This is a genomic window from Kribbella sp. NPDC051936 (assembly GCF_040680955.1).
Lineage (GTDB): Bacteria > Actinomycetota > Actinomycetes > Propionibacteriales > Kribbellaceae > Kribbella.
Map to the genome: position 1 here is coordinate 1 of NZ_JBFAXS010000019.1, position 54,619 is coordinate 54,619.

At 68.6% G+C, this 54,619-nt stretch carries 48 protein-coding genes and 3 pseudogenes; 26 read left to right on the forward strand and 25 right to left on the reverse strand.

Features of this window, described 5'->3' with window-relative positions:
- Nucleotides 1-76: 76 nt before the first annotated feature.
- Nucleotides 77-736 carry a hypothetical protein gene (locus AB0L64_RS40675; RefSeq protein WP_363718377.1) on the reverse strand — a complete coding sequence of 220 codons (660 nt, stop codon included), beginning with the start codon at nucleotides 734-736 and terminating at the stop codon, nucleotides 77-79.
- A 566-nt stretch (nucleotides 737-1,302) separates the two neighbouring features.
- On the opposite strand from AB0L64_RS40675, the gene AB0L64_RS40680 reads away from it, so the two are divergent.
- A complete protein-coding gene (locus AB0L64_RS40680) occupies nucleotides 1,303-1,893 on the forward strand; it encodes a hypothetical protein (RefSeq protein ID WP_363718380.1) in 591 nt (196 codons plus the stop codon).
- Nucleotides 1,894-2,173: 280 nt separating this feature from the next.
- Here the strand turns inward: AB0L64_RS40680 and AB0L64_RS40685 are convergent, their stop codons facing one another.
- On the reverse strand, nucleotides 2,174-3,190 hold the full coding sequence (locus AB0L64_RS40685) for a hypothetical protein (protein ID WP_363718382.1): 1,017 nt from the start codon (nucleotides 3,188-3,190) through the stop codon (nucleotides 2,174-2,176).
- A gap of 772 nt (nucleotides 3,191-3,962) precedes the next feature.
- Between AB0L64_RS40685 and AB0L64_RS40690 the strand changes: the two genes are divergently transcribed.
- Nucleotides 3,963-4,118, forward strand: a complete 156-nt coding sequence (locus AB0L64_RS40690) for an acyl-CoA dehydrogenase family protein (protein ID WP_363718384.1) — start codon at nucleotides 3,963-3,965, stop codon at nucleotides 4,116-4,118.
- Nucleotides 4,119-4,459: 341 nt separating this feature from the next.
- On the opposite strand, the gene AB0L64_RS40695 is transcribed toward AB0L64_RS40690, so the two are convergent.
- The 7 genes and pseudogenes from AB0L64_RS40695 to AB0L64_RS40725 form a co-directional block, all read right to left on the reverse strand.
- The gene (locus tag AB0L64_RS40695) at nucleotides 4,460-4,921 is read right to left on the reverse strand and encodes a hypothetical protein (protein ID WP_363718386.1); all 462 of its coding nucleotides are present in this window, start codon (nucleotides 4,919-4,921) and stop codon (nucleotides 4,460-4,462) included.
- A gap of 23 nt (nucleotides 4,922-4,944) precedes the next feature.
- A complete protein-coding gene (locus AB0L64_RS40700; RefSeq protein ID WP_363718388.1) occupies nucleotides 4,945-7,131 on the reverse strand; it encodes a HAMP domain-containing sensor histidine kinase in 2,187 nt (728 codons plus the stop codon).
- Nucleotides 7,132-7,216: 85 nt separating this feature from the next.
- On the reverse strand, nucleotides 7,217-8,518 hold the full coding sequence (locus AB0L64_RS40705) for a hypothetical protein (RefSeq protein ID WP_363718390.1): 1,302 nt from the start codon (nucleotides 8,516-8,518) through the stop codon (nucleotides 7,217-7,219).
- Nucleotides 8,519-8,526: 8 nt separating this feature from the next.
- Entirely contained in the window at nucleotides 8,527-9,585 is a 1,059-nt protein-coding gene (locus AB0L64_RS40710) for a hypothetical protein (protein WP_363718392.1), read from the reverse strand.
- On the reverse strand, nucleotides 9,582-9,989 hold the full coding sequence (locus AB0L64_RS40715) for a hypothetical protein (RefSeq protein ID WP_363718394.1): 408 nt from the start codon (nucleotides 9,987-9,989) through the stop codon (nucleotides 9,582-9,584). Before AB0L64_RS40715 ends, AB0L64_RS40710 begins: the two co-directional genes overlap by 4 nt.
- 276 nt (nucleotides 9,990-10,265) lie before the next feature.
- Nucleotides 10,266-10,720 (reverse strand): annotated as a pseudogene (locus tag AB0L64_RS40720) (response regulator transcription factor).
- Entirely contained in the window at nucleotides 10,717-11,550 is an 834-nt protein-coding gene (locus AB0L64_RS40725; protein ID WP_363718396.1) for a histidine kinase, read from the reverse strand. The pseudogene AB0L64_RS40720 and the gene AB0L64_RS40725 overlap by 4 nt, the downstream one beginning before the upstream one ends.
- A gap of 463 nt (nucleotides 11,551-12,013) precedes the next feature.
- Between AB0L64_RS40725 and AB0L64_RS40730 the strand changes: the two genes are divergently transcribed.
- Nucleotides 12,014-12,505, forward strand: coding sequence for a DUF6326 family protein (locus AB0L64_RS40730; RefSeq protein ID WP_363718398.1), 492 nt, complete (start codon nucleotides 12,014-12,016; stop codon nucleotides 12,503-12,505).
- Between the two features lie 192 nt (nucleotides 12,506-12,697).
- Here AB0L64_RS40730 and AB0L64_RS40735 read toward each other — a convergent pair whose 3' ends face one another.
- Nucleotides 12,698-13,585, reverse strand: a complete 888-nt coding sequence (locus tag AB0L64_RS40735; RefSeq protein WP_363718400.1) for an aminoglycoside phosphotransferase family protein — start codon at nucleotides 13,583-13,585, stop codon at nucleotides 12,698-12,700.
- A 125-nt stretch (nucleotides 13,586-13,710) separates the two neighbouring features.
- Here AB0L64_RS40735 and AB0L64_RS40740 point away from each other — a divergent pair, with 125 nt between their 5' ends.
- The 4 genes from AB0L64_RS40740 (at nucleotide 13,711) to AB0L64_RS40755 (ending at nucleotide 18,367) form a co-directional block, all read left to right on the forward strand.
- Nucleotides 13,711-15,114 (forward strand): alkaline phosphatase, encoded by a 1,404-nt coding sequence (locus tag AB0L64_RS40740; RefSeq protein ID WP_363718403.1) that lies wholly within the window; start codon nucleotides 13,711-13,713, stop codon nucleotides 15,112-15,114.
- A gap of 143 nt (nucleotides 15,115-15,257) precedes the next feature.
- Nucleotides 15,258-15,629, forward strand: coding sequence for a metalloregulator ArsR/SmtB family transcription factor (locus tag AB0L64_RS40745; RefSeq protein ID WP_363718405.1), 372 nt, complete (start codon nucleotides 15,258-15,260; stop codon nucleotides 15,627-15,629).
- Entirely contained in the window at nucleotides 15,622-17,664 is a 2,043-nt protein-coding gene (locus AB0L64_RS40750; protein ID WP_363718407.1) for a cation-translocating P-type ATPase, read from the forward strand. Before AB0L64_RS40745 ends, AB0L64_RS40750 begins: the two co-directional genes overlap by 8 nt.
- Nucleotides 17,665-17,791: 127 nt before the next feature.
- Nucleotides 17,792-18,367, forward strand: coding sequence for a class I SAM-dependent methyltransferase (locus tag AB0L64_RS40755; RefSeq protein ID WP_363718409.1), 576 nt, complete (start codon nucleotides 17,792-17,794; stop codon nucleotides 18,365-18,367).
- Here the strand turns inward: AB0L64_RS40755 and AB0L64_RS40760 are convergent.
- From AB0L64_RS40760 to AB0L64_RS40785, 6 genes are all read right to left on the reverse strand, one after another.
- On the reverse strand, nucleotides 18,356-18,775 hold the full coding sequence (locus tag AB0L64_RS40760; protein WP_363718411.1) for a rhodanese-like domain-containing protein: 420 nt from the start codon (nucleotides 18,773-18,775) through the stop codon (nucleotides 18,356-18,358). The two genes, AB0L64_RS40755 and AB0L64_RS40760, sit on opposite strands and share 12 nt — an antisense overlap.
- Entirely contained in the window at nucleotides 18,775-19,899 is a 1,125-nt protein-coding gene (locus AB0L64_RS40765; RefSeq protein ID WP_363718413.1) for a cysteine desulfurase family protein, read from the reverse strand. The genes AB0L64_RS40760 and AB0L64_RS40765 overlap by 1 nt, the downstream gene beginning before the upstream one ends.
- Nucleotides 19,896-21,137: an MFS transporter gene (locus AB0L64_RS40770; protein ID WP_363718415.1), complete on the reverse strand. Its 1,242-nt coding sequence runs from the start codon at nucleotides 21,135-21,137 to the stop codon at nucleotides 19,896-19,898. Before AB0L64_RS40770 ends, AB0L64_RS40765 begins: the two co-directional genes overlap by 4 nt.
- Entirely contained in the window at nucleotides 21,137-22,459 is a 1,323-nt protein-coding gene (locus AB0L64_RS40775) for an MBL fold metallo-hydrolase (RefSeq protein WP_363718417.1), read from the reverse strand. The genes AB0L64_RS40770 and AB0L64_RS40775 overlap by 1 nt, the downstream gene beginning before the upstream one ends.
- A 213-nt stretch (nucleotides 22,460-22,672) precedes the next feature.
- Nucleotides 22,673-23,002 carry an STAS domain-containing protein gene (locus tag AB0L64_RS40780; RefSeq protein ID WP_363718419.1) on the reverse strand — a complete coding sequence of 110 codons (330 nt, stop codon included), beginning with the start codon at nucleotides 23,000-23,002 and terminating at the stop codon, nucleotides 22,673-22,675.
- Entirely contained in the window at nucleotides 22,999-25,092 is a 2,094-nt protein-coding gene (locus AB0L64_RS40785) for a SpoIIE family protein phosphatase (protein WP_363718421.1), read from the reverse strand. Before AB0L64_RS40785 ends, AB0L64_RS40780 begins: the two co-directional genes overlap by 4 nt.
- A 262-nt stretch (nucleotides 25,093-25,354) precedes the next feature.
- Here AB0L64_RS40785 and AB0L64_RS40790 point away from each other — a divergent pair, with 262 nt between their 5' ends.
- The 6 genes from AB0L64_RS40790 (at nucleotide 25,355) to AB0L64_RS40815 (ending at nucleotide 31,974) form a co-directional block, all read left to right on the forward strand.
- Nucleotides 25,355-26,206, forward strand: coding sequence for an alkaline phosphatase family protein (locus AB0L64_RS40790; RefSeq protein WP_363718423.1), 852 nt, complete (start codon nucleotides 25,355-25,357; stop codon nucleotides 26,204-26,206).
- A gap of 62 nt (nucleotides 26,207-26,268) precedes the next feature.
- Entirely contained in the window at nucleotides 26,269-27,519 is a 1,251-nt protein-coding gene (locus AB0L64_RS40795; RefSeq protein ID WP_363718425.1) for an MFS transporter, read from the forward strand.
- Nucleotides 27,516-28,493: a hypothetical protein gene (locus AB0L64_RS40800; RefSeq protein WP_363718427.1), complete on the forward strand. Its 978-nt coding sequence runs from the start codon at nucleotides 27,516-27,518 to the stop codon at nucleotides 28,491-28,493. Before AB0L64_RS40795 ends, AB0L64_RS40800 begins: the two co-directional genes overlap by 4 nt.
- A 31-nt stretch (nucleotides 28,494-28,524) precedes the next feature.
- Nucleotides 28,525-29,160, forward strand: a complete 636-nt coding sequence (locus tag AB0L64_RS40805; RefSeq protein ID WP_363718429.1) for a DUF2461 family protein — start codon at nucleotides 28,525-28,527, stop codon at nucleotides 29,158-29,160.
- Nucleotides 29,161-29,176: 16 nt separating this feature from the next.
- Nucleotides 29,177-30,037, forward strand: coding sequence for a phosphotransferase (locus tag AB0L64_RS40810; protein ID WP_363718431.1), 861 nt, complete (start codon nucleotides 29,177-29,179; stop codon nucleotides 30,035-30,037).
- Nucleotides 30,038-30,612: 575 nt separating this feature from the next.
- Nucleotides 30,613-31,974, forward strand: coding sequence for a prealbumin-like fold domain-containing protein (locus tag AB0L64_RS40815; RefSeq protein WP_363718433.1), 1,362 nt, complete (start codon nucleotides 30,613-30,615; stop codon nucleotides 31,972-31,974).
- 1,190 nt (nucleotides 31,975-33,164) lie between these two features.
- Here the strand turns inward: AB0L64_RS40815 and AB0L64_RS40820 are convergent.
- Nucleotides 33,165-33,401, reverse strand: a pseudogene (locus AB0L64_RS40820) (hypothetical protein); the annotation flags it as partial.
- 2,157 nt (nucleotides 33,402-35,558) lie between these two features.
- On the opposite strand from AB0L64_RS40820, the gene AB0L64_RS40825 reads away from it, so the two are divergent.
- Nucleotides 35,559-36,236: an alpha/beta hydrolase family protein gene (locus AB0L64_RS40825; RefSeq protein ID WP_363718435.1), complete on the forward strand. Its 678-nt coding sequence runs from the start codon at nucleotides 35,559-35,561 to the stop codon at nucleotides 36,234-36,236.
- A gap of 137 nt (nucleotides 36,237-36,373) precedes the next feature.
- On the opposite strand, the gene AB0L64_RS40830 is transcribed toward AB0L64_RS40825, so the two are convergent.
- Nucleotides 36,374-36,544: a hypothetical protein gene (locus AB0L64_RS40830; protein WP_363718437.1), complete on the reverse strand. Its 171-nt coding sequence runs from the start codon at nucleotides 36,542-36,544 to the stop codon at nucleotides 36,374-36,376.
- A 29-nt stretch (nucleotides 36,545-36,573) separates the two neighbouring features.
- Nucleotides 36,574-37,968 carry an FAD-dependent oxidoreductase gene (locus AB0L64_RS40835; protein WP_363718439.1) on the reverse strand — a complete coding sequence of 465 codons (1,395 nt, stop codon included), beginning with the start codon at nucleotides 37,966-37,968 and terminating at the stop codon, nucleotides 36,574-36,576.
- Nucleotides 37,969-38,102: 134 nt separating this feature from the next.
- On the opposite strand from AB0L64_RS40835, the gene AB0L64_RS40840 reads away from it, so the two are divergent.
- Nucleotides 38,103-38,465 (forward strand): metalloregulator ArsR/SmtB family transcription factor, encoded by a 363-nt coding sequence (locus AB0L64_RS40840; RefSeq protein WP_363718441.1) that lies wholly within the window; start codon nucleotides 38,103-38,105, stop codon nucleotides 38,463-38,465.
- 94 nt (nucleotides 38,466-38,559) lie between these two features.
- Nucleotides 38,560-38,907 carry an arsenate reductase ArsC gene (locus AB0L64_RS40845; protein WP_363718444.1) on the forward strand — a complete coding sequence of 116 codons (348 nt, stop codon included), beginning with the start codon at nucleotides 38,560-38,562 and terminating at the stop codon, nucleotides 38,905-38,907.
- On the opposite strand, the gene AB0L64_RS40850 is transcribed toward AB0L64_RS40845, so the two are convergent.
- On the reverse strand, nucleotides 38,844-39,383 hold the full coding sequence (locus AB0L64_RS40850) for a DinB family protein (protein WP_363718446.1): 540 nt from the start codon (nucleotides 39,381-39,383) through the stop codon (nucleotides 38,844-38,846). The genes AB0L64_RS40845 and AB0L64_RS40850 overlap by 64 nt on opposite strands.
- An 83-nt stretch (nucleotides 39,384-39,466) precedes the next feature.
- On the opposite strand from AB0L64_RS40850, the gene AB0L64_RS40855 reads away from it, so the two are divergent.
- The 8 genes from AB0L64_RS40855 to glsA all read left to right on the forward strand — a co-directional run bounded on the left by AB0L64_RS40855 (nucleotide 39,467) and on the right by glsA (nucleotide 48,670).
- Entirely contained in the window at nucleotides 39,467-40,744 is a 1,278-nt protein-coding gene (locus AB0L64_RS40855) for an amidohydrolase family protein (RefSeq protein ID WP_363718448.1), read from the forward strand.
- A gap of 11 nt (nucleotides 40,745-40,755) precedes the next feature.
- Complete coding sequence (locus AB0L64_RS40860) at nucleotides 40,756-41,244, forward strand: hypothetical protein (RefSeq protein WP_363718450.1); 489 nt, start codon at nucleotides 40,756-40,758, stop codon at nucleotides 41,242-41,244.
- An 8-nt stretch (nucleotides 41,245-41,252) separates the two neighbouring features.
- On the forward strand, nucleotides 41,253-42,092 hold the full coding sequence (locus AB0L64_RS40865) for a c-type cytochrome (RefSeq protein ID WP_363718452.1): 840 nt from the start codon (nucleotides 41,253-41,255) through the stop codon (nucleotides 42,090-42,092).
- A 106-nt stretch (nucleotides 42,093-42,198) separates the two neighbouring features.
- Nucleotides 42,199-42,681, forward strand: a complete 483-nt coding sequence (locus AB0L64_RS40870; RefSeq protein ID WP_363718454.1) for a DUF1269 domain-containing protein — start codon at nucleotides 42,199-42,201, stop codon at nucleotides 42,679-42,681.
- Nucleotides 42,682-42,708: 27 nt separating this feature from the next.
- Nucleotides 42,709-44,211: a leucyl aminopeptidase gene (locus AB0L64_RS40875; RefSeq protein ID WP_363718474.1), complete on the forward strand. Its 1,503-nt coding sequence runs from the start codon at nucleotides 42,709-42,711 to the stop codon at nucleotides 44,209-44,211.
- A gap of 3 nt (nucleotides 44,212-44,214) precedes the next feature.
- Entirely contained in the window at nucleotides 44,215-45,882 is a 1,668-nt protein-coding gene (locus AB0L64_RS40880) for an AbgT family transporter (protein ID WP_363718456.1), read from the forward strand.
- Between the two features lie 9 nt (nucleotides 45,883-45,891).
- Entirely contained in the window at nucleotides 45,892-47,688 is a 1,797-nt protein-coding gene (locus AB0L64_RS40885; RefSeq protein WP_363718458.1) for an SLC13 family permease, read from the forward strand.
- Between the two features lies 1 nt (nucleotide 47,689).
- The gene (glsA, locus tag AB0L64_RS40890; protein WP_363718460.1) at nucleotides 47,690-48,670 is read left to right on the forward strand and encodes a glutaminase A; all 981 of its coding nucleotides are present in this window, start codon (nucleotides 47,690-47,692) and stop codon (nucleotides 48,668-48,670) included.
- Between the two features lie 3 nt (nucleotides 48,671-48,673).
- Here glsA and AB0L64_RS40895 read toward each other — a convergent pair whose 3' ends face one another.
- From AB0L64_RS40895 to AB0L64_RS40915, 5 genes are all read right to left on the reverse strand, one after another.
- Complete coding sequence (locus AB0L64_RS40895; RefSeq protein WP_363718462.1) at nucleotides 48,674-49,774, reverse strand: trypsin-like peptidase domain-containing protein; 1,101 nt, start codon at nucleotides 49,772-49,774, stop codon at nucleotides 48,674-48,676.
- 69 nt (nucleotides 49,775-49,843) lie between these two features.
- Complete coding sequence (locus AB0L64_RS40900) at nucleotides 49,844-50,050, reverse strand: hypothetical protein (RefSeq protein WP_363718464.1); 207 nt, start codon at nucleotides 50,048-50,050, stop codon at nucleotides 49,844-49,846.
- Between the two features lie 80 nt (nucleotides 50,051-50,130).
- Entirely contained in the window at nucleotides 50,131-52,683 is a 2,553-nt protein-coding gene (locus AB0L64_RS40905) for a LuxR C-terminal-related transcriptional regulator (protein ID WP_363718466.1), read from the reverse strand.
- Nucleotides 52,684-52,923: 240 nt separating this feature from the next.
- A complete protein-coding gene (locus AB0L64_RS40910) occupies nucleotides 52,924-53,418 on the reverse strand; it encodes a flavodoxin domain-containing protein (protein ID WP_363718468.1) in 495 nt (164 codons plus the stop codon).
- Nucleotides 53,418-53,594, reverse strand: coding sequence for a hypothetical protein (locus AB0L64_RS40915; protein WP_363718470.1), 177 nt, complete (start codon nucleotides 53,592-53,594; stop codon nucleotides 53,418-53,420). Before AB0L64_RS40915 ends, AB0L64_RS40910 begins: the two co-directional genes overlap by 1 nt.
- 160 nt (nucleotides 53,595-53,754) lie before the next feature.
- Here AB0L64_RS40915 and AB0L64_RS40920 point away from each other — a divergent pair, with 160 nt between their 5' ends.
- Nucleotides 53,755-54,030, forward strand: a complete 276-nt coding sequence (locus AB0L64_RS40920; protein ID WP_363718472.1) for a DUF1876 domain-containing protein — start codon at nucleotides 53,755-53,757, stop codon at nucleotides 54,028-54,030.
- 112 nt (nucleotides 54,031-54,142) lie between these two features.
- Nucleotides 54,143-54,619 (forward strand): annotated as a pseudogene (locus AB0L64_RS40925) (hypothetical protein); the annotation flags it as partial.

A 54,619-nucleotide genomic window follows, 5' to 3' on the forward strand; every position in this document is an offset into this window, starting at 1 on the left:
CCAGTCCTCCACGTTCAACACCTCACGATCGTCACGGAGGTGGGTCAAAGTTCACCCGGAACCAGAGGGTCAGTATTCAGCCGGAACCGACAGGCTCCGCAAACGCGAGCACGTCGGACTTGATCGGTGGACCGACGAGGTTTTCTCCGCCATGCGTGAACGCATGCTCGAACGCCGCCCGAAGCCACCCCATCGCGCCAATGAGGTCGCCGGCATCCTCTGCCGCCTTAGCGCCGCTCAGATATCGCTTCACTATGGCCGACCGGATGGCCTCCGTCTCAGCAGCGAGAAAGTCGGCGGCCCATGCGAGGCGAACGATCTCGACCGCAGCATCCCGCGCGTAGACAAGACACTCGTGGACCTCGATCTCTGTGGGAATGCGCGCCTCGTGCTGTGCGGCGTTACGTAGGCTGCGAACATGCTCCAGGCCCGCGCGGCCGGGGACATCGTTCGCCGACCCCGCATTCCGAAACGTGTCGGCGGCACCCTCCAGCAGGGGCCGAAATCCCTGGATCTTTGGATCCACCTTCGACCTGAGGTGCCGCCCGGCATCGAACAATAGCGCCCGAGTCACGGTCTCGACCGCGAAGTCGAACTGCACGATCGCTGACGCCCGATCCGCGTCAGACACGCCGCCCGTTGCCAGGGCCTCAGCCGATCGGTACGTCCGCCGGGCCACCCGCAACCGCCGAGATGTCCTGTCACTCAGTTCACTAAACAGAACGCCGGAAGCCATGGCGGCACGATAGCGCCGCTCGCCCAGACGCCGCAGTCTGACGACGTCAGTGCTGGCTGGGTTCGCCACCCGACTGGCCGCCGCGGCACGCCGGCGCCGCGATGCGCAGCAACACCGCCTCGAAGCCCTTCAACGGATTAGACGGGCTGACGGGCACCCGCATCTAAGGCGGGTGTAGTCGGTCCGGGCCTGCCTGCCTACGAGGCCTCACGCCTCGCTGTGCGGCGACAGCTACCCGCGCCAGTGGCTCCGGGCCGGGAAACCGGCAACATGCCCATCAGCGTGCGCACCCAGAGGCCCGATGTTCGGCGTTCCACAGTTGCCCTCCGGGAGCGGTCCCGCAGCCGCCGACTGGTCGGCGCAAAGTTTGCGGCTGGCATTGGAACCTACCTATCCGTCTGGAGAAGCCGCCAACGGCGAGCTCCACCAAGCGGGCACCGGCTGGCGGTAGGCTCCGGGCAAGTCGGACGAGGAGGTCACCACGACTATGTGGAGAGCGGCGGTTCAGAGACCACCGCCGCGGCGCCTTGTCACGCCAGTTGCGAATTGGCAGCTACCCTCGCGTTGTGACGAAGCCCAAACTTCACAGCCTCGACAAGCTCAACCTGTTTCTGGGGCTTGTCGGTCTAGTGTCGGTCATTGTCGCCTTGGCCACGAACGTCTGGATCGTGGCCTTAGTTCTCGCGGTGAGCTACCTCGCCCTCTTGGTCGTAGTTGCCGTGCACGACCGTAGCGTTCCATGGTCCGCCTGGCGGATCATCATCGCAGTCGGGATCGTCGGCGCCGTTGTGGGCCTTCAGTCCTTGCCGTCGCGCACCTGGGAGGCAGACGTTGATACACAGGGTGACTGGAGGTGGCATGTCGAAGCTGGTAAAGAACTGAACTACTACCCGGTGACTGATGATCCCGAGTCGGGTCGCGAAATCGCCTCTCTGGTGGAACGCATCTACGCTCTGACGGTCAGTTGCTGGGAGAGCGGAAAGCTCACCACCAAAGACGGATCCATATCCGCCGCTGATGTCGATTGGGTCCTCGTCAGCGGCGGTGCGTTGGATAGCCTCTGGGTGCCGTACGTCGCGATCAACTCACGTAACCCTGGGGTGGCACGCAAACTTCCGCGGTGCAACTCATGGAAGGGTCGTCGATGGCCGTTCTAGCTCCCGTCAGAAACACACCGGGCAGGGATTATGAGAGCCATGGCACCTGCCACGCCAGACAACTTCAGGATGCAGGAGTTCGGAACTTCGTCCCTCCGGCCGACTCTGACAGCCCTATTTGACTTGAGTTCATGGCACGAACCATGGCACGCGGCAGAGGGTGGCTACTTCAGGGGGCAGCCAACCCCTTCAGGAGCGCTCCGGACGGAGCAAGCGAGTGTCGGCGTTGAGCCCAGTCGGAGCCCTGCATCCCATACGCTGATCGCTAGCGAGCCAACAACTATTCCCATCCGGGGGGCTCAGCGTCGGCAGGAGTCAGTATTGCGCCGGGACAGTCCATCGTAGGCTGGAGGAGGAATTTATGGCCAGCCGGCATTGTGAGGTTGTGTTCTACTGACACCACGCCGTCGAACGCCAGCGTCAGTCCTAACGACTTGTCTGACGCTCCCGCGGGCAGCAGAAGCGAGAATTCCTTGCCACGGGTGATCGACTCGGTGTAGGTCGGAGGTTCCGGATCTTGCATTGCTTGTGCAGGGAAGACTCCGATTGGTTCGGCAGTCTCATCCGGCCCGGGGGATGCGGGGAGCGACGCAGTCGCGATCGGTGGCGGTTTCCTGATCTTTAGGTCATCAATCCTCGATCCACGTCGCTCGGTCGGTTGGCCGTTGATATATAGGCGGGTCGGCGTCAGGACTGCGGTCGCTTCAACGTAAATGTGGGCTCCAGTGCCGCGCTCAGCTTGCAAGGTCCGTGTGGTTCCGACCGTCACGGTCCGTTGTACGCGGAAGGCGGCGGCGCCGATGGAGATGCTGATTCCCCCTGTCGCCGAATGCTCTGTGCTCCATACACACACATCCTTGGTGCCGGCGGGAGCGCCGTTGGATACCGAGATCGCGTACAACGTCGGTTTCAGCTTCACAACGCTGGGTTCGCCATCAGGATCGGTGCGGAACTCTAGTCCATTCCACCAGGTCTTCAGCTCTCGCCTCAAGTGGTCGAGGCGGTCCAGGGCCTGCTTGAGGCCGAAGCGTGGTGGTCGCAGGTGTGGCTTACGTGGTCCACCCTCTGGGTCACGAGGAAGCTGAAATCCCAGCTTCCACAACTCGTAGTACCCGAAGGTTGTCAATCCGTCAGGGCCCACAATCTCGCTTGGCCGAACGCCGCCGTAGACGACGAGTGTATCGATCACGGATGGATCCAGGCCAGCCAGTCGGAGATTAGCGGCACTGGCGTCTGGTGCCTCCTGCATTTGCTGCAGGAGAGCATCGAACTCCAGTTTCTCCGCATGCTTGCTCATTCGTCCCTCCTTCCATCGACCTGGCAGCGCTCGCGAAGGGAGCACTCCAGTACGAGAATGACTCTTTTACTCGCCGCGCAACAGGGTCGGCGCTGCGGCTTCCCTTTGGAGGTGGACGAGGAGGCCAACGTTCATGCTGGACCCCTGTAGATCGGCTCGCCTCGGATGGGGTCGGCGTTCACTGTCTATCGTTTCTCGACAGAGAATCCAGCACTCGGCTGGGCGCGCGCACCGACCGCTGCGAGAGTGTTGAGTACGTGCCACCAAGTCGTCGGGCCTTGGAACTCGATTTCCACGCTCGGTCATGCATGACTTCGGCAACCACAATTGTGACGCTGGTCGACGCGATCGCAAACGAGAGCGGGGGCCCTGAGTGCGACGCAGCGTCGTCAGCAGCCGTCAACAGCCGTCAACGCCCCCCGGTTCACTGCTCGCGATTGCTGCACCGGGCCGGAGGTCGTCGCGTCGTTTTGCTGAGCTGCACGGACTCCAGCTCGGACGGGTGACGCGCGGTTTAGGAAACCGGCGGTCACGCGGCGGCTACGTGTTTCCGACGTCCTCCATGGGATTGGCTTGGCCGAGTGACGCTCGGAACCACGATCTGCGATGGACTAGTGAGTCGGGCCACCTGACGCTGCTGGCTGCCTGATGCCGGAGTTGAGGATTCGCTCCTGTGTGCCAGCCTCGGGTGGGCTAAAAACGTTGCTGCAGGCAAGTTCCTGCTCCGTCACTGCTCCGTGAGACGCTGACAAACGCTGGTCACCGATGATCATTGACGAATGGCGAAACCGCAGGTCAGGAGGCAGATACGCTTCTCTCGGTCGAGGTTGCTGCCAGGCTGGAAGAGATCTACACCATCTTCGAAGGCACCAGCGAAATCCAGCGCTTGGTCATCGCCCGGGCCATCTCAGGCGTGCGCATCCGGTAGGCGAACGGCAGCCGCCATACAGGCGGCCTCTCGAATAGCCAAAGCGGAGCGGCTGCGGGAGGGCCGTTTCGCCGGGGGAGCGGAGCGACCCGCGTGCTACGCAGCCGGTCCGTCGCTCGGCTCCTCCCGCCTCCACAGTTGCTGGATCACTGTTCCTTCCGTCGCGCTACGGCCATGGCCTCCGCAGCGACTGAACCGAAAGAAGATCCTGGATTCAAAGGCACGCGCGGTTCTGCCTGGACGGAGTGTTCCAACTGCGCCGCATGAGCGCTGCGCGGCAGTGGGAGCTGCCTCGGCACGCGCTCGCATGCGCGGGCCGATGAAGCGATCTGTTGCCGGTCTCAGCTCGCCAGGCGGTCGGGAGGAACGAGATCGCGGATCTTTCGTGCGAGCATCTCGAGGTCGGCGCTCTTCCGTAGGTAGGCGCTGATTTCTCGGAGGCTTTCGCCGCTGCTCTCCAGATCACCACGTTCGAGAATTGTGTATATGATCACCGGTACCTTGCTCAACGCCTCATCCTTTGACAGTAGCTCCGCGCACCGAAGCCCGGCGCGGAAATACTCGCCGTCGATGACGTCGGGCGGGGGCGGTGTCATCTTCGGGCTCGGCACTGCCCACCTCAGCATCACGTCCATGATGACAATGTCGGGCTTCTTCAGCCGGAAGTCTGGGAAGCGTTCTCTAAACGCGCTCTCGGTGGTGAGTGTCTCGATCCTCGCGGTCGGGAAAGTTTCTGCGAGGTACTCCTCAAGCGGACCCTCTTGCAGGAAGTCGTCCTCGACGACAACGATGTATGCGGGCATCTGCAGCTCCTTCGGCGCTGGGTCTAGTAAGTCAGCGGAAAGACGAGTCGCACTGTTGTCCCGTCGCCTGTCGGGGTGAGGTCGATGCGCGCCTGCATCGACCGCATGAGGTTGTCGACGATCCAAAGACCGATTCCGGACCCCTCGCCGGTCGAGGCGCGGGCCAACGTGCCACGCCAGTTGCGCTGAAGGCAAAGAACTGCCTCTTCATCTTGCAGGGGGATACCCGTGTTCACTACGTGGATGGTGAAGGAGTTCGGTGCAACGGCACCGTAAATGTTGACCGTTGTATCCTCGTAGCTGTATTTCGCGGCGTTGTCGAGTATGTTTCCGATGCACTGTTCGAAGAATGCCCTGTCGATGTTCACGACTTGCCGGCCGAGCGCAGTGATTGATTCCCGGACGACGTTGAAGCGGATACGACGACGCGGATTGCTCAGCATCTGCGCGTCATCCGCAGCGGCGATCAGGAGCCTCAGCAGGTCGTCGCCGCTGTGTGTCTCCATCTTCGGCCGGGGGTGTGTGCCTTTGCTCAATGCCGCGAAGACTCCTGCTGACAGCGCGACGCGACTGGCTCTTCGGCAGAGACCGCGAACAGCCCGCAGTTGGGCTTCGGTCCTGCTGTCGAACCGTCCGACCTGGAGAACGCGATCCGTTCGGCTCGTAGCCGCCAGGAGTGGACTGACCAACTGATGTTCGAGGTCCTCCAGTGCCTGTGCCTGACCCTTGTTGGTGACCTCGAGGCGGTGGCGTGCCTCGCGGAGCCGTTGGAGGCTCTGCTGCAGGTGCTGGTAGAGACCGAGTTGGTCGCCGACGATCTCGCAAACCTGCGGAGAGTTCGCTGGTACGTCTCGCGAAGGCCCGAAGGCTTCCAACACCCCGAAGAACTTGTCGCCAACGCTGATGGGCGTTCCGATCAGCCAATGAGCGGCTGCTGTCAGCCCCTCGCTCGACAACGTCTCTGCGTCGGTTGCGATCCGTTGAGACTTCGACATGTGTACTACGTCTGCGAGTGGGGTTCCGTCGGGTGGCGCCCCGGCAAGCAGGCTTTCATGAGCGACGGGACGCGGCGTGTGGAAGGCGACAGTCAGTCTAGATCTGCTTCCGCCGGATGCCGTCGTGCGGAGCACACGTGCGCCGACGCAGTCCTGAACCACGTCTTGCACGATGCTTGTGGCCATCGCGTCGACGCGATCATCGTGCGGCTGATCCCGTCGCAGCTCATCCGCGATCAATTTGTTGAGAGTTGTGATCGCGGCGGCGAGACGGCGCCACGAGTCGATTTCAAGGGCGATCGTTCGCCGCTGCAGCCAGTTGCTCCAATGCTGTGCGATCTGAGAACTGATCGGGACGAGGAGTGACACGTCCGCCTGGGTGAAATGAGATGGTAGACCGTAGGTCAGGCTGCAACTAATGGCGCCCCAGATATCTTCACCTGTCGTCAGCGGTGCGACCATAAGTGTCCGGTTACTATCCAACTCGCCGGGTGGCAGGCTGCTGCCGGGCGACAGGCCGAAGTCTCCGGTCGAGGTGGCCACGTCAGGCGTGCCGCGTTCGACTGACTTTCCGACCAGACCTGTGGGCCGCCAGTTGCCTGGATCCCGGTTGCGGTTTGTCGAGGACGTCGCTGCGAGGGTGAGAGAGTCCGCGGCGTCGCCGCCTTCTCGCAGGTAGATCGACACGTCGGCGCACTTCAGAGAAGCGCCAATCGCCTGACACACTTTGGTGAGGTAGCTGAGAAGCAGCTCCCGGTTCAGCGGCTGATGGGACGATTCGAACTCTGCCTCCCGGAGAAGAGCGTCACAGACATTCACGAGGTCGAGTGTCTTGCGATCCCGCACGACGCTCAGCAGCTCTGGCAACACTTCAAGAAGGTCAGCGGCGACGTCGAACGCGTCGGTGAGACTCTGACCGCTGCTGCAGAGAGTCAGAACCCCATCGCTGCCGTCGAGGAAGTCGATGGGCAGTGCGGCGACGGTTGAGTTTGGAGATGCGCCGCCGGCCGGCTCGTCAGCAGAGGAGATTGCCAGCGTCCGATGGGAGAAGGCGGCCAGAGTCGTGGGGTCCGCACGGTTCGGCATCGTGAGCATCGACGTCTCGTCTCTTGGCCAGACCGCGACGACGGACGGAGCAGGGTTGCCGACCTTGTTTCGGGCGGCTTCCCACAGAATCACCGACGATGCACGTGTCGACTGGCCGAAGATCTCCATGAGCTCGTCCAGTCCCTTTGACGGGTCGCCTCGAAGGGCGACCCGGACGAGTCGCTGAAGCCACGAGGTCGACGTGGTGGCCACGTCAGATCTCTCCGCGATAGAGCCAGTCGGCGGGGCCTGACTGATTGGGGCGAGCGACCGTCGGCGCCGTTGTACGAGCCCGCACGTCGGCCAGGCCCAGGAGATCGACACGCGCCCTGTTCGACCTTGGCAGTACCTCCTCGTCCACCAAGGCGCCGCGGGCGGCCAGATCCTGGAAGACATGGGCTGCGAGCCCGATCAGAGCTGAGTCACTCTGAAACGGTGTCTGAGCAAGGCTGGCCTCCAAGACGTTCGCACACTGCTCGAGATGGACAGCAGCCTTGCTGTCGGCGAGACCCTCGACGAGGAGTCCCGGGACAACTTCGTCCTCCGGCTGCCAGTCATACTGACTCGGAACGATCTGGAGCAGGTCGGAGTAGACGGCGATCCGGTTCCTGCCGTCGGGCAGATGCCCGAGGAATCGGTAGAGATCGCTGTCACCTGAGCCGGCCAGGAGGTCATCGGTCTTCTCCACCAGCCACCGGAGCAGCGACACGGCCTCCTGGGCAGCCTTGTCGACGTCGGGCTCGACCTGGGCGCGAACTCGACGCCAGCCGACTGCTGAGAGCAGCCGTTCGGGGGCCTCGATACGAGAGGCACCGGCGAACGGTCGCCGAGTCAGTTGGTCTGCAAGATCGAAGAACCGCTCGGCCAGAGTACGGTGACGAGGCCGATCAATGTCGACGCCGAGTTCGCACACCTCGGCTGCAGTCTCGATCAAGAAGTCGCCCGGAACGTTGTGCCCCAGGGCTTCGGATTCGGTGAGGGTGGCCAGGGCAAGGTCGACTCTTAGGCGAGGGGCCTTGCCGACCCAGTCCTTCGAGATCGACGCGCCGATCTCGTCCTCCTCCGCTCCGAGTGCCCACCAGTCGAGCCGGTCTGCGCCTTCGGCGACGAACTGACGTAAGTAGTTCTTCGCCGTTATCGCCATCACGCGACGCACATCGGCCGACTCCTCGGCCGCACAGTCGACCAACGTCTCCTCGGCCCGTAGTAGGCGGAGGCCGGCCAGCGAGTCGGGGGATCGGAGCCCTCCCAACTCTCGGCTCGTACCACTGCGTGAGCTTTCTTCCGCCAACAGTTCACGCAAAGCATCGCTCTGTGCGACGTGCCAGAATTGCGAATTGCGACCGCCATCCGGGCTCTCGGCGGTGTTCCCGCCGGATCGCTCGACGAGCGGCCGGAGGGATTCCATGACCTCGGAGATCTCAGCGGGTTCAGAACTGCAATACGCCGCGAGTTGCGTGAGCGTGAACTCCTGTAGGGCGAGCGCGGCCGCCATGATGCCTGCGTTCGTTGACATCCGGCACCTCACATGACCTCGAGCAGCCGCTCTGCTTCGGTTGGATCCGCCACCCAGCTCCGCAGGGCTTCCGCGAGCGGTGGCGGCGGATCCTGCCAGCTCAGAAGGCCGACGAAGTGGTCCTTCACATCGAGCGGCCTATCGACCAGGTTGAGCTGAACTGCGAGCCGAGCGACCCGAGCGATGCTCTCGTCCTTGCTCAGGCCGCGATCCCGCTCCAACCAAGCGATCAAGCACCTTGCAGCCATATGGCCGATCGCCCGTGCATGGACCTCGGGCGCTTCGGGGCGCCTTTCCAGCACGGCCTTGAGACGCTCTGCGTGTTGACGCGCGGCGGGAGCAAGTTGCGCGTCGATTTTGGACGCCCACTGGTCCAGGAAGTAGTAGGCCGCCCAGTCGAGAAATCCCTCGGCGAAATCGCTGTCGTTCTTGGCCTTGTCCTGGTGCGCCGGCACATGACAGACGAATTCGTGGGTCAGCACCATGGGCACGGCCGCATACGCGGCGGGCCCGAACTTGTCGCAGAAGATCCGGAGTTCGACCTCGGCCGACTGGGCGTCGGGGGGCCAAGGGGTCATTGCTGTCACGGCGTAGGGATCGGCGGCCAGGTCCGCATTTCGCGGATGACTGAGCATGTGGGCCACCGACAATCGCGACCGCCTCCAGCCAGCGCCATACAACGCTTCAGCCTGCGCTTGAACGGCTTCGAACAGCTCGCCGAATGGGTCATCGACGCTGGCGGCAGAGACCAACGTCTGTAGCTCGATCAACAACTGCCGCTCATCCGGTCCGGCGGGCTTCCCGTCAATCGTCTGAGTGATGACCGCAAGCCATTCGCGCGCAAGGGTCTCGACGGCCGTATCGTCATCGCAGTCCAGGTCTGCAAGCTTCCGTGCCGCGAGATCGAGCTCGATGAGTACGAGTTGCACGGCCTGCATGCCCTCCGTCGCCATCGTGAGGCGCGCCAACGCAGCCCTGGCAGACCGAAAGATCGCTGCCCGCGCGAGCAGGCTGCGCCAGAGTGGCGGTTCGAGCAGCACGTACGGCGACGTGCCCGCCGTGCTCATGTCGAGAGCCTCTCAGGGCCGTCATTCTGCTGCTCCTGCAGGACGTTCACGCCGAGACGGCGCCGCAGCCGGGGCCAGATCACCTCCTTCCACAAGGTCTCCGCGATCTTGGACCCGACGCTGACCGTGATGCCGATCAAGATCGGGGTGACAAAAGGCTCGAGACCCTGCGCGCCTTCCTTGACATCGACCTTCAGGTCGGCAATTTCCTGCAGGTCGACACCTGCTTGCTGGACCGCTGTCGAAGCCTCGCTCGATGGGTCCTTTAACTCTGCGACGATGTCATCGACCGCCGCTTGAATCGTGTCGGCCCCCGCGTCGCCGCGCGCAAAGCGCAGTTCGATCGTTGAATTGTCCATCGGATTCCCCCCACGCACCGCGCCCTTATCGACGCGCAACTCCAATGTCCCACTCCAGCGGCTCGCACGCCAGACCCGAGACTGTGCGACGACAACCACGGGGCCTGCAAGACTGCCTGGAGCCGTTGAATCTCACACGGCGGCCGATCGCGGAGAACCCACAGCGAGCGAACGCTTGTACATATTGTGGGCGCGGGGGCTCCTGGGCATCTCCATTCAACCCGTACCGGGCCCGAAGGGTTGGTGGGCGCCGTTGTTGCACGCGTGGACGACCCGGTCGCACTCATGAACCGCAGGCGCCTACGCTGCGAGCTGTATCTACTAATTTGCTCTCACGCCTCTGGTGTCGTGGGCCCACATTGCGATTTCCACGCGGTTGCGTGCGCCGAGTTTGGTCATCAACGATGCGACGTGGGACTTGACCGTGCTCAGGCCGACGAAGAGCTCGGTGGCGATCTCGGCGTTGGTCCGGCCGCGTGCCACCAGCGCGAGGACCTCCTCCTCGCGTTCGGTGAGCGGGTCGATGGGCGGGACCGGTACCACGGGCGCCCGGTCGGCGAAGGTCGCCAGGAGCCGGGTCACCTCGACGCCGTCGAGCCCGGGCGGTCGGATGTCGACGAGGAGGACATCGGGACGCAGCCGGCTCGCCATGTCGAGCGCCGCGAGCCCGTCTGCTGCTTCCCCACGACCTCGAGGTCGGGTTGCATGCCGAGGATCATCACCAACCCAGTACGCACCAAGTCCTGGTCGTCGGCTACGACAACACGGATGCTCATCCCAACGCCTCCACCGGCAGCACGGCCTCGACCACCCAGCCACCCCCGGGTCCCGGCCCGCGGAGAGCGATCCGCCGAGGAGCTGGGCGCGTTCGGCCATGCCCAGCAGGCAGGCCGAACCCGGGCCCCGGCTCGGTCTGTCCGTCGTCGCTGACACGCAGCCTGACTGCGTCGCCTTCCCGGCGTACGTCGATCCCGACACGGGTCGCGCTCCGGACGTGCCGTACGGCGTTGGTCAGCGACTCCTGCGCGAGCCGATAAAGCGCGGCGTCTACGGGTCGCGCGAGCCGGGGCAACGAACCGTCCAGCGAGACCTCGACGGTGGGCGTCGCGTCCGCGCGGGCCAGAGCAGGCAGGTCCGCGACACCCAGCAGCGGTGCGTAGGCGACGCCTTCCTCCTCACGCAGCACCCGCACCATGGATCTCATCTCCACGAGGGTTCGCGACGTTTCACACTCGATCGCGGCCAGGATCTCGGCAGCCTTCTCCGGCTGAATGCCCGCGACCACGCCGCCGGCCTGCGCCTGCGCCGCGATGGCCGAGACATGGTGGGCCACGGTGTCGTGCAGCTCGCGCGCCAGCGCCACCCGCTCCTGATTGCGGATCTCGCGCTGTCGGCGATGCCAGAGGTCCGCGCGGTAGCGGAACACCACCGCGAGGGCGACGATCAACAGCAAGAGGACGCTCCCGCCGAAAATCTCGGACCAGCCCGCGGAAGAGGCGTACATCCCCAGCACGACGACAACTGTCACGAATGCCGTCCCCAAGACGATCTCCCGGCCCGAGCCCCAACGCACCAGGGAGTAGAGCAGGATCAGGACGGCCGTCATGGAGTCGAGGGCCCAGGTCCCCGGCGTGCGCAGTCAACTGGAGGACCGAGAGCAGCCCGGCGATGCCCCCACCCCGACCAGGGCAGTCACCAGGGGGCGGCTCCGCCGCCAGAGCAGGGCAGGCATCAGCGCCAAGGCGAGCACCGTCACAAGGGGTCGCCAGGCCAAGCCCGGCCGAGCGATGCCCTCGACCAAGACAGCGACCGCGAACACGCGCCCACCAGCAGCCAGTCGAGCCGACCGACGGGTGGGGCGTCAGCAAGCCGCGGCTCATGCCAGATGGAGCGCCGGATAGTAACCACGGCTCCAGCCTAGGGATCGGGCGCGCCTTGGCGTACCCGCCGAAAGAACTAGACAGAGACCATGCCATCGGCCAGGCGAACCCCAGCCTCCAGGCCGAGGCGCCCGCCGCCGGGCCGGGCGATCGTGGACCTACCGATCCTCACCACGAACGGAGCACTCGATGAGAACACGTCAACCCGCCACCGCCACACTGGAAGACCAGCCGATCTCAGTGAGAGCCAAGCTCGCCGCAGCGTGGACAAGCTTCATGTTCCTCTACGCCTACGTGGACATTCTCAACTTCTTCACGCCCGGCGTCATCAAAGACATCCTCGACGGCAGGGTCTTCGAGTTCGACCTCTCCCAGACCTTTTCGGCCACGGCGCTGACTCTCGTGGCCCTCCCGATCCTCATGGTCGTGCTGTCGATGACACTGCCCGCCAGGGCGAACCGCATCACGAACCTCATCGTGGCTTCGCTCTACGTCCCCGTCACGGCATTCAACGCGGTGGGCGAGTCCTGGCTGTACTTCTACGGCCTTGGAATCGTCCTGGAATTGATCCTTCTCGCCCTCATCCTGCGGTACGCCTGGACCTGGCCCCGCACCGCACCGTCGGCGACCCTGGCGACCAGCCCCGACCGCGAATCCGTTCGCGCCCAACAGCAAGCGTGAACGGCTGCGTCGGCTGGTGGCCATGTCTCTCCTGAAGCATGCGCTGGTGAGAGCTCGCTGAACGGCTTCGGCCGGGGAGCACAGCGCCGCCGCGGACGCGTTGTGTCCAGAACGGCTCGGGTCGGGTGACTCTGTCCGCTTCCAAGGAAGGTTTCCAGCAGGCAGTCTTCGGGTTACTGCGGGAGCCGGTGGCTACGCGGTGAGGCGGTCTGCTTCGGCGAGTAGGAGGTGGGCGAAGGGCTGGAAGTCGATGGTGTGGGCGTAGAGGCCGCTGATGACTCGGTGGATGGTGCCCCATTCCCAGATGGCGGTGGCGTCCACGCCTGTGCGGGAGGCGAGGCGCTCGGTCCGGGATCGGAGGTCGTCGCCGAGGTTTGGGTTGCAGCGGACGATGGTGCCGAGGTCGCAGGCCGGTTCGGCTCGTAGGCCGGCTGGATCGATGAGTTTGTAGGTGCGGTCGCTCGCCTGGAGGGCGTTCATCTCGTGGATGTCTCCGTGGACGAGGACTGCGGTCCGGTCGTCGTGGGCGGCGTGACGGCGGTTCATGCAGTTCAGGGCGTCTTTCACGGTGGCCGGTGAACAGGGTCGTCCCGCCTGCTCCCACAGTTTGGGCAGTCGGTCGGCGTACTGCTCGGCCAAGGTCGCGCCGGTGGGAAGGTCGATGTCGGGAGCGATCGGACGCCACAGGCGAACCGCCACGTCGCACAGCAGGTTGTGGCGGCTTGTGGGGTCGGCCACGACGTCGTACATCGGAGCACCGAGGCGCTCCAGCAGAAGGGCTTGTCGACCCAGGTCCTCGCGCAGCAGCTTGGCGCATCCCACCCCGTCTGCGAGGCGCAACGCGGTGGCCTCGTGCCTGATGTCCCGACCTGGTACGCCGATCTTGAGGACCGCGGGGTTTCCGTCAGCGAGCGTCACCTCGACGGCCAGCGCGGCGTGACCGCCCCCGAAGCTGGAGCCGATCACCAGAGACCACTCCTGAGCCAGCGAGTCGACCAGGCCGGGCACCTCGTCAAGCCAAGAGTCGTTCCCGTCGGCCACGACCGTTTTGCGGACCTGATCAGGGATGTCGAGGCTCATGCCGTCAGCCTAGTGAGAGAGCCTCCGGGCGGCGCGCATGTCACCTGGTGGTCGCTTGACGGCCACCTGGCGGATGGGACGACTGCATACGGTCCCGATGTTTCGTCCGATCGGAAGAGCCCGTAATGATCAGGAAAAAGGCTTTTGTGGCTGCGTTCGCCGCTGCCACGGTGATTGCCGCGGCGGGGATGGCCTCGGCCGCCGCCAGCGGCGCGTTCGACTCTGCTCAGGCCGGTGACGCCGGCAAGCACAACCCGCAGCCGCAGCGCGGGCCGAAGAACGTGATCTTCTTCCTCGGCGACGGCATGGGGACGCAGGAGATCACCGCGGCGCGGTACTACCAGGGTGTTCGGAACAAGCTGAACGTCGACCGCGCGCGCTACACCGGCTTCGACACGACATGGTCGGTGAAGCCTGGCGTCAAGGCGCCGTACCTGCCGGACTACGACCCGGACTCGGCCTCCACCGGGTCGAGCTGGGCGACCGGCAGGAAGACGATCGACGAGCGGATCTCGCAGGGCCCGAGCAGCGCCGAGAACGTGCCGGGCACGAACTACGAGACGGTGCTGGAGCTGGCGCAGAAGCGCGGCCTGAAGGTCGGTGACGTCTCCACCGCCGAGATCACCGACGCGACTCCCGCCGTGCTGGCCTCGCACATGTCGCTGCGCGGTTGCCAGGGCCCGGCCGACATGGCGGCTTGCCCGAAGGAGACCAAGGCGGCCGGTGGCCTCGGGTCGATCGCGGAGCAGGAGGTCGATCACAAGGTCGACGTACTGCTCGGCGGTGGCCGTGGCCGGTTCGAGCAGCAGATCACCGGCGGCCCGTACGCCGGTAAGACCGTGGTCGACCAGGCCAAGGCGAACGGCGTCCAGTACGTCACCGACGCGGCCGGACTGAAGTCGGTGAAGGCCGGCAAGCCGGTGCTGGGCCTGTTCAACAAGAGCAACATGTCGCTGGAGTGGAGCGGCCCGGCCGCCGCGCTCGGCAAGGGCGGTGCGGCGCAGTCCTGCCAGGAGAACCAGCGCCCGGCGAGCGAGCCGAGCCTCGCGGACATGACCTCGAAGGCGATCAGCCTGCTGGAGAACAAGAAGGGCTTCTTCCTGCAGGTCGAGGGCGCCTCGATCGACAAGCAGGACCACGCCACGAACGCCTGCGGCCAGATCGGTGAGACGGTCAACTTCGACAAGGCGATCGGTGTCGCGCTCGACTACCAGAAGATGCACCCGGACACGCTGGTCGTCGTCACCGCGGACCACTCCCACACGAGCCAGATCGTCGGCGAGGACGCTTCCGGCACCGGCCTGCCGACCGGTTACTCGACCAACCTGACGACCAAGGACGGGCAGACGCTGACGCTGACCTACGGTACGGCGGGGTTCGGCGGCGACGGCAAGGCGCCGGTCGCGAGCGGCCCGAGCCAGCAGCACACCGGCGCCGTCGTGCCGGTCTGGGCCAACGGACCGGGTGCCGAGGCGGTTCTCGGCACGAACGATCACACGCACCTGTTCGACGTACTCCAGGGCCGGTGAACGACCGGTTGGTCTGCAGTTGACCGCCTGGAACGACCAGCGGAGGCGCCTCGGGGTAGTGAACCTGGGGCGCCTCCGCTGCTCGTGCTGAGCAGCTTGATACAGTCTTGGCTTAATTCAGGATCGACTGTATCGTCTCGCGTATGAGTGACGGGCTTGCGGTTGCGGTGGATGCGGGGGCGTTGGCTCGTGTCGGGGTCGCGTTGGCGGATGAGAATCGGCGGCGGTTGCTGCTGGCGCTGCTGAACGAGCCCGGGTTCCCTTCGGATCTGGCTGATCAGTTGGGGATGACTCGGGGGAACGTGTCGAACCATCTCGCTTGTCTGCGGGGCTGTGGACTGGTGCGGACAGTCCAGGTCGGGCGGCGGGTGCGGTACGAGTTGGCCGATCCGAAGCTTGCCCATGCGTTGGCGGATCTGGCCGCACTGATTCTGCTCGTCGACCATCAGGGTGCGGCGGGGGAGGTCTGCGGGCCTGAGGACTACGACTGCGTGGACGAGGTCTCAGGTGGCTGACGCTTGCTGCGCGACCGACGGGCAGGTGCTGCCGGAGGGGGAGGGTGCGCCGCCGGCCGCGATCTGGCAGGTGCGTGAGCTGCAGGTGGCGGCGGTGGCCGCGGTGCTGCTCCTGGCCGCGGTCTTCGTACCGTCCGACGTGGCGCGGCTTCTCGAGCTTGCGGCGCTGGTTGCCGGTGCGACGGCGTTCGTGCCGGAGACGGTTCGTGGTTTGCTGCGTGGGCGGATCGGCGTCGGTCTGTTGATGACACTCGCCGCGGTCGGTGCGGTTGCCTTGGGCAATTATGGCGAGGCGGCGATGCTGGCGGTGCTGTTCTCGATCGCCGAGGGCCTTGAAGGGTACGCCGTTGCGCGGACGCAGCACGGATTGCGTGCGTTGCTGAGTCTGGTGCCGCCGTCGACGACCGTCGTGCGTGGCGGCGTTGAAGTGGTGGTTGGGCCGGCGGAGTTGCGGCTCGGGGATGTGCTTGTGGTGAGGCCGGGGGAGCGGATCGCGACGGACGGCGTGGTGTCGTCCGGGCGGAGTTCGCTGGATACGTCGGTGGTCACCGGTGAGTCGGTGCCGGTGGAGGTCGGAGTCGGCGCGGAGGTGTTCGCCGGGACGGTTAATGGCGCCGGCGTACTCGAGGTGACGGTCACGGCCACGGCGGAGGACAACTCGCTGGCACGGCTGGTCCACACCGTGCATGAGGCTCAGGAACGTAAGGGTGCGAGTCAGCGGCTGGCTGAGAGGTTCGCCAGGCCGCTGGTGCCCGGTGTTCTGGTGCTGGCCGCTGTGGTTGCCGGTTTGGGGAGTCTTCTGGGTGATCCGGGTGTGTGGATCGAGCGGTCGCTGGTGGTTTTGGTGGCGGCGGCGCCGTGTGCGTTCGCGCTGTCGGTGCCGGTCGCGGTCGTGGCGGCGATCGGGGCTGCGTCGAAGGCCGGCGTACTGCTCAAGGGTGGAGCTGCGGTCGAGGCGCTTGGCGCGATCCGCGTGGTCGCGCTTGACAAGACCGGGACTCTGACTCGCAACGAGCCGACAGTGATTGAGGTCGTGGCTGTGTCCGGCGAGGATCGGTCGAGGGTGTTGTCTGTGGCGGCCGCTTTGGAAGCGCGGAGCGAGCATCCGCTGGGTGCCGCGGTTCTGGCGGCCACCGACGCGGTGACGCCGGGAAATGATGTCGAGGCAGTGCCGGGCCACGGGCTTCAGGGTACGGTCGCTGGGCGTCGGGCGCGGTTGGGGAAGCCTGGGTTCATCGCGGCTGGTGCGTTGGTCGCCGACATCGGGCGGCTGCAGGATGCTGGGGCGACTGTGGTGCTGGTCGAGTACGACGGCGTACTGCTCGGCGCGGTTGCGGTTCGTGACGAGATCCGGCCCGAGGCTGCCGAGGCGGTCGCGATGCTGCGCAGTCAGGGCGTTGACGTGGTGATGCTGACTGGCGACAACGCTCGTACGTCGGTCGCGATCGGCGCGCTGGCTGGGATCGAGGACGTGCGTGCTGAGCTGCGGCCGGAGGACAAGGCGCGCATCGTGACCGAGTTGAAGACGCGTGGTCCGGTGGCGATGGTGGGTGACGGCATCAACGACGCGCCGGCGCTGGCGACCGCGGATGCCGGGATCGCGATGGGGGCGATGGGCAGCGACGTGGCGATCGAGGCTGCTGACGTGGCTTTGATGGGTGAGGATCTGCGCCGGCTGCCGGATGCGATCGCGCATGCCCGCGCGGCGCGGCGGATCTTCACTCAGAATCTGGTGCTGTCCGGCGGGATTCTGGTTGCGCTGGTGCCGCTGGCCGCGACCGGTGTACTGGGGCTGGCGGCGGTGGTCGCGTCGCACGAGCTCGCCGAGGTGCTGGTGATCGGCAACGGTATTCGTGCTGGCCGGAAGAAGCGTCTGCCCACTCACCGGGCGCTTCGTGCGGCGCAGGCGGCGAGGGTCGTCCGGGCTCCGGAGCCCGTCGTGGTGGCAGCCGGCCGGTCGCTCCTCTCACTCAGTGCCACTCGCCCCGCCTCGACACGCTGCGGAGACGGCCCGTGCACCTGCGACCACGCCTGAACTGACGCACGCGCTGTGTGTGGTGCGGGTTGTCCGAGCCGCCCGCGCGCTGGCGATGGTGCACGGTCACTGGCTGGGCCGGGGGAAAGCCGGGAGCTGGGCGTAGGCTCGGCGGTAGGTGTTTCGGATGCTGCGCACAAATCGATCCGACTGTGCTCGACGCCGTCGACTGGACCGTAGTTCGGGGTACGGCGCTGGGTATGGCTGTGAGTGGGTGTTGATTGGGAACAGCCGGGAATGGGTGTGCCGCCGGGCAAGCGGGCGGACGCTGGAGTTGGCGGTTGGCAGCGGGCTGAACCTTCGGTGGTATCCGGGCGACGTCGAAGTGGTTGCGGTGGACATCGACCGCGAGCGTGTCGAGGTCGCGGGGGAGCGGCTGCATGCGCTCGGCCGAGCAGTTCGCGTGGCTGTTGCCGACGGTCAGCGGCTGCCCTTCGACGGGGATTCGTTCGACGCCGTAGTCTGCACCCTGGCCATCTGCGACGTGGACGACCGGGCGGCAACCATGGCCGAGGTCTACCGTGTGATCCGGCCGGGAGGCGAGCTGGTGTTGCTCGATCACTTCGAGAAGCGCTGGCGGCACGGTCGGCCGGCGACGCTCGGCGAGCGGGTCGGCTTCACGCTGGTCGAGCGTCGGCGGCTGTGGGCCGGCTACTTCGAACGCGTTCGGCTGCAAAAGCCGATCGAAGGGTCACCAGGCTGATCCGGCGCTGCGCGGCCGGGTCGGCGTCGCCGGGTGTACGACGGGCAAGCCGGCTGCCTGCCACGCCTGGAACCCGCCGGCGACGTCGGTACTGCGGAGCAAGCCGAGTTCCCGCAGCGACTCGGCGGCGAGGCTCGACGAGTAGCCACCTTCGCAGAGCACGATCCACCGGATGCCGGACGACACGGCTTCGGGGATCCGCGACGCGCTCGCCGGATCGAGCCGCCACTCGAGGTGGTTCCGCTCGATCACGATCGCCCCGGGCACCTCACCGGCCGCGCGGCGCTGGTACTCGGGCCGCGTGTCCACGATGTACGCCGTACCGCGCCGCACCGCCTCGAAGGCCTGCGCCGGAGTAAGGCGCGGAAGCCCGGCCTGGACCTGCGTCACCCGCTCGTCGATCGCCATCAGACGATCCGCGCAGCCGCCGCGAGTTGGCCGATCGCCGCGCCGATCTCCTCGGCTGTCGTCGAGCGGCCGAGGGACAGCCGGATCGCACCGAGGGCCCGGTCGCGGTCGAGGCCCATCGCGGTGAGGACGGGTGACGGCTCCGGGTCGCCGCTGTGGCAGGCCGATCCGGTGGAGGCGGCGATGCCGGGCGCATTGCGGAGTACGTCGGCACCGATCGTGCCGTCGATGCTGAGGTTGAGCGTGTTCGGCAGCCGGAGCGCCAGCGGGCCGTTGACGTGCACGCGCCCGGGGAGCTCGGCGGTCAGCTCATCCTGCAATGTGTCGCGCAGTTTCTGGATCCGGTGGCGGTCGTTGAGATGCTCCGACGCCAGCCGGGCGGCGACTCCGAGTCCGACGGCGAGGGCGACGTTCTCGGTCCCCGCGCGTACGCCGTACTCCTGCCCGCCGCCGTACACCAACGGCTCCAGCTGTACGCCGGCCCGCACGAAGAGCGCGCCGACGCCCTTGGTGGCGTACATCTTGTGACCCGCGACCGTCACCAGGTCGATGCCCAAGGCATCGACATCGAACGGCAGCTTGCCGAGGATCTGCGCCGCGTCCGAGTGGAAGATCACGCCCCGGTCATGTGCCGCCGGAACCAGGTCCGCGAGCGGTTGCAGTGCCCCGGTTTCGTTGTTGGCCGCCATGATCGAGACCAGTACGGTCCGTGACGTGATCGCGGCCTCGAGGTCGCCCGGGTCGACCAGGCCGAAGCTGTCGACCGGCAGATACGTGACCTCGACGCCGTGCCACCGCTCGAGCGCCTGGCAGGATCGGAGGACCGCGGGATGCTCGGTCACCTGCGTGACGACGTGCGGCCGGGCGGTGTCCGCGGCGAGGACGGTGCCGCGGATCGCGAGGTTGTCGGCCTCCGATCCCGAGCCCGTGAAGATGACGTGGCCGTCGCCCGCACCGAGCAGAGCGGCGAGCTCACGCCGGGCCAGATCCAGTGCGGCCCGGGGCTCGGCGCCGTACGAGTGCTCGCTGGACGGATTGCCGAAGCTGTCGCCGAGATAGGGAAGCAGCGCCGCGGTGACGGCCGGGTCGATCGGTGTGGTCGCGTTGTGGTCCAGGTAGATCATCGCTTCCCCCTTGGCAGATCGCTGGTACGACGAGGGTGGGTCTCGTACATGCGCAGCGCGACGACAAGACCCGAGAGCGCGGTGACGGCCGCCACCACCCCCACGGCAGCGCGCACGCCCCAGAGGTCGGCGATCACGCCGGCCAGGACGGCGCCGATCGCGAAGCCGCCGTCACGCCACAGCCGGTAGACGCCGACGGCTCGTGCTCTCCAGGCCGGATGCGCGACGTCGCCGATACTGGCGAGCAGGGTCGGATAGACCATCGCGGTGCCGATGCCGAGCAGTACGGCGGCGGTTGCCCAGAGCGCGAAGGAGCTGACCGCCGCGATCACGGCCAGTGCCACGGCCTGGACGAGCATGCCGCCCGTGATCATCGGCTTGCGGCCCCGGCGGTCCGACAGCGGACCGGTGACAAGTTGCCCGAGGCCCCAGACCGCGGGGTACAGGGCGGCGAGGATCCCGATCCGCGCCACGGACAGTCCCGCGGTGGCGAACAGGATCGGGAACAGGCCCCAGGCGAGCCCGTCGTTGAGGTTGTTGACCATTCCCGCCTGACTGGCCGACGACAGCGCGGGCTCCGTCAGAGTCGTCCGCGTGAACACCTCCCGATCGGTCAGTTCGCCGCGACTGTGGTGACCCGCGGCCTCGAGCTGCGCGTGGTCGCGGGTCTCCCGTACGGCGAGCGCGGACAGCCCGAGGCCGAGGGCGGCGTACGAGAGTCCGAGCAGGAACGGCGCCGGCCGGAGCCCGTGCCGGGCCGCGAGGTAGCCCGTCGCGAGCGCGGTCACCGCGACGGCGACATACCCGGCCGCCTCGTTCAGCCCCATCGCGAGCCCGCGCCGTTCGGGTCCGGCCAGGTCGATCTTCATGATCACGGTCGTCGACCAGGTGAGTCCCTGGCTCATGCCGAGCAGGATGTTGGCGACGATCACCCATCCCCACGACGGCGCCCAGATCAGCAGCAGCGGAACGGGAACCGCGATCAGCCAGCCGGCGACCAGAACGGGTTTGCGGCCGAACCGGTCGGACCAGGTGCCGGCGAAGTAGTTCGTCGCGGCCTTCGTCAGTCCGAAGGCCAGGACATAGGTGAGCAGGAAGGTGTAGCCGGTCAGGTGGAAGGTTTCGCCGGCGAGCAGCGGCAGCACGGTGCGTTCCTGGCCGAGCATGCCGCCGACGAGCGCGTTGACCGCGACGAGCAGGCTGAACTGCGCGAGGTTCGCACGGATCCCGAGCCGCATCACGTCACCAGTTCACGTCCGGTCGCGGCGGCCCAGTCGTCGGCGCCACCTGTGAGTACGGCGAGGTCTCGGTGCCCGGCGCGTTCGAGCACACTCGCCGCGCTCATCGCGCGTTCGCCGTGTCCGCACATGACGACCAGCGGCTCACTTCGTACCTCGTCGGCTCGCTGGGGGACGGCGCCGAGTTCGACGTGCTGCGCGCCGGGCAGGTGCCCGGCGGCGAATTCGGACTCCTGCCGTACGTCGAGAACCGCGCCGTCCACCTGGTGCGCGGCGACCAGCCGGGTGCGGGTCAGCGGCCCGTCCCACTGGTCGATGCCGACCTCTCCGGCCGGCCGACAGCCGATCTTGGCCGCCTGCCAGGCGATCTCGTCGGCATCCTGATCGGTGCCCCGGACAACGATCAGCGGCCGGTCGTCCGGTGCGAGCCAACCCAGCCAGGTGGCGAAACCCGGCCGCAACGGGATCGACAACGCGCCCGGCACATGGCCCGTGGCGAAGTCGCGCATCGGTCGTACGTCGACCAGTTCGGCCCCTTCGGCGAGCAACGCCCGTACCTTGCCGATCGCGAGCGGCTGCAGAGCAGGAGTCCGGTCGAGCAACGGGCCTCGCCGGTTGCGCTCCGCGAGCCGGAGGAAGTACGGCGGGAAACTGCCCAGCGACCCGAGCAACGCCGCCACGAACTCGTCCTCGCCGTCGACCTGCAGCAACGGATTCGTCGCCCGCTCGCGGCCGATCGTGCTGACCCGGTCCGCGCCGGGCGGCGCCGAGCAGAACGAACCCGCTCCATGGGTCGGCCACACCGCGACGTCGTCGGGCAGCTCGACGAGGCGTCGCAGCGAGGCGTACTGCGCGCGGGCGAGCGCCTCGGTCCGGTCGGGGGAGACGAGGTCGGTCCGGGCCGCGGCGCCGACGATCAGCGAGCCGCCGGTGAAGACCCCGACCGGACGTTCGCCGTCGAGCAGCAGGAAGGAGAGGTGTTCGTCCGTATGGCCCGGCGTACCGAGAGCCCGCAGACGCAGGCCGCCGAGGTCGACCTCGTCGCCGTCGCGCAGACCGCGATGCCCGAACGTACGGCGGCCGGCCGCGGAGGCGAGCACCTCGGCGCCGTCGCTCACGGCGAACTGACGCGCACCGGACAGGAAATCCGCATGCAGGTGCGTGTCCGCCGCGAACGCCACGGTCAGCCGGCGACGCTCGGCCGCGGCGCCGACGGCGCGCAGGTCGAGGCCGGCGTCCACCACCAGCGCCCGCCCGTCACCGAGATCGACGAGGTACGACGAGTTGCCGAGTCCTTCGTCCACGACCGGTACTACGGTCATCTTCCCCTCCGTCCTCTTCAAGAGGACCCCCACATCTGGACTATTGCAAGACAAGGTTTGGATCTGTTGGTCGGGAGGCCGGCGCCTAGGCGACCACGCAGCGAAGGCGCCACCTGCAGCGGCTTCTCTGCGCGGCTCTCGTCCGCACCCGTCGTTCCGGGGCGCACATCTACCACGCGCTCGCGAGAAGACCCACGCGTGCTACGCCGTGGGTCAGTCGAGGGTCGGTAGGACGGGGATGGTTCGGGGGAGGTTGGTCAGGTCGAGGGCGGTTTGCAGGGGGGAGTTCGGGGGGACGACGAGGCGGAGTTGCTGGCGGCGGTCGTTGAGGCGTTCGGCGAGGTGGAAGAGGATGGCTATGCCGGAGCTGTCGAGGTAGGTGGTCGGGGTCAGGTCGATGGTGATGGTGGTTGCGTCGGGGGACGCGATGTCGCTGATCGCTTCTCTGACTTCGATCGCGTTCGTGAGGTCCACTTCGCCGTAGAGTCTGACAACTTGGCGGTCATCGGTCGTTCGGACGTCGACGACCTCGTACTCGGTCATCGTGTTACCCCGACGGTGTGCCGCATGCGGATCGTCGTGCCGTTCAGGTCGGTGGCGACGTCGACGGAGGTCATGAGGCCGCGAATCAGGGTCAGGCCCAGGCCACCGCCGCGGTCTGCCGGGCGGCGCCAGCGGCCGTGGTCGCGGACTGTCAGTTCGACGGCGCCGTCCAGGAGTCTCGCTTCGAGCTGCAGGTCGCCGGACGAGGCTCCGTAGGCGTGGCGTACGACGTTGCTGCACGCCTCCCCGCAGGCGATCGTGATCTCGCCGGCGTCGCGGTCGCCGACCCCTGATTCGCGGAGCCAGCGGCCCAGCGCGTGCCGGACCTGGAAGAGCACCCGTGCGTCGGCGGGGACTTCGAGGGACAGCGGCGTTCCGGCCAGCACCAAGGGCCGGAGTGCGATCAGCGCGATGTCGTCGGCGACCTGGCCGTCCTCCGGGAGGGCCTTGAGGAGATGGTCGCAGAGCGCGCCCAGGTCGGAGCCCGCGACAGCGGAAGCCTCGGCGAGCAACTGATCGAGGCCGTCCTGGATCGACTCCGTGCGCTTCTCGATCAGCCCGTCGGTGTAGAGCAGCAAGGTCGCTCCGGGCCGTAGCTGCTGCGTTTCCTCGGCATGGTCCCAACGCGCGAGTACGCCGAGCGGCGGCGCCGACCCGCCGTCCAGGTAGCGCGTGTCGGCGCCGTCGACCAGGAGGGCGGGTGGATGCCCGGCGTTCGTGAACCGGACGGTGCCGGCGGCCGGGTCGTACAGGACGTACAGCAACGTCACCATCTCGGCCATCGGCAGCTCGCGGACCAGTTCGTGCAGACCGTGCAGCACCGCCGCGGGGGAGGGATCGCGGACGGCGTACGCCCGGACCGCCATCCGCAGCTGGGCCATGGCGGCCGCGGCCTGCAGACCGTGGCCGGCGACATCACCGATGACGAGTCCGATCAGGCCGCCGCGCAGCTGGATCACGTCGTACCAGTCGCCGCCGACGTGCAGGTCAGCGGTCGCCGGAACGTAGCGGGCGGCCACGGCCACGCCGGGGATGTCGGGCATTCGGTCCGGCAGCAGGCTGGTTTGCAGCGTTTCCGCGATCTGGTGCTCTCGATGGGCCCGCGCTTCCTCGAGGCTCAGCTGCGCGGTGCGACTCCTGACGCGCTCCTCCAGCTCGGCAGCCGCGGCCATCAGCGCGCCGATGAACCGCATCCGCTCACTCACGAGCGCGGCGAGGAGGAACGACGTGAGCGCGACGGTGGCGTTGAACGCCTGCAGTGTCAGCATCTGCGCGAGCAGTGACCTCCCCGCGAACGGGCCGAGTCCGTGCGCTGCCGACCAGGTCGCGATCAGCGAGGCCGTCAGGGCGGCGGGCGCTGCTCCGCGCAGCTGCAGACGCCACGCGGCCCAGCCGAGCAGTGGCAGCACGAGGAACATCAGCTGCGGGTCGGTGTACGTCGTCCACATCGTCACCACCGTGGTGAGCGCGAGGACGATCGCGGCTTCGAGCCAGCGTGCGGCCGGCCACGGCTCCAGCTCCCGGAACAGCGGGATACACAGCAGGAACGGAGCGACGGTGAGAACGCCCATCGCGTCCCCGGTCCACCAGACCGCCCACGCAGAGGCCAGCTGACCGGTGCCTTGCGAGGCAATGAAGGTGACGGAGCCTATGGTGGCACTGATGGTCATGCTGGCCAGCGCGCCCAGGAAGACGATCCCCAGCGCGTCCCGGAGGCGATCGAGCTGACGCCGGAACCCGGTTCGCTCGAGTACGGTCGCCGCCACCAGCGGCGCGATCGTGTTGCCGAAGGCGGTGAGCAGCGCCGGTACGAAACCGGCACTGATCGGGAGGTTCACGGCCAGAGCTGCGAGCGCGACGCCCGGCCACATCGACCTGCCCAGAACCAGGAACGCCGCCAGTGCGATGCCGCTGGGCGGCCACAGCGGCGTGACGTTCTGCTCGACCAGCGAGAGGCTGAGGCCCAGGCGCGCGCCGAGGTAGTAGGCCACGCCGACCAGGACCCCGGCTGCCGCTCTGCGGCCGAGATCTGCCGGTAAATGCAGCCTGGTGGCCGTCCAGATCGAGGGAACTCCCGCGCGCCCAGCCATGGACACCTTGCCCAACTCTCCGGCCCGGGCCGAGCGCCACGTCGCCTTAGCTCATAGCACGATGGAAAACCGGGCCACGTCAAGCCACCAAGCGCAGCTGATCTCCTTGTGCGACGAAGGAGTTTCTGAGAGTGATGGCGGTTTGTTTACCTCGCGCACATCTGAGGTGCTTGCGGTATTCGGGCCAGGTCGGCCGGCGGCTCACACGATGGGTGCCGGCTCCGCCGAGTAGCGGAGCCACCCCATCGTGTGAGGAGGAATCGTGATACGCAAGCGCATCGCGGCCGTGGTGTGTGCTGCGGCTGCTGTCGTCGCTTCGGTGACGGTCGTTCACGGCAGTTCGTCCACCGCGCAGGCGGCGGCCGCCGTCCCGGTCTTCGACCACATCGTGCTGGTGATGTTCGAGAACCACGCGTACTCGCAGATCAACGGCAGCTCCAGCGCCCCGACGTTCAACAGCCTGGCGAGCCAGGGCGCCAAGTTCACCCAGGCGTACGGCGTGACGCATCCCAGCGAGCCCAACTACCTGGCGATCTTCTCGGGGAAGACCCAAGGCGTCACCGACGACAGCTGCCCGCACACCTTCAGCGGCAACAACCTCGGCAGCCAGCTGATCAGCGCGGGCAAGACGTTCAAGGGCTACTCCGAGAGCATGCCGTCCGACGGCTACACGGGCTGCTCGAGCGGCGAGTACCGGCGTAAGCACAACGGCTGGGTCAACTTCAGCACCGTGCCCGCGGCGAGCAACCTGCGGTACTCCGTCTTCCCGAGCTCGGCCAACTACGCCAGCCTGCCGACCGTGTCGTTCGTCAGCCCGAACATGTGCAACGACATGCACGACTGCTCGGTCGGCACCGGTGACACCTGGCTGAAGAACAACCTGAGCGCGTACGCGTCCTGGGCCAAGACCCACAACAGCCTGCTCATCATCACCTTCGACGAGGACAACGGCGGGTCGTCGAACCACATCTTCACCGCCTTCGTCGGCGCGCACACCCAGGTGGGCAGCTTCTCCAACCAGATCAACCACTACAACGTCCTGAGCACCATCGAGAGCGCGTACGGCCTGACGCACCTGAACGCGGCCGCGGAGATCACCAACGTCTGGAACTGATCACCGGCCCCGCTCGCGGCGCGGTCGCGAGCGGGGTCCCCATCGCCCCGGAGGTGATCCTCGTGTACCTGTCCTCGATCGACCGTCCGCACACCGCGGGCCCGTCCCGCCGGCGATCGCTGTTCCTGGTGAGCGGCAATGTCCTCGCACTGGGCGCGGTCAGCCTGATCACCGACATCTCGTCGGAGATGGTGACCGCGGTGCTGCCGGTGTACCTGATGATCGGCCTGCACCTGAGCCCCGCGGCGTACGGCGTGGTCGACGGCACCTACACCGGCGCGACCGCTCTGTTGCGGCTCGTCGGCGGGTACGTCGCCGACCGGACGCGCCGGCGCAAGTTCGTCGCCGGACTCGGCTACGGGTTCTCGGCGGTGGCGAAACTCGGCCTCCTCGCGGCCGGCAGCACCGTCGGCGCGATCGGTGCGGTGATCGCGATCGACCGGACGGGCAAGGGCCTGCGGACCGCACCCCGGGATGCGCTGATCACCCTGTCCACGCAGCCGCAGTACTACGGCCGCGCGTTCGGGGTGCATCGGATGATGGACACCGTCGGAGCGTTCGCCGGACCGCTCGTCGCGCTGGGCATCCTGGCGGCGACGGCGCAGGCGTACGACGCGGTGTTCGTGGCGAGCTTCTGCATCGCGGCGTTCGGTGTCCTCGTGCTGGTGTTGTTCGTCCGGGATCGCCGCGGCACGCAGCCGCCGAAGAGCGTCGTGAAGCCGACGGCGCTGGGCGATCTGCTGCGGATCGCGCCGGTACGACGGCTCGTGCTGGCGGCCTGCCTGGCCGGAACGGTGACCATCGGCGACGGCTTCGTCTACCTGTTGCTGCAGCGGCGGGAGGAGCTGAGCGTCGGCTGGTTCCCGTTGCTTGCTGTCGGCACCAATCTCGCCTATCTCCTGCTCGCCGCACCGCTGGGTGTGCTGGCCGACAGGATCGGCCGGCAGAAGGTGGTGCTGGCTGGTTACTCCGCTTTGCTGCTGGTGTACCTGCTGTTGTTCGGCCCGCTCGGCGGGTGGCCGCTGCTAGTCGTCGTACTGACGCTGTACGGCGTCTTCTACGCCGCCACGGACGGCGTACTGATCGCGCTGGCCGGGCCGGTGCTGCCGAGCGGTGTACGGACGACGGGAATCGCGCTGATCCAGACCGGGCAGGCGCTGTCGTACCTGGTGTCATCGGTGCTGTTCGGGTTGGCGTGGACGGTGTGGGGCCCCGCTACAGCGATCCAGGTGGCTGCGGCGCTGGTCGCGGTCGCCTTGCTCGTGGTCGGCCTCCTGTTGCGTGGGATCTCCGCAACGGAGCAGCCGGCATGACCCGGCGGACGGTGCTCGCCGTGGTCGGGGCCGTTGTGCTGACCACCGTCGCGGTCGGGTACGGCGTACTCACGACCGCGCGCGACCGTACGACGGTGGCCGCGGCCAACACGCTGAGCCTCACAGGCCCGCGGATCATGTTCCGCAGCACGGCACCGGACAGCAAGGGTCACCTGGCGCTGATCGCCAAGGACGATCCGGCTGGGCCGCGCTCAGTGTCCGCGCTGACCTGCTTACGGGTCTACGCGGCGGGAGGCACCGGTACCTGCCTGCGTCAGGACGGCGCGCTGACCACCTTCCAGATCGCGATCCTGGACCCGAGCCTGAACGTGGCGAAGGCCATCCCGCTGGTCGGGGTGCCGAATCGCACCAGGGTGTCCGGCGACGGGCGGCTGGTGGCGTGGACCGTGTTCGTCGCGGGCGACTCCTACAACCACGGCCGCTTCTCCACCCGCGCCGGGCTGATCGACCTGGGGTCCGGCGACATGGTCGACTCGCTCGAGTTCCTCTCGGTGACGCTGGACGGCCAGCCCTACACAGCTCCCGACCTCAACTTCTGGGGGATCACCTTCACCGCCGACGACAACCACTTCTACGCCACGATGTCCACCGGCGGGCACCGGTACCTGGTCGAAGGCGACATCGCGGCGAAGACCGTGCGGACCGTCGCGAAGAACGTCGAGTGTCCGTCGCTGTCCCCGGACGGCCGGCGGATCGCGTTCAAGTCGGCGGTCGACGGCGATCCCGCGAAGGGCTGGCGGCTGTCCGTGCTCGACCTGTCCTCGGGCGCGCGAACGCCCCTGGCCGAAACCCGCAGCGTGGACGACCAGCCCGCCTGGCTGGACCCGAACACCATCGGGTACGCCGTACCACGCGCCGCCGGCGACTCGGACGTCTGGACCGTCCCTGCCGACGGCTCCGGCGCCCCGCGCCTCCTCATCCCGCACGCCGAATCCCCGGCCGCCCTCGGCTGAAGGACCCGGTCGCCTCGTTAGGGTGGTTGGCGTGACCGGGGGTTTCGAGGGATGGCCGCGTGACGCGTTCGACGTGTTGTTGCGGCTCGAGGGGGAGCCTTCGGCGGGGCTTCGGGAGGAATGCCGGCGGGAGCGGGAGGAGCTGGTGCGGCGGCCGATGGTCGAGTTGCTCGACGTGGTGGCCGCCGCGGATCGGGCGTACGAGGACTTCTCGGTGTGGGGGTACGGCGACGTACTGCTGCAGGCATGGCAGCGGCAGAGTGCGATTGTCCGGTTGGCCCGGAACGTCGAGCTGGGGATTCGGTTCGATCTCGACGGGGTGGAGGTCGGCCTGGCGTGGTGGTACGCGCCGTCGGAGCAGATCGAGCGGTATCGGGCGGCGGTGGCGGACGCCGGTACCGGGCGTCGGCTGGTTGCCATCCTCAGGCGGCTCGAGCGGGAAGGGTTCGTGATCTCGGGGGATCTGCTGAAGCGGCCGTTGCGTGGGTATCCGGTGGATCATCCGCGGGCGGAGTTGCTGCGGCACAGGTCGGTGATCGCGTCGCGGGCGCTCGGTTGTGACGACTGGGTGCACACCCCGGCTGCCGCGGATCGAGTGCTTGCGGCGTTCGCCCAGTTGCGCCCGCTGGCGCGGTGGCTCGTCAAGAATGTGTCGGCCGGTGTGTGACGAGGAAGGGCGCGAGATGGCACACAAGGTCGAGTTTCGGCTTTCGGAGAATCCGTGGGCGCCGGCCGCCGTCATCGAAGAGGTCAACGCGCGGACTGGCAGCGGGTTGGTGCTGACCGGGATCGCGGATCAGGTCGGCGGCACCAGTAGCGCGGCGTTCGTGGCGTGGCCGGATGGGCGTGCGGCCGCGATGACGCGAACTCGGACGAGGCTGCCGATCATGCGGCAGACGGCGACTGTGCTGAACGATGTACGCCGCCGAGGTCTGCCCGTTCCGGAGCATCAGTTGGTGGTGGAGCTGGCCGATGGGTACGTCGTCGTTGTGCAGGAGAGGTTGCCGGGCCGGCATGTGGACGCGCTCGACTCGACCACGAGTGCCGCGTTCGTTGCGATGAACAACCGTTTTGCCGATCTGCTCCGCGACCATCCACGCGTGCCCCGGCCACGAGCGTTCCCCGGCGGCAGGACGGGGTACGGCGCGTTCGAGCGCACCGTCGGGCAGCTGGGCGGACGAGGCCGGCGACTGCTGGAGCGGCTCCTCGAGGCCGACGGCGGGCAGCCCTTCCGGATGACGGGCGATGATCTCGTGCACACCGACTACACACCGGGCAACGTCCTTTTCGATGCCGATGGCAACGTCAGCGGCGTGGTCGACTGGAACTCCGGCGTCGCACGCGGCGACCGGCGCTACGCGCTCCTGCAGATGCAGTCGGACATGAATCAGATCGACGCGGAACTCGCCCAGCTCACCCCGGAGACGAGGCTCAGTTACCAGGCGCATTGGGTGGTCGACCAGGTGCACGAGTCGATCCTCAAAGGATTCCCGCCAGAGCGCGTCGAGCTCGACGTCGCACGCGCAGAGAAGGTCCTCGGCTGAGGTCCTCATCCGCAGCAGGGGTTCACGAGGTGGTCGGCGGTTCCGAAGTGGCGTTCTTGCGGTGGGTGGAAGGGGATGTTCCCAGCGCGGTGCGGAAGGCTTCGGCGAAGGACGTGCGCGTCACCGTGCGGGAGCAGGAGGAGGTCGCGCCCGCTGCGTCACGACGTGACCGCGCGTGAGTTGCGCGACGCGATCTACACCCACCCGTCGTCCACCGAGGCCTCCAACGAGGTGCTCGGCACGCCGCCCCGGGGGCGGTGCGAGGTAGTTGCCGGAAGGTTCAATTTCTGCGCGTGCATGGGCTTGCGGACCACGTCGGGTGGCCGGTCGTACCGGGGGAGTAGCTGGGCCGCAAACCGTTGTTCTGAAGGGATTCCGGGCGTAACGTCGGCAGCGGGATCTTGGCGACGCGGCCGGCTCGGGGAGCCTGGTGCGCGACCTCGCCTGGGGGGCCTGCTCGGCAGGCGATTCGGGGCACACACGGGCTGCGTAGGGTGGGGACTACGTACGGCTCGCCGTGAGGAGACTGCCCGGTCCGAGACACGGGCCGGGACCTGGATCTCCGAGGGGGAGAGATGGGGTCTTCGCTGGGAGCCGGCCCGGATGCCGGCACGACACTTAGGACACGCCGGCCGTTGGTACTGGCCGCGGGCCTGATGCTGGTGGCGAGTGCTCTGATCGCGTCACCGGCGCTCGCATCCCATCCCGAAGTCAGCCTGCCGGGCAGCAACTTCGAGATCGACACCGACGCCAACCTCAAGGTCGACGACGCGGGATCGCTCGACTGGGCGAACGTCGCCGAGACGCGGAAGGCGGACAAGCCGAGCGGCCAGACCGACGACTCGTTCGGCCAGGGCACCAAGGAGGACACACCGGTACCGCAGGTGGTCGACGGCAGTATCCCGCCGCAGAAGAGCGACCTGCTCAACTTCGGCGTGTACCTGGAGGACACCGCGACGACGGACTTCCTGCACCTGTTCTGGCACCGTGTGCAGGAGCCGACCGGTACCACCAACATGGACTTCGAGTTCAACAAGTCGCTCACGCTGAGCGGCAACGGCGTCACGCCGGTCCGGACAGCGGGCGACGTACTGATCCAGTACGACCTGGCCCAGGGAGGTACGAACCCGCAGCTGTTCCTGTCCCGGTGGGAGACCGTCGACAAGACCAAGTGCGAGGCGTCGAACTCGGTGCCGTGCTGGGACAAGAAGGTCAACCTGACCACCGCCGGCCTGGCGACCGGGTCGATCAACACCTCGCCGATCCCGGCCGCCGAGTCCGACGGTCTCGGCAACGTCTCCGCCCGCACGTTCGGTGAGGCCTCGGTCAACTTCAGTGCGCTCGGCGGCGGCGACCCGTGTGTGTCGTTCGGTACGGCGTACCTGAAGAGCCGCTCGTCCGACTCGTTCACCGCGGCGCTGAAGGACTTCATCGCCCCGACGCCGCTGAACCTCGCCAACTGTGGCGCGATCAAGGTCACGAAGCTGCGCAAGCACGCGGCGGACGGATCCGGTGACCACCCGCAGTCCGGCGTGACCTTCACGATCAACGGGGCCAATCCGAAGATCACCGATGCCAACGGCCAGGTCTGCTGGGACGCCCTGCAGTTCGGTACCTACACGGTGACCGAGACGCTCCCGGCCGGCTACGCCGCCGACGGTCCGCTGTCGCAGTCCGTGACGGTGGACAACGTCGCGACCTGCTCCGGCTCGCCGTACGTCGGTGAGACCGCGACCTTCCACAACACCCCGCTGACCAACCTGGCGGTCTCGGTCGACTCGCAGATCAACGGCGGTACGGCGTCGACGATCGTCTGCACCGGTCCCGGTGGCGGGACCGTGGCGAGCGGCAGCACCGGTGCGAACGGTGACGGCTCGGCCACGGCGTCCAACCTGCGGCCCGGTACGTACACCTGCACGATCGTGATCGACCCGTAGCAGAACGCTCTGCCTGGACATCCCCTCCAGCCAGGTGGAGCACCAGGGAGCCCGGAACGCGTCAGCCTCCGGGCTCCCGCGTCAGACCAGGGAGGTTCGCACTGCTTGGCAGTACGCCAGGACGAGGTGGGATGCGTTGGGGGAGCCGGGCGGGACCGCGCTGCGGGCGGCGCGGGAGAGTTCGGTGACGGCCCAGTGGGTGGTCGCGGCGCAGGCCATGATCTTCAGGCACTCGTCGAGATCGGTGGCGGTCATCGTGAGGAGTTCGTCGAGGGCTTCCCGGAGTTTCGTCCGGGCGACCAGGATCTCGCGGGCGTTGTAGCGGCCGAGGTTGCGGTAGGCAACGAAGCTCGCGGTGTCGAAGAACTGGTTGAGGGTCGATTCCCTGGGGTAGCTGGGGTAGCGCTCGTGGAAGGCGAGCAGGGCCGCGGGCATCTCTTTGGCCAGACCGGGCTTCGCGTACCACAGGACGCCGACCGGGGTGTCGTAGGTGAAGGTGCCGGCACCCTTGGTGAAGAAGCCGATGTTGACGGTTCGCGGGGAGTACGCCGGGACGCGGGAGCCGCTCGGCGCCGCCCGGAGCGGGTCGAGGCTGATGTCGATCCGGATGTCGCACTCGCTGGGGGCGATCGCGATCGCCTTGCCGAGCGACGTGGTCGCGTCGCCCGGGCCGGAGTCGGCGTCGACGCAGACGATCTCGGTGATCTCGGACATCCGGAGCAGTTCGACCAGGCCGGTGTTCTCCCAGTGGCCGCCGTCGGTCAGGTAGAGGTACGGGTCGTCCAGGTCGTGGATCCCGAAGAACTCCTTGAACAGGTAGCCGAGCCCGGTGTTCGGATAGCGCAGGTCGGGTGCGTCCTGCAGGTTCGCGGCCTCGAGTTGGGTGATGAACCGCGGGTTGGCGATCCAGACGCCGAGCCGGATGTTGAAGAACGTCAGCAGCATGCTGGTCGGCCCGATCTGGAACCGGCCCATCGCCGGTGAGACGGCGGCGCTGGAGATGGCCACCGCCATCATCGTCGTGATCCGCTTGTGCAGCTTCGCGCCGAGCCGGTCGAGCACCCGGGTGGACGCGGCGAACTCCAGCGTGTTGCCGCGTCCGTCCTGGGGCAGGTGCAACGTGGTCCGCTCGGGATCGAATGTCACGCTGAGCGCCGGAGTGCCGTAGTGGGTCCGGACGGCGCGCGAGCTCACGGTGCTGGTCGTGCACACCACGAGCGGCGTACGGACGGCCGTCGTGCCGTTGTTGAAGGCGAACAGGCCGGGCTCACGCTTCGTCTGGTCGGCGCCGGCGACGTCGTCGTTCTCGTACGGATGCACAGTGGCGTCGCCGTCCGCGTTGGCGGTCCGGTAGGTCGCGTAGGCCAGGCGCAGCTTGCCGCGGTAGAACGGCGCCAGCGCCCAGGTCTCGGGGCTGGGGCCGAGGACCGCCAGAACCACGAGCCCGACCGCCAGAACCCAGTTCCAGCCCGATTGCCAGCTGACCAGGTCGTTCCCCGACCAGGTCACCCCGTGCTTGGCTGCGGTCCAGGTCGACAGCGCTGCCAGACCCAGCGCGACCACGATGAACGCGAACCCGCCGAGCTTGGGCGCGAAGCGGGCGGCCGGCTTCCGGAGAATCCGGACGACCGAGCCCACGACACCGGCGCTGGCAGCCGCGGTGGCGATGAGCGCGGGCAAGGACAGGTAGGCGACCGCGCCGACGAGTTCGACGAAGGCCCAGATCGTCAGGGCGAGCAACGCCCCGATGGCGAGCGCGGCGTACGCGGCTCTCTTGAGAGTCCGCAGTGTCAGTCGCGCCCACGCCTGGTTCTGGGCGGTGCCGATGAGGAGCCGGCCCGCCAGCACCCAGAGCAGCAGCACGGCGAATCCGGCGACCAGGAAGACGATTCCGGGCAGCGCGAGCGAATGCTCCTTGACGAGGTCGTGCATCGAGCCCTTCGGCAGCGTGCCGTCCTCGCCGGTGAATGCGCGCAGCGCCCAGCCCACCGGCCGGGTGATCGCCCAGAGCATGCTCAGCAGCACCACCACGTTGACGGTCAGTCCGGCGATGATCGTCGCGAACACGGCCGGCCGGTACGACGCCTGGCTCGCCGCGCTCTCGGCCTTCCTGGTCGCATTCGTCGCCGCCGGGTCGGTGTCGGAGCCGCGGGGCTCGTTCGATGCGAGGTACCCGAGGTTGTCGACGAGATGCCGCTCTTCCGCGGTGAGCCACCCGCTGTCCTGCCACTCCCACGGCACCGGGTTCAGCGCGTCCGGACCGATCCGGGCAGGATTCCCGCCGTCGGTGGTCTCGTAGCTGGAGCGGGAGATGCTCCAGCCCGCCGCCAGGTTCGAGCCTCCGGACACGGCGGTGACCGCGCGCGCCCCGGACCAGCCGAGTACGCCGTCGTCGAGCGCCTGCAGTGCGCCGAGGCTGATCGAGGATGCCCGGATACCGCCGCCGGACAGGGCGATGCCGTACTGCGCCGTACCCAGCGGGGCGGTGCCGCGCTGCGTCTGCTTGCCTTCCGCCTGCTGGGTGACCTCCTGCGAAGGTGGTTCCTTCGCGACCGTGGCGGCCGCCTTGCGCGCGTACCTGGGCAGTGCCCACGAAGCGAGCCGGACCCAGCGCGGCGTCGACCACCACGCGAACGCGCCGGCCGTGACGTAGACGACGGCGACGAGCAGGATGGCGAACTTCACCCAGGCACAGATCGCGACGAACTGCCACGCCCGGTTCGACGATCCGGCGGACAGCATCAGGATGTTCTCGACGATGTCGAAGGCGCCGGCCACGAAGACCGAGATGAGCACGGTGATGCGTGCCCGGCGCAGCGCGGGCAGGCGGAAGTACGCGCCGGCCCAGAAGACCAGGAGGGCGAGCAGGAGAACGTACGAGATGATGAACCAGAAGTCCTGCTGGACGGCTCGCGTGAACGCGGCGTCGCACCCGCAGTCCCTCCACGCGCTGCTGCTGCCGGACAGTTCGATGTCGACCATCGAGGTCGACTGATCCTTGAGACTCGCCGCGGCGCCGAAGTGTGCGGCCGTCAGCGCGGCGAGAACCAGCGCGGCCCAGCGCAGTACGGCGAACCAATAGGGCAGGTTCTCGAGGCGCGCGAGGATCCGTCCGGCCCAGACGGGGATGGTGCGCCCCTCGATGCGAGCGGCCGCGAGGAGGACGATCCCGGTCAGCAGGATGGTGACGAACAGCAGCACGATCCAGAACGCGTCCGGCAGGAAGTCCCCGAGCCGATCGCCGAGCAGAGCCACGGCGACCCCGAAGACGGCGAGGCCCGCGATCAGCCAGAACACGCGGCGCCCGTAGTGGAACGTGACGTCCGTCTCCGGCGCAAGTCCGCCGGTCGGCGGATCCAGAAGAATCGCCATGATGCTGCACCCCCGGGGGTTGTCGGCACGCATTCGTGCTCACTGATAAGAGCGACGAGACGACCGACTGATACGGCTCCCGCATTGGATTGGCCCGTGGTGACGTCACATTTCCGCATCGGTCGGGCGGTGCGGTCGAGGTTGGCGTGCAACAGGCATCAAGTGGCCACGTAACGGTGGACCGCCACCGGGCGCGAGTGGAGTCTTGCTTCATGATCACGGAAGACCAGCAGCGGACCTTTGTCCTGGTACCTGGAGCCTGGCATGGGGCGTGGGCCTGGGACGGCATCGTGGCCCGGCTGCGGCGAGCCGGTCATCAGACCGTCGCCGTCACGCTCGACGGCCTGGAGCCGGATCCGTCACCCGACGGCGTCAGGGCGAACTTGGACACCCACATCGATCGAGTGCTCGCGGCCTTGGAGAGCTGCGGCCCCGGGCCGATCACCTTGTGCGGCCACAGCTATGCAGGGCTGGTGATCGCCGGTGCCGCGGACCGATCCGAGCGCGCTGTCGATCGGCTCGTTTTCTGCGACGCCTTCGTGCCGGCCGATGGCGACTCCTGGTGGGACCTGGCCAACGACCACTACCGGGACCGCATCATCGCGGGGGTCGGGGCGGACGGCCGCACAGTGGCTCCGTCCGCCGACACGGACCCGAGGAGGCGGCCACATCCCGTCGCCTCGTTCCTCCAACGACTCCGGCTCGGCGACGGCATCGATCGGGTGGCCCGACGAACCCTGATCCACGCCTCAGCGTGGGAGGCCACGCCGTTCCAGAGCCAGTACGAACGCCTCCGCACCGACCCCACGTGGGAAGTCCACGACCTGCCAGTAGGCCACGCCGTCTACAACGAAGCCCCCGACGACCTCACATCCATCCTGACCGTTTAGGCCGGTAGACGTCAGCGGGTTCGGCGGTTGAGGAGGCGTTTCAGGAGGGTTGCATACGGCGCGCTCGCTCGTCGTGAACATCTTGATGATGCCGAGGCCCCACCGGCGGCCGGTCCACCAGGTGAGCCAGTCGAACTTCACCATCCCGAACGCGCCGGCGACGACGACCAGCCACAGGGTCGCCGCGCCGGATGCGACGCGATCAGGAACGGTTTGACCGGCCGGAGCGCGAGCCCGAACGCGACCACGCCGAGGATCGCGCCCATCACCGCGACGTCACCCCGGCCGGCGGCACCGTCCCACGGCACGAACCTCCGCCACTCGGTTGAACTGATTGTCAGCCGCAGCAACCGGACTGGCTGGCGGGCTTGTCGTCGATGACCGTGAGCAGACCTCCACTGATGCCGGTCACCAGGCCGCGGCTGGACGGCGCGGAGACGGCCTGGGGCGCCGGGCCGCAGCAGCCGCCGGCCTCGTCGTCGGAGCCGCCGTACGCGAGGTTGGAGGAGCAGACGCCGGTCTCGGGCAGGTGGAGCTGGACGTCGCGGGCGGCGTCCCAGTCGCCGGCGAGCGCGGCGGCGACCGAGCGGGCCTGTTCGTAGCCGGTGGCGAGCAGGAAGGTCGGGGCCCGTCCGTACGACTTCGCGCCGATGGCGTAGTAGCCGGGCTCGGGGTGGGCGAGCTCGTCGGCGCCGTGCGGCGGAACCGTGCCGCAGGAGTGCTGGTTCGGGTCGATGAGCGGCGCGAGGGCGCGGGTCGAGCCGAGGATCGGGTCCAGGTCGAGGCGTAGCTCGGACACGATGTCGTGGTCGGGCCGGAAGCCGGTCGAGTTCACCACCGTGTCCGCGACGACGCGGCGGTCCCCGGCCGACAGTTCGATCCGGGCGTTCGTGGTGATCGACTCGATCCGGAACGAGCTGACCAGTTCGACACGGCCCGACTGCACGAGGGCGCGGAGCCGGCTGCCGAGCGCGCCGCGCGCGGGCAGTTCGTCGGCGTCGCCACCGCCGTACGTCCGCGCCTGGTCGGAACCGCGCACGACCCACACGATCTCGGTGCCCGGGACCTGCTCGGCGAGCTCGCCCAGGTCGAGGAGCGTGGTGGCGGCCGAGTGGCCGGCGCCGACAACCGCCGTACGGCGGCCTGCGAAGCGCTCCCGGTCGCGGCCGAGGACGTCGGGCAGGGCCGGTGAGATGAACGCGGCCGCCTGCTGCTCGCCGCGCGCCGGGATTCCCGAGCCGCCGAGCACATTCGGGTGGCGCCAGGTCCCGGCGGCGTCGACGACCGCGGAGGCAAGCAGTTCGGTGCCGTCGGCGAGGCGGACGAGGTACGGCGCGTTCTCGCGGCCGGCGGTGCGGATCCGGTCGAAGCCCACGCGGGTGACGGCTGCGACCGGGGAGTTGTACCGGATCTTGTCCGTCAGGGTCGCGGTCTTCGACAGCGGGGCGAGGTAGCTGTCGATCAGGTCGCCGCCGGTGGGGAGCGTGTCGAGGTCCGGCTCGGTCCAGCCGCCCGCCTGCTCCAGCAGGCGCCGAGCCGCGGGGTCGATGTCGTAACGCCACGGGCTGAACAGCTTCACGTGCCGCCACTCGTCGATCGCGGACGCGACCGAGGGGCCGGCCTCGAGGACGATGAAGTCGAGCCCGCGCTCGGACAACTGCGCAGCCGCGGCGAGGCCGATCGGCCCGGCGCCGACAACCACGACCGGCAGGTCTGGCGTGGTGGTGTTCATAGGGTTCTCCAGGTGTGCAGGGGTGGTCAGCGCATCAGGTGCGGCCCGCCGGGTGCCGGTGGCCTTGACTTGATGTTCATCTAATCAACGTCACCCACCTTGCCTCTTGATTCGACAAGAGTCAAGATAGATATATGTCGAAACAGGAGATCTCGCTCGTGACCGGCGGCGGATGCTGCGCGCCGATCTCGGAGGCGGCGCTGGATCCGGCCGCGGCCGCGGAGGGCGCGACGGTGTTCAAGGCCCTGGCCGACCCGATCCGGTTGCGGCTGATGTCGATCATCGCGTCGGCCGGCGGCGAGCTGTGCGTCTGCGACATCACGCCGCAGTTCGAGGTGTCCGGCCCGACGATCTCCCACCACCTCCGCGTGCTCCGCGAAGCCGGCCTCGTCGACTGCGAGCGCCGCGGCACCTGGGTCTACTACTGGCCGATGCCCGACCGCCTGCGCTGGCTGTCCGCACTGCTGTCCGCTCCGGCGCCGGTCGCCGCGCCCTGATGAACGTCGTGGCAGCGCGCACAGAGTCTGGAGTCGGACAGTGAGCAAGCCTGTGGTTCTGTTCGTTTGCGTGCACAATGCCGGTCGGTCCCAGATGGCTGCCGGGTGGTTACGGCAGCTGGCCGGGGATGCCGTCGATGTCCGGTCGGCCGGGTCGGCGCCGAAGGACGAGATCAACCCGGTCGCGGTCGAGGCGATGCGCGAGGTCGGGATCGACATCACCGGCAACGTGCCGCAGTTGCTGGAGTACGACACCGCCAAGAGCAGCGACGTCATCGTCACGATGGGCTGTGGCGACGCCTGCCCGGTCTTCCCCGGCAAGCGGTACGAGGACTGGGAGCTGACCGACCCGGCCGGGCAGCCGATCGAGGTCGTCCGTCAGGTCCGCGACGAGATCCGCGCCCGCATCGAGAAACTCCTCACCGAACTGCCGCCCGGGTAACCGCAACGCCGTTCGGTCAAGGGCGCGGGGGTGTCGTCAAGCTGCTGGTGGCGAGACAAGACGTGGTGGGTGGGGACCATACCCCGCTCCAGGTCCGCGTCGGTCTCGGTGTCGAGGCGGCGGTGGAGCTTGTCGACGACGCGGTCGAACAGGGCGACCATGCGGGCGGGGCTCAGGGTGCGCCCGCCGGCGTACGAGCCGAGGTAGTTGATCTCGTCGAAGGAGCGGGTCACGGCGTTCAGCAGCCGGGCGTAGCCGCGGCTGGCCCCGCGCGGTAGCCGACCGAAAACGCGGACGAGCCCGGGCAGTGCTCGGATGATCAGGTAGCCCAGCAGCATGTGGAAGAGCAGTTCGCGGTTGCTCCAGCGCGTGCCGTTGGACGGTTTCCGCAGAAGGTCGTCGTCCGACGACTCGACCAGGCGCCGGAAGTCCGCACGGGCACGCTCGAGTTCTTCGTGCACGGACAGCCTGTCCACGGATTCATCATCCTCCATATCGGGTGAGTGGCCGGGCGCGAACTGGTCCTACTGTTCGAGGTGAGCAGAAGAAGGGTGCCGTCGTGGCTTCGGACCGGGAGTTGCCGATCGTCTTTCGCGAGGTGCGCGTCGTGGACGTGCGCAACGGCCGCGTCGGCGACCCGGCGCAGGTCGTCGTGCGTGACGGGATCATCGAGAGCATCGACGCCGGGGGCGAGGTGCCTGCCGGCGCGCGCGTGATCGCGGGGGAGGGGCGCACTCTGATTCCGGGACTGATCGACGCGCACTGGCACTCGCTCTTCGCCGCCGCGCCGCTGGCCCTGGCGATGACCGGCGACGTCGGATTCCTGCACATCCTCGCGGCCACGACGGCTCGCGACACGGTGCTGCGGGGTTTCACCACGGTCCGCGACGCGGGCGGCCCGTCGTTCGGCCTGAAGCAGGCGATCGACTCCGGCCTCGTCCCCGGTCCGCGGATCTTCCCGTCGGGCGCGATGATCTCGCAGACCGGCGGCCACGGCGACTTCCGCTCCCGGCACGAGATCCCGCGCGGCCGGGCCGGTCAGCTGAGTCACGCGGAACTCGTCGGCGCCGTCCGGATCGCCGACGGTGTGGACGCGGTCTTCGAGGCGGCCCGGGAGCAGCTGATGCTCGGCGCCTCACAGCTGAAGCTGATGGCCGGCGGCGGCGTCGCGTCGGCGTACGACCCGCTGGACGTCACGCAGTACACCGAGGCCGAGCTGCGCGCGGCTGTCGACGCCGCGGAGAACTGGGGCACCTACGTGATGGTGCACGCCTACACGCCCCGGGCCGTCCAGCAGGCGATCCGGGCGGGGGTGAAATGCATCGAGCACGGTCAGCTGCTCGACGACGACACCGTCCAACTGATGGCCGAGAACGACGTCTGGTGGTCGCTCCAGCCGTTCCTGGACGACGAGGACGCGATTGCGGTGCCGCCGCACAGCCAGGCCAAGTTCGAGCAGATGGTGGTCGGCACCGAGACGGCGTACGAACTGGCCAGGAAACACGACGTCCGCGTGGCCTGGGGGACCGACACCTTGTTCGAGCCCGCCCTGGCCGCGAAGCAGGGCAAACAGCTCGCGAAGCTGACCCGCTGGTTCTCACCGGCCGAGGTGCTGGCCATGGCGACAGTCACGAACGCCGAGCTCCTGGCGCTGTCCGGTGCGCGCAATCCATATCCGGGCGTCCTCGGTGTCGTCGAGGAGGGCGCACTGGCCGACCTGATCCTCGTGAACGGCAACCCGCTGGACGACATCCAGCTCCTGGCCGCACCCGAGACCGCCTTCGCACTGATCATGAAACAAGGAGACGTCGTCTCCGACGCAGGAGGCTTCCTGTGAACCAAGCGCTGATGAATTCCTTGACCGATGCCGAGCGGCTGCTGATCGCCGAGACGGATCGGGACGCGTTGGGCGCGCTCGACGAGGACGAGCTGCTGGAGCTGCACCAGCGGATCCGGCGGGCGCGCACGAAGTACGTGAAGAACTACCGCCGCGGCGCCAGCCTGTCCGTCGCCACGGCCGGGGGGCGCGGCATGGCCTATCCCACGAACCAGCGGGACCGCGGCAAGGCCGAGCTCTTCGAGGACGCGCTGGCGCGGGTCAGCAGGGAGGTGGCGACGGCCGCCCGGCGGGCCGCGAACGAACTGCGCAGCGAGCGGATCGCGGCGTCGAAGACGACTGCGGCCGGCCCCGCTCCGGCGGCAAGGAGCACGACGTCCCGCCCGGCGCGCGCCGCCGACGGACCGCCGCGCGCAACCAAGACCACTGGTGGTTTGAAGAAGGACGCGTCAACCCGGGCCGCCGGCGCACGCCGCCAGGCCAAGCGCGACAAGAAGTGAGCAGACAGATGGGCGAGGCGACTGACCGGCGACCGCTGCGCAGGCACGGGGCGATGAAGGCCGTCGCGTTGGTGGCCGCGCTGGTGCTGGTCGGCCTGGCGTACTCCGCCGTGGTGCCGAACGGCGCGGCCGGTGCCGATGGGCCGCAGTCCCAGCAGATCGAGGAAGGGCGCCGGCTCTTCGCGGTCGGCTGCGCCAGCTGTCACGGACTGCACGCCGAAGGCGGGACGAACGGCGACGGACGGCAGGCCGGCCCGTCGCTGATCGGGGTCGGGGCGGCCGCGGTCGACTTCCAGGTCAGCACCGGGAGGATGCCGGCGGCCCAGCCCGGCGCCCAGATCCCGCAGAAGCCACCGGTTTACACCGAGGAGGAGACCGCGGCGTTGGCGGCGTACGTCGCCTCGCTCGCCCCCGGCCCGGCGATCCCGCCTCCGGAGGCGTACGACGTGAGCAAGGCGACGGAGTCGGACATCGTCCGCGGCGGCGAGCTGTTCCGGACCAACTGCACGGCCTGTCACAACTTCGCCGGGCGGGGCGGCGCGTTGCCGAACGGGCGCTACGCGCCGTCGCTGATGCACACGTCGCCGCGCAACATGTACCAGGCGATGCTGACCGGTCCGCAGCAGATGCCGGTCTTCTCCGACGCGGTCCTGCTCCCCGAGGACAAGCGCGCGATCATCGCCTACGTGACGCAGTTGCAGCAGCAGGACAACCCCGGAGGCTACCCGCTGGGACGGCTCGGCCCGGTGTCGGAGGGGTTGTGGGGATGGCTGGTCGGCATCGGCCTGCTCGTCGTCGTCGCCGTCTGGATCGGCGCCAAGGTGCCCCGGATCCCCCGTAAAGGGTGAAGCTGCGAAATCACCTCAATCGGTGGAGCCGTCCCACTACCGACAGTTGGTGAAATGAGGCGCTCGGCGCCCCGGGCCGAGCCATCACCCCAGGAGAGGAATCGGCATGACCCATCTTGTGGTGCTCGGCCTGAACAGTCGCGACGACGCCGAGCGGGTGCTCGAGCTGACCGACGACCTCGCCAAGCAGCAACTGTTGCAGCGCGAGGACGCCGCGATCGCCTACAAGGACAGCAAGGGCAAGGTGCGGATCCAGCAGACGATGAACCTGACCGGTGCCGGCGCGGCCGGCGGCGCGCTCTGGGGCACGTTGCTCGGGCTGATCTTCCTGAACCCGCTGGCCGGGTTCGCGGTCGGCGCGGCCGGTGGCGCGATCGCGGGCAAGCTCACCGACATCGGTATCAACGACCAGCTGATCAAGGACGTCGGCCGTGAGCTGCAGGACGACCACGCCGCGGTGTTCCTGCTGGCCAGGTCGGCGACCGTGGACCGCGTGATCGACGCGCTCAAGCCGTTCGGCCCGACGGTCATCCAGACGAACCTGACCAAGGAGCGCGAGGAAGAGCTCGTCCAGGCCCTGCAGAGCTGATCAGCCCCGTCCGGAGGAGACGTCGTGATGATCACCCCAGACGACTTCGACCCGATTCCTTCCACCCGTCGCCGGCCGGCGGTCGGCGTCGGCACCCTGAAACAGGCCGTGGCCGAGGCGGACGCGCTCGCCGTCCCGGTGGCGGTCGGCAGGCCGCCCGCCGAGGAGCTGGGCGTCGACGCCGCGGGTCTCGCGGCGGCCGGCTTCACCGCGCAGCGTGGTCAGACGTTGGTGCGGCCTACGGTGGACGGACCGGTCCGCGTCGCGGTCGGCATCGGTTCGCCGGACCGGCTCGACAGCACGCTGGTCCGGGACCTGGCCGCCGAGTTCGCCCGGGCCGTCCCGTGGCACAAGCGGCTCGCGATCGAGGTCCCCTCCCGGGACTCCGCGCTGCCGGTCGCGGCGTACGCGCAGGCCGTCACGGAGGGCGTGCTGCTCGCCCGCTGGCGGTACTTCGTGGGCCGCGACGCCGAGGAGCCGACACTCGACTCGCTGCTGGTCATCGCCGGCGACGACGAGGCCGACGAGGCCGCGGCGGGTGTCGAGCGCGGCCGGGTGGTCGCCGCGGCGTGCAGCCTCGGCCGTGACCTGGCGAACTGCCCGGCCAGCACGCTGTCCGCGGTCCGGATGGCCGAGGTCGCGCTCGAGGTCGGTCCGGCGGCGGGACTGGAGGTGGAGGTCTTCGACAAGGACCAGCTGATCGAGATGGGGTGCGGCGGGATCCTCGGCGTCAACCGCGGCAGTGTGGACCCGCCGCGGATGGTCCGGCTCCGGTACCAGCCGGCCGAACCCACCGGCCGGATCACGCTGGTCGGCAAGGGCGTCATGTACGACTCCGGCGGCATCAGCCTGAAGCCGAGCGACGAGTCGCACGCGCAGATGAAGAACGACATGACCGGCGCCGCCGCCGTACTGGCGTCGATGACCGCGCTGCGTGCGCTCGGGTGCACGACAGCCGTGACCGGCTACCTGATGTGCACCGACAACATGCCGTCCGGATCGGCGATGAAGCTCGGCGACGTGCTGAGGATGCGCAACGGCACCACGGTCGAGGTGCTGAACACCGACGCCGAAGGACGCCTGGTGATGGCCGACGCCCTCGCCCTGGCGACCGAGGAGCCGGTGGACGCGATCGTCGACATCGCCACGCTGACGGGCGCCTGCCTGCGTACCTTCGGCGTCGAGATCGCCGGCGTGATGGGCAACCACCGGGACGTCGTCGAGCAGTTGCGGCGCGCCGGGGACAGCGTCGACGAACAGGTCTGGGAGCTGCCGCTGCACCGCCCGTACCGCACGCAGCTCGACTCGTCGATCGCCGACCTGACGAACATGGGCGGCGTCAACGCCGGGTCCATCACCGCGGCGCTGTTCCTCGAGGAGTTCGTCGCCGGGCGGCCGTGGGCGCACGTCGACATCGCCGGTACGGCGCAGCTCCCGGCGCCGCGGACCTGGCGGAACAAGGGCGCGACCGGCTTCGGCACCAAGCTGCTGATCGAGTTCGCCCTCGGGTTCACGCGGCCCGGGGACTGAGCCGTGAACGCGAGAGGGGTCGAGGACAAGGACGCCAAACCGGGCGCGATGCAACGGCTGCTGGACGGGATCGAGCGGGTCGGCAACAAGGTCCCGCACCCGGCGCTGATCTTCCTCGCGCTGATCGTGATCGTCATCGTGCTGTCCCAGATCCTGTCCTGGGCCGGCACCAGCGTCACCACCGAGGTCGCCGAACCGGGGACGGCCCAGGTCGCGCCGGAGTACCCCGGGGGCACGAGTGTGCCGGGCAACGACGCCCCGCCGGCGCCGCCCGTGCCGGACTTCGAGGTGCGACACGAGACCATCACCGCCGAGAGTCTGCTGACCGGTGACGGGATCCGGTTCATCTTCACGACCGCGGTCCAGAACTTCAACGACTTCGGTGTGGTCGCGGTCATCCTGGTCGCGATGATCGGCGTCGGCGTCGCCGAGGAGGCGGGCCTGATCGCCGCGCTGATCCGGAAGATGGTGAAGGTCGCACCGAAGGCGTTGATCACCTTCATCATCGTGCTGCTCGGCGGCATCTCCAGCGTGGCGTCCGACGCCGGCTACCTGGTGCTGATCCCGTTGGGCGCGGCCGCGTTCGCGTCCCTCGGGCGGCATCCGCTGGCCGGGATCGCGGCGGCGTACGCCGGTGTCAGCGCCGCCTTCTTCGTCAACATCCTGATCACGCCCGCCGACGGCATCATCACCGAGGTCACCAACGAGACGATCGGGCTGGTCGCGCCGGACGTGGACCTGAACGTCACGCACAACCTCTACTTCAGCATCGCCGCGACGCTGTTCTGCGCCGTGGTGATGACGGTGATCACCGAGCGGCTGCTGGAGCCGCGGCTCGGCAAGTACGACCCCGCCGAGGCGCCGTCCGACGCGCCGGTCGACCACCAGCCGACGGAAGAGGAGCTGCGGCTGGAGTCGCGTGGGCTGCGGTGGTCGGTGTACTACCTGCTGGTCGCGATCGCGATCGTGTCGGCACTGACCTTCATCCCGGGGGCCCCGCTGCGCAACCCGGAGACCGGGGAGATCTTCGGGTCCTCGCCGTTCATGGGCAGCCTGCTGTTCATCATCTCGATGCTGTTCCTGGCCGCCGGGCTCGGCTACGGTCGCGGAGCGAAGTCCCTGACCGGCAGTACGAACGTCATCAACGCGATCGTCAAGACCTTCAACGGGCTCGGCGGGCTGATCTTCCTGATGCTGCTGATCGCCCAGTTCATTGCCTACTTCAACTACACCAACATGTCCACGCTGGCCGCGACCGGGCTGGCCGACCTGCTCGAGCGGGCCGACATCGGCGCGCTGCCGCTGCTGATCGGCTTCATCCTGCTCGTGTTCCTGATCGACCTGATCATGCCGGGCGTGATCCCGAAGTGGGCGATCCTGGCGCCGATCTTCGTCCCGCTGTTCTTCCGGCTCGGCATCGCGCCGCAGACCGTGGTCGCGGCCTACCGCGTCGGCGACGGGCCGGCCAACGTGATCACTCCGCTGATGGTGTACCTGCCGTTCATCGTGCTGGTCTGCCAGCGGTACCGGAAGAAGGCCGGTATGGGCACGGTGGTGTCGATGATGTTGCCGTACACCGGGATCGTGCTGGTCGCCTGGACCCTGTTCTACGTTCTCTGGTACGTCCTCGGGATTCCGTGGGGCCCGGACGCCCCGGTGCACCTCGGCTAGGCGGCGGCGATGGACGACGGGACGCTGAGCCTGGTCATCCTCGGCCTCACCGTTGCGCTGTTCGTATGGCACCGGCTGCCGGTCGAGGTGGTCGCCGTACTGACGGCGCTGGCGTTGTGGGCGACCGGCGTCGTCGGGTTCCCCGAGATCCTCGCGGGTTTCGGGGACCCGGTGGTGATCTTCATCGCCACGCTGTTCGTGGTCAGCGAGGGTATCGACTCGACCGGCGTGACCGCCTGGGCCGGTCAGGTCATCGTGCAGCACGCCGGAACGACGCGGGCACGGGTGCTCGTCGCCATCACGCTCCTGTCCGCGGTGCTGACAGCCTTCATCACCTTGAACGGGGCGGTCGCCGCACTGCTTCCGCTCGTCGTGGTCCTCGCGACGCGCATCGGTGAGTTGCCGTCCCGGCTGCTGATGCCGCTGAGCTTCGCGGGCAGCGCGGGATCGCTGCTGATGCTGACCGGTACGCCGGTGAACATCATCGTCTCCGAGGCGGCCGGGGACGCCGGCGCCGGGCCCTTCGGGTTCTTCTCGTTCGCGGTCGTGGGTGTTCCGCTTGTCATCGGGACCATCGCGATCTCGGTGCTCCTCGGTCCCCGCCTGCTCCCGGCCACCCGGCCGGCGCATCCGGCGGCCGACCTGGCCGTCCATGCGGAGACGCTCGACAGCCATTACGCGCTGACCGACAGGTTCTACCGGTTGCGGGTGCGCGAACTCTCGCCGCTGCTGGGCCTCGGCGTCGAGGAGGTCGACCTCGCGGCGTACCCGGCAGTCACCATCGTGGGCCTGCAGGACGGCCGCGGCCGCGCCCGGACGGAGTCCGCCATCGACGTCGACGACGTGCTCGTCGTGACCGGGCCGAACGACCAGGTGCACAGCCTGACCGCGGACGCGTCGCTGGCCGTCAGTACGACGACGGCCCCCGCGGCGGAGCTGATGAACCGGGAAGCAGGTGTCGTCGAGGCTGTCATCCCGCCGCGGTCGTCGCTGGTCGGCGAAACGGTGTTCCCCGGGATGCTCCGCAGCCGCGACCTGGTGATCATCGCGGTCCAGCGGATGGGCAAGGACCGCGGCAACCGGCAGACCGAGCTCGCCGAAGGCGACGCGATCCTGGTGCACGGGCCGTGGGCCGCCCTGGACGAGCTGATGCGCGATCGCGACGTGCTGCTGGTGGACTCGCCCGAACTCGTCCGCCGCCAGGCGATCCCGTGGGGATCCAAGGCGTCGGTCGCGGTCGCGATCCTGGCCGCGATGATCGTGCTGCTGGCGACCGGCCTGGTCCCGCCGGCGATGGCGGGACTGCTCGCCGCCCTCGCGATGATCCTGACGAAGGTGGTCGTCCCGCGCCAGGCGTACCGGGCGATCTCGTGGCAGATCATCGTGATGATCGGCGCGCTGATCCCGCTGTCCGGCGCCATCCAGTCCAGCGGCGCGGCGGACCGGATCGCCGATCTCGTCATCGACGCGGTCGGCGCAGGCCGCCCGTACCTGTTGCTCCTGGCGCTCTTCGCGCTGACCGCGACGCTCGGCCAGATGGTGAGCAACACCGCCACTGTGCTGATCGTGACACCGATCGCGGTCGCGGCCGCGCAAGGCACGGCAACCTCCGTCAAGCCGGTGCTGATGGTCGTCGCCGTCGCGGGTGCCGCCTCGCTCCTGACCCCGATCTCCACTCCCGGGAACATGATGATCATGAGCCCGGCGGGCTACCGCTTCGGCGACTACTGGCGGCTGGGCATCGTCGTCATGGCGTGGTGGCTGCTCACGGCGCTGCTGGTCGTCCCGCTGGTGTGGCGGTTCTGACATGCTCGACCGGTACGTCTCCACCGGCGGCCTGCCCGGCACCGCCACCGTCGACCGTCTGGTGCGTGCGGCGTACGAGCGGTTCCGTGACGTCGCCGACGGAGCCGTGTCGGAGGTCTACCCGGCGCTGGCCCAGGTCGACCCGGACGCGTTCGGCGTCTGCATCGCGGCGACCGACGGCCGGTGTTTCGAGGCAGGCGACGCGCGGCGGCCGTTCACCATCATGAGTGTCGCGAAGCCTTTCGTGTTCGCGCTGGTGGCTCAGGCGGTCGGTGTCGAAGCGGTGCGGCAGCTGGTCGGGGTCAACGCCACCGGATTGCCGTTCAACTCGGTCCAGGCGGTCGACCAGTCGGAGGGCGGGCGAACCAACCCGATGGTCAACCCGGGCGCGATCGCGACGACCAGTCTCACGCCGGGCGACTCGCCGGACGGGCGCTGGCAGTTCCTCGCTGACGGCTTGTCCGCCTTCGCCGGCCGGGAGCTCGAGCTGGACTCCGGCGTACTGTCGTCCGCCTTGGCGACCAACCATCGCAACCGGGCGCTCGCCGCGCTGCTGACGAGTGTCGGCGGCCTCGCCGGTGATCCGGCCGAAGCCGTCGACCTCTACACGAAGCAGAGCTGTCTGAGCGTCACGGCAGCGGACCTCGCGATGATGGGCGCGACCCTCGCGGACGGCGGCGTGTGCCCCGCCACGCAGCAGCGAGTCGTCGGTGCGGACGTCGCGCGCGTGACCTTGGCCGTCATGACGATCGCCGGCCTGTACGAGACGTCGGGAGACTGGCTGCTCGATGTCGGGGTGCCGGGCAAGAGCGGGATCGGCGGCGGCATCGTCACCGTCTCGCCCGGCAAGGGTGCGCTGGGCACCTACGGACCGCGGCTCGATGCCGCCGGCAACAGCGTCACGGGCGGGCTCGCGGCGCGGTTCCTGGCGAGCAGCCTCGGTCTCGATCTGCTCGCCTCCCAGCCAGTCGCGCCCGTCTGAGCGCTACGGGGCGGCCAGCGTGAGCGTCGTGGTCGCCGGGGTGTCGCCGCGCACATACGACAGCTTCAGGGTGTCTCCGGCCTTCCGGGTCAGCGTCGCCACCACGATCTGCTCGCTGCTCACGGCCGGCTCGCCGTCGATCTGCGTGATGATGTCGCCCGGCCGGAGCCCGGCCGCCACGGCCGGACCGCCTGGGTCGACGGAGAGGACGAACAACCCGGCGCCGGACGGCAGTTCCTGGACCTGGAGCCCGGTGGTCGGATGGCCCGGCCGGCCGGTGGCGATGAGCTGGTCGGCGATCGGTTTCGCCAGGTCGACGGGAATGGCGAAACCGAGCCCGACACTCCCGCCACCGCTGACGCCGGCCGCGTTCGGGACCGTGGCGATGGCGGCGTTGACGCCGACGAGATGTCCCGAGCAGTCCACCAGCGCGCCGCCGCTGTTGCCAGGGTTGATCGCGGCATCGGTCTGGATCGCGCCGATCAGGTGATGGGTCACGTTGTCGCCGGGCACCGGGACGTAGCGGTCGAGCGCGCTGACGATCCCGGAGGTGACCGTGCTGGCCAGGCCGAGCGGAGCGCCGAGTGCGACGACGGGCTGACCGACCTCGAGCGCCTGTGAAGATCCGGTGGCGATGACGGGATAGTCCTTGGCCCCGTCGGCCGCCTTGAGCACGGCCAGGTCGGTGCTCGGGTCGCGTCCGACGATCGTGGCCTCCGAGCTGTGGCCGTCGCTGTACCGGACCGCGACGGAGCCGCCGCCCGCGGCGACCGAGATGACGTGGTCGTTGGTGAGGATGTAGCCGCCCTCCTTGAAGATCTGCCCCGAACCGGTGCCGGCCGCGGCGCCGCCCCGGGCGGAGATCGTGACGATCGACGGCAGGACCTGGTCGGCGACCGGAACGGCCCGGCACATCGCCGTACCGGTGTCGCTGCCGCTGGCCGCCGCGGCGCCGCTGTCCCGCCGTACGGCGATGAAGATCACCGCGGTGACGAGCGCGCCGGCGACGGCACCGGCAATGATCGTGAGCAGCGGCCGGTGTGCGAGACGGCTCCACCAGGCGCGGGACCCAGGGGCCGGCGATCCGGTGTCTGGCTGGGCCATCTCGACCTCCTCGGAAGAGTTTCGTGGCGCGGGGCCACCTCACCCGGTCCGGGTGACCGCGCCGCCGGGTCAGGTGGAGGACGGGATCTGGACCACTTCGATGATCGTGATCCCGAGCGTGTCCAGGTGGTTGAGCACGCCGGTCAGGGCCGACTGGTCCTCGAGATCGCCGTGCAGGACCGTCTGGGCGGGTTCTCGATTCGCCATCAGGGAGGGAAACACCTCGGTCAGCTCCGGCGACAGGTCGCCCTTGACCCGAATCACGTAATGAGCCATGACACTGCCCTCTTCCACGTCCGACAGCATGACTCTGCTGCGTGGACTGCCCGAGAACATCACCCGTGCCGGGGGAGCGGTCAGAGCAGACCGATGGAGCGAGCTGTGCGCAGGGCCGCCGACCGCTTGTCGACGCCCAGTTTCCGGTACAGCGACAGCAGATGTGTCTTCACGGTGTTCTCCGTGATGAACAGCGACTGGGCGATCTCGGCGTACGAGCTTCCCAGGGCCAGTTCGTCCAGGACCTCGGCCTCCCGCGCGGTGAAGCGGATCGTCGCTCCGTTGACGACGGCGTCCAGCGGCCGCGGCGGCTGCCTCGGTGCGACGTCCACGGCCGGGATGACCGGGACGAATCCGCCCCGGGAGCGCCGGTGCGCCTGGTAATGGGAGAGTTTGTCGAGCGCGGTGGACGCGAACGGGTGTGCGGCCGGCGTCCCGGTGTGCCGCTGCAACAGATCCATGAACGCCGGTTCGAGGCCGGCCATCGCGAGCGGGTGCAGCAGGTGTTGCGGGGCGACGTCGTTGAGGAGGTCCGTAAGCGCCTCCTCCGCCGCCGCGTCCTCCTCGATGCGGAGCAGCAGGATCGTACGGAAGGCCTTGACCGACGCGGCGAGCGCCGGATGGACCCCGGGCAGCACCAGCGCGGCGTCCACCGCGTCCAGGGTGCTGCGGACGTCGCCCTCGCCGATCGAGTCGACGGCTTTCGCGAGCGCGGCCTCGGCGGCGTTGCCGGAGCTCTCGAGGACGCCGATCTGCGCCGCGACCGAGGCCCGGTCACCGACCAGGACCGCGACCCACAGACGCAGCAGCGCCAGGTCACGCACCAGGAACGACGGCATCGGCCCCGAGTTCGGCGGGTCGGAGGCCAGCTGCAGGCGGGCCTCGTCGAGCTCGCCGTCCTCGATCACCGTGATCGTCCGCAGCGTCTCCCGCAGCGCGGCGACGAGGATGTCGGTGCTCGACGCGTCCACCGCCGTCGTCGCGTGGTGCCAGCGCCGCGCCTCGTCGAGATCGAGGCGGTTGAACGCAGCCAGCCCGAGTACGAGCTGCGCCCGCACGACGTACTCGTCCGACAACCCGTGGCTCGCCGCGGCGTCGAGGGCCGACTGGGCCGATCGGGCGGCGCTCCCGGCCTGGCCACGGGTCAGCTCGAGGACCGCCCGGTCCGCCAGCCCGGCAGCGACCAGCTGGGGATGGTGTGCCATCCGGGCGGTCACCAGGACGTCGTCGAGGTGGCTGAGCGCGTCGTCGACGCGATTCGCCAGCATCTCCGCCTCGGCGAGCTCGACGAGCAGCCAGGCCAGCCGCTCCAGCCCGATGATCGCGCGCCGGTCGCTCTGGCCCCAGGCGCGGTCGAGCAGCCCCTTGGCCGCGTCGATCGCGTCGTCGACGTCGTCCCAGCCGAAGCGTGACTGCCACAGGCGCAGCAGCAGGACGTCGGCCTCGAGAGCGCTCTCTTCCGGGCCTGACCCGGCTGCGGACAGCAGTGCGGTGGCGCGGCTCGCATCCATCACGGCCCCGGTCAGATCGCCGGTCAGACGCCGAAGGATCCCGCGGACGCCGAGCAGATGCGGGTGCGTGTCGACGTAGTCGTCCGGCAGCGCGTCGAATGCCCCCGCCACCAGGTCGAGGTCGCCGGCCGCCAGGATCGCCGGACCGTGGTCCAGCAACGTCCGGGCGATCAGAACCGGTTCGGCGGCCGCGAGTGCATGCCCGAGCGCCCGGTTGGCGTCGCCGTGATGCTCGAAGTAGACAGCGGCCCGGCGGTGCGCCGCGAGGACGCGTTTCGCATCATCGGAGCCGACCGCGACGAGGCGTCTGAGCAACTCGACCAGCAGCGGGTGGTAGCGGTACGTCGTCCCCGTGTCGGGCTCCTCGCCGTACGCCGTGACGAGGAGACCGCTGGCCGCCAGGTCGGCGAGCAAGGCCCCGGCGTCCTTGTCCCCGCTCAGCACGGTGGCGAGTCGCGAGGTGACGTCGGGCTCGCCGAAGGTGCAGACCAGGACGTCCTGGGTCCGCTCGTCGAGCATGTTGAAGCTCTCGCCGAGCAGGAGGTCGAGCACCGGCCGTTCGGTCAGCACCGGCGTCTGCGCGTCGCCCGAACCCCCGATCGCGCGCGCTCCGAGGACCAGCGCCGCCGCCCAGCCCGCGGCCTTCTCCTGGAGCAGGTCGACCTCGGCCTGGCTGGCGCCCGCGGCGTGGGCGCGGACGAGGGCGGCCGCCTCGGCGTCCCGGAAGAGCAGATCCCGGGCGCGCAGGATCGTCGCCATGCCGTGCACCTCGAGTTCGACGACCGGCAGCGGAAGGTCGTAGCGACTCGCGATCAGCAGCCGGAGGTGACTCGCGGCGCCCGGCAGCAGGGCCGCCAGGCGAGCGGACAGCTGCTCGAGCGCGCCGGCGGGCAGGAGATGCGCGTCGTCGATGATCACGAGCTCCGAGTCGTCCGCGGGCAGCAGCAACTCGTCGAGCGACGCCGGGACGCCGGTCGCACTGATCCAGCGGATCGGGCTTTCGGACCGCGCCGCCCAGTCCGCGAGCAGGACGGTCTTGCCGGTTCCGGCCGGCGCCACGAGCATCGTCAGCGGTTGCCGGAATCCCCGGTCCAGCGCCCTGTGCAGACGCTCGCGGGTCACCAGCGTTCGTGGCGGGCGGGGCACCGGGCCCGAAGGAGGGCGCACGGTTCGGTGAGTCGACCGGCGACCGGCCACCTCCGGTTGCGGCGCCATCGCCGTCCGCCTCCCCCCTGAGACTCGTCGCCTGTCCAGCTCCGCGGTTCGCTCGCCACCTCTCCGATCGAGATTAACTGGTCCGGATCGATTGCGGGAGGCATCGAGCCCGCGCGGTAGGCCGGCGTGGCGGGGGTGATTGACGGCTCAGTTTTCGGCGGTGGCCGGTAGGGAGGCGGCGATCTCGTGCGACCAGGCGCGGATCTCGGCCCAGTCCCTGGAGTCGGTGGTGAGGCGTTCGAGGTCGGGGTGGTGGACGACCGCGTCGGGCTGGAGATTCCCGGCGAACGTCTCGATCGGGGGTGCGGCGACCAGGCGGGCCAGGCGGGCCACATCCGGCGGGACGGGCTGGTCCTGGTGGCTCGTGATACCCACCGGGCCCGAGTGGAACAGCCACACACGCCGGGTGCGCAGCCGGCGCTCATGCCGGCGGAGGAAGCGGACGGCCTCCGGCAACCAGTGCCCCTGGTAGATCGCGCTGCCCAGGACGACCACGTCGTACGGCGTGACCGCCTGGACGGCGCCGAGTTCGCGGACGTCGACCTGGAGACCGGCCGCGCGGAGTTCGGAGCCGACCGCGGCGGCGATCCCGGCGGTCGCACCCATCTTGGTCGCGTAGGTGACCAGCACCTTCTCGGACATCAGCGGCTCCTTCTCGTGCTTTGCCCGGCTCCCTCCTCGGCCTGGCGCCGTTCCTTGTAGAGCTCGGCGCCGAGGTGCCGCAGGACGGCTTGTTCGGCCACGGGCGAGCTGTACCGCCGGCGGGCGGCGGCGCGTCGGGCGTCGGCCTGGGTGCGGTGCTTCTCGAAGTCGCTCATGGCTGCCTCCTCTCTTACGCCTCCAGCACACGCCCGGCCGGGTCCGCGCGGCAGGGCAGAAGTTCCCGCGCTTCAGGTCCGGACGGCCCTGGCAGGTGGCCGGCGGTCCTCCGAAGATGGCGGGGACAGCGGAAGTCTGCCGGGGCGGAAGGACGAGATCATGATCATCAGCAGGCGATGGCGGGTGGACATCTACGTCGACGAGCACGAGGACGACCGGACCACGCGGGCGGAGGCCCGGTTGCACACCGGGGACAACACCCGCCTGGTCGGGACCGGAGCCGCGCACCGGAACCCGACCGACACCGAGATCGCCGAGATCGGCGACGAACTGGCCGTCGCGCGGGCGCTGTCGGACCTGGCGCACAAGCTGCTGCACGCCGCGGCCTCGGACATCGAGGCGATCACCCACGAGCGCGTTCGCCTGCACGGCTGACGCCGACCGGCCCGTTCCGATCGGGACGTTGGCCTCTGGGGTGCGTAGGTGACCCGTTCGACCCTCATCTGCATCGCTGCCGTTCGGCGGCGGTGCAGAAGGGGGAAGAACGATGAGATTCAAACGGGCGTACTGCGTCATCGTTGGGATCGCCGTTCTGCTGCTGGGGGCGGGAACGACGGCCGGTGCCAGCCGGGCACCGACAGCAACACCGGCGACCACGACAGGCATTACGATCGATCCGGCATCGGAGGACCCGGGGGAGTCCCAGTTCGTGCCGGGCGCGAGCAACGTCGTACCCGCGACGGCGGCTCCGGCCACGGACATCGGCACCGCGGCGGTCCAGAGCCTGGCGGCACCGTTCTACGCGTGCCCCGGCTACAGCGGGCTCGAGAAGACGAATCCGTTGGCGAACCTGTACGCCGACAAGTTCACCTGGGGACCGTACGCGGCGTACAAGGTCGGTAACGGCGGCGGGAACATCAACTGGGCGTTGAATCCGTACAAGAACGCCAGCTGGTACATGTGGTTCCACTCGCTTCGTTGGCTCGGCCAAGGAATCGTCGCGGCGGGCCAGGGCAACCTGACC

Coding starts and splice junctions, on each gene's coding strand:
- AB0L64_RS40770 (WP_363718415.1), bottom strand. CDS start 21,137: ATGCGGCTCGGGATCCGTGCGAACCTCGCGCAGTTCAGCCTGCTCGTC.
- AB0L64_RS40775 (WP_363718417.1), bottom strand. CDS start 22,459: ATGACCGTAGTACCGGTCGTGGACGAAGGACTCGGCAACTCGTCGTAC.
- AB0L64_RS40745 (WP_363718405.1), top strand. CDS start 15,258: ATGAGTGACGGGCTTGCGGTTGCGGTGGATGCGGGGGCGTTGGCTCGT.
- AB0L64_RS40755 (WP_363718409.1), top strand. CDS start 17,792: ATGCTGCGCACAAATCGATCCGACTGTGCTCGACGCCGTCGACTGGAC.
- AB0L64_RS40710 (WP_363718392.1), bottom strand. CDS start 9,585: ATGAGCACGGCGGGCACGTCGCCGTACGTGCTGCTCGAACCGCCACTC.
- AB0L64_RS40840 (WP_363718441.1), top strand. CDS start 38,103: ATGTCGAAACAGGAGATCTCGCTCGTGACCGGCGGCGGATGCTGCGCG.
- AB0L64_RS40875 (WP_363718474.1), top strand. CDS start 42,709: ATGATCACCCCAGACGACTTCGACCCGATTCCTTCCACCCGTCGCCGG.
- AB0L64_RS40675 (WP_363718377.1), bottom strand. CDS start 736: ATGGCTTCCGGCGTTCTGTTTAGTGAACTGAGTGACAGGACATCTCGG.
- AB0L64_RS40780 (WP_363718419.1), bottom strand. CDS start 23,002: ATGACCGAGTACGAGGTCGTCGACGTCCGAACGACCGATGACCGCCAA.
- AB0L64_RS40815 (WP_363718433.1), top strand. CDS start 30,613: ATGGGGTCTTCGCTGGGAGCCGGCCCGGATGCCGGCACGACACTTAGG.
- AB0L64_RS40695 (WP_363718386.1), bottom strand. CDS start 4,921: ATGCCCGCATACATCGTTGTCGTCGAGGACGACTTCCTGCAAGAGGGT.
- AB0L64_RS40870 (WP_363718454.1), top strand. CDS start 42,199: ATGACCCATCTTGTGGTGCTCGGCCTGAACAGTCGCGACGACGCCGAG.
- AB0L64_RS40800 (WP_363718427.1), top strand. CDS start 27,516: ATGACCCGGCGGACGGTGCTCGCCGTGGTCGGGGCCGTTGTGCTGACC.
- AB0L64_RS40885 (WP_363718458.1), top strand. CDS start 45,892: ATGGACGACGGGACGCTGAGCCTGGTCATCCTCGGCCTCACCGTTGCG.
- AB0L64_RS40900 (WP_363718464.1), bottom strand. CDS start 50,050: ATGGCTCATTACGTGATTCGGGTCAAGGGCGACCTGTCGCCGGAGCTG.
- AB0L64_RS40915 (WP_363718470.1), bottom strand. CDS start 53,594: ATGAGCGACTTCGAGAAGCACCGCACCCAGGCCGACGCCCGACGCGCC.
- AB0L64_RS40725 (WP_363718396.1), bottom strand. CDS start 11,550: ATGACGGCCGTCCTGATCCTGCTCTACTCCCTGGTGCGTTGGGGCTCG.
- AB0L64_RS40920 (WP_363718472.1), top strand. CDS start 53,755: ATGATCATCAGCAGGCGATGGCGGGTGGACATCTACGTCGACGAGCAC.
- AB0L64_RS40705 (WP_363718390.1), bottom strand. CDS start 8,518: ATGTCAACGAACGCAGGCATCATGGCGGCCGCGCTCGCCCTACAGGAG.
- AB0L64_RS40845 (WP_363718444.1), top strand. CDS start 38,560: ATGGCTGCCGGGTGGTTACGGCAGCTGGCCGGGGATGCCGTCGATGTC.
- AB0L64_RS40825 (WP_363718435.1), top strand. CDS start 35,559: ATGATCACGGAAGACCAGCAGCGGACCTTTGTCCTGGTACCTGGAGCC.
- AB0L64_RS40685 (WP_363718382.1), bottom strand. CDS start 3,190: ATGAGCAAGCATGCGGAGAAACTGGAGTTCGATGCTCTCCTGCAGCAA.
- AB0L64_RS40810 (WP_363718431.1), top strand. CDS start 29,177: ATGGCACACAAGGTCGAGTTTCGGCTTTCGGAGAATCCGTGGGCGCCG.
- AB0L64_RS40895 (WP_363718462.1), bottom strand. CDS start 49,774: ATGGCCCAGCCAGACACCGGATCGCCGGCCCCTGGGTCCCGCGCCTGG.
- AB0L64_RS40835 (WP_363718439.1), bottom strand. CDS start 37,968: ATGAACACCACCACGCCAGACCTGCCGGTCGTGGTTGTCGGCGCCGGG.
- AB0L64_RS40860 (WP_363718450.1), top strand. CDS start 40,756: ATGAATTCCTTGACCGATGCCGAGCGGCTGCTGATCGCCGAGACGGAT.
- AB0L64_RS40765 (WP_363718413.1), bottom strand. CDS start 19,899: ATGATCTACCTGGACCACAACGCGACCACACCGATCGACCCGGCCGTC.
- glsA (WP_363718460.1), top strand. CDS start 47,690: ATGCTCGACCGGTACGTCTCCACCGGCGGCCTGCCCGGCACCGCCACC.
- AB0L64_RS40700 (WP_363718388.1), bottom strand. CDS start 7,131: ATGGAGATCTTCGGCCAGTCGACACGTGCATCGTCGGTGATTCTGTGG.
- AB0L64_RS40785 (WP_363718421.1), bottom strand. CDS start 25,092: ATGGCTGGGCGCGCGGGAGTTCCCTCGATCTGGACGGCCACCAGGCTG.
- AB0L64_RS40730 (WP_363718398.1), top strand. CDS start 12,014: ATGAGAACACGTCAACCCGCCACCGCCACACTGGAAGACCAGCCGATC.
- AB0L64_RS40865 (WP_363718452.1), top strand. CDS start 41,253: ATGGGCGAGGCGACTGACCGGCGACCGCTGCGCAGGCACGGGGCGATG.
- AB0L64_RS40735 (WP_363718400.1), bottom strand. CDS start 13,585: ATGAGCCTCGACATCCCTGATCAGGTCCGCAAAACGGTCGTGGCCGAC.
- AB0L64_RS40910 (WP_363718468.1), bottom strand. CDS start 53,418: ATGTCCGAGAAGGTGCTGGTCACCTACGCGACCAAGATGGGTGCGACC.
- AB0L64_RS40760 (WP_363718411.1), bottom strand. CDS start 18,775: ATGGCGATCGACGAGCGGGTGACGCAGGTCCAGGCCGGGCTTCCGCGC.
- AB0L64_RS40740 (WP_363718403.1), top strand. CDS start 13,711: ATGATCAGGAAAAAGGCTTTTGTGGCTGCGTTCGCCGCTGCCACGGTG.